Raw genomic sequence first — 54,889 nt, 5'->3', positions numbered from 1 at the left:
GAACTATCTGGACAGCCGGCGGCGGCGGTTCGGGGCGCGCAGCGTCCGGCCGGACTCGCCGCTGCTGGTGGACCGGCGGGGTGAGGCGCTGCGCCGGGGTGGCCTGCAGTATCTGGTGGAGTCGTGTTACCGGCGGGCGGGCATCGGTGACCGGGTGCCGCGGGGGGCGCGGCTGCACGCGTTGCGGCACACGTTCGCGACGCGGCTGGCGGAGGACGGGGCGAGCGCGGCGGAGATCATGCGGTTGCTGGGGCATGCGTCGTTGGCGTCGTCGCAGACGTACATCGAGGTGACGGCGGGTCAGCAGCGTGCGGCGGTGGCGTCGAACCGCACGAACCGGGCCCTTTCCGATCTGGTGGGGCGGCAGGCGGTGTCCTGAGCGGGCAGCATGGTCGGGATGCGGGTGGGTGCGGCGCGGGCGGTGGCGCTCGGGTGGGTGCGGGAGGCGATGCGCCGGGATCCGGCGATCGGGGGCGCGTTCTTCAGCGGGTCGACGGTGGGCCTGCCGGATGAGGCGGTGCTGCCGGCGTCGTCGGATGTGGACGTGCTGCTGGTGCGGGACGGCCCGGCGGCGAAGGTGGGCAAGTTCCGCCACGGTGGGGTGCTGCTGGAGGTCTCGGCGCTGACGTGGGCGGAGCTGGGGTCGCCGGAGGATGTGCTGGGGTCGTGGGTGTTCGCGCCGATGTTCCGCACGGACGGGGTGATCGCGGATCCGTCGGGCCGGCTCGGCGTGATCCGGGAGCGGGTGGCGGCGGGGTTCGCGGATCCGGTGTGGGTGCGGCGGCGGTGTGCCGGGGTGCGGCGGCGCATCGAGGGCGGGTTGGCGCGGCTGGACGGTGGGGCGCCGTTGCCGGAGCAGGTGCTGGGGTGGGTGTTCCCGACGTCGGTGCTGGCGGTGCTGCCGGCGGTGGCGGGGTTGCGGGATCCGACGGTGCGGCGGCGGTACGTGCGGGCGCGGGAGGTGCTGGCCGCGCACGGGTTCGGTGACCGGTACGAGGAGTTGCTGGCGTCGCTGGACGGCGGCGGGGTGGGTCCGGGTCGGGTGCGGGAGCACCTGGCGGGGCTGGCGGTGACGTTCGACGAGGCGGCGCGGGTGGGGCGTACCCCGTTTCCGTTCGCGGCGGATCTGTCGGCGGCGGGGCGGCCGGTGGTGCTGGACGGGAGCGCGGAGCTGGTGGCGGCGGGCGCGCACCGGGAGGCGATGTTCTGGGTCGTGGTGACGTACGCGCGGTGTCACGCGGTGCTGGCGGTGGGCGCGCCGGAGCGGGAGCGGGTGTTGCGGCCGGCGTTCGAGGCGGCGGTGGCGGATCTGGGGGTGGCGTCGGCGGCGGATCGGCGGCGGCGGGCGGCGGCGCTGCTGGGGTCGTTGCCGCGGTGGCAGTCGGTGGCGGATGCGGTCGCGGAGCGCGCTGTGGCAGGCTGAGGGGTGAACGCGACTGGCGGCACGGGGATGGGTCAACCATCGGGGAGCTCGTCGCGGGGGTCGACCGCCTGGGCCTCCGCGGGCGGGGTGCGGCATGTCTTCTTCGGGTACGACGACGGCGCGGCTGCTGCCGGGTGCGCCGGTGGCGGCGCAGGTGCTGGCGGAGGTCGCCGAGTCGGTGGTGGCGTTGCGGACGGCGGGTGTGACGCCGGCGTTGGCGACGGTGCTGGTGGGCGACGACGACGCGAGCGCGGGTTACATCCGGATCAAGCAGCGGCAGGCGGCGGAGCTGGGTTTCGTGTCGCCGCACGTGCATCTGCGGGCGTCGGCGTCGCAGGCGGATCTGCACGCGGTGCTGGCGGATTTCAACGCGGACAGGGCCGTGCACGGGGTGCTGGTGCAGTATCCGATCCCGGGTCACCTGGACTACGACCGGGCGCTGGCCGAGTTGGACCCGGACAAGGACGTGGACGGGATGCATCCGGTGAACATGGGCCGGTTGGCGTTGGGCCTGCCGGGTCCGTTGCCGTGCACGCCGGCGGGGATCGAGGCGTTGCTGGCGTTCCACGGGGTGCCGGTGGCGGGCCGGGAGGTGGCGATTCTCGGTCGGGGTGCCACGCTGGGCCGGCCGTTGGCGATGCTGCTGGCGCAGAAGCGGCCGACGGCGAACGCGGCGGTGACGGTGGTGCACACGGGGGTGCCGGACTGGCCGCGGTACACGCGGCGGGCGGACATTCTGGTGGCGGCGGCCGGGGTGCCGGGGATCATCCAGCCGGAGCATGTGCGTCCGGGTGGTGTGGTGGTCGGCGGCGGGGTGCGCTACGAGGGGCGGCGGTTGCTGCCGGACGTGGACGAGTCGTGTGCCGAGGTGGCGGGGGCGATCACGCCGCGGGTCGGCGGGGTGGGTCCGACGACGGTGGCGATGTTGTTCCGCAACGCGGTGCGGGCGGCGCAGCGGGCGTCCGGGCTGGGCTGAGGGCCCGCCGGCGTCGACGCGGTAGGGGCCCGGTCAGCCGAGGTCGACGATGAGCGGCCGGTGGTCGGAGATGGTGGACGGTGGGGTGTCGACGGCGGTGACCGGGGGCAGCCGGTCGAGGCCCCGCCGGTCGGCGAGGACGTGGTCGAGCTGCACCCGGGGTTGCCCGGCCGGGTAGGTGGGGCGGCGGCCCAGCGGTCGCCAGCGCGACAGCAGCGCGGCGGGGCCGGCGGGCAGGTTGAGGTCGCCGAGGAGGATCCGCGGGGCGGGCAGCGTGCGCAGGGCGCGGACGACGCGGCGCAGTTGCAGGATGTTCCAGCCGGGCACGAAGGACAGGTGGGTGGCGGCGACGGTGAGCGGCCCGCGGGGGGTGTCGAGGACGGCGGCGAGGACGACGCGGGGTTCGTCGCGCAGCAGGACGAGTCCGCCGCCGGGGCCGGGCACGTAGATGGGTGAGCGGACGGGGGCGGGTCGCAGGCGGGTGACCTGCCAGGAGCGGACCGGGTAGCGGCTGACCAGGCCCACGCCGTAGAGGGGTTCGCCGTGGCCGTCGTCGTCGTGGGTGAGGGGGCGGAACTGTTCGCCGGGGGTGCCGACGACGGCGGCGGCGAAGCGGTGTTCGGGGGCGGCGAGGGCGCGGGCGGCGATGGCGGTGAGGTCGAGGTTGCCGCTGCGGGTCTGGTCGCGGTCGACCTCCTGCAGGGCGAGGACGTCGGCGTCGAGCGCGGTGACGGCGGCGGTGAGCCGGTCGGGGTCGACGAGGCCGTCGGTGAGGGACCGGCCGTGCAGCACGTTGAAGGTGGCCAGGCGCACCTGCACACCCTACGTCCGCGTGGCAGGCTTGCCGGGTGCTGAGGGCGTTGCTGTGTTCGATGCTGGTGTTCGTGGCGGTGGCGTCGGCGGGGTTGTGGTTGCGGCGGCGCCGGGGGCGGTGAGCTGCGGTGATGCTGGCCACAGGGCGTCTCGTCGTGGTGGTGGGGGTGGGCAGAATGGCGGCCCGTGGACCCTGTGTCGCTGACGACCCTGTTGAGCGCGGCAGCCCTGGCGGGCTGGGTGGACGCCGTGGTGGGCGGCGGTGGCCTGCTGCTGTTGCCGGCGTTGCTGCTGGGCGCGCCGGGGGTGCCGGTGGCGACGGCGTTGGGCACGAACAAGCTGGCGGCGATCTTCGGTACGTCGACGGCGGCGGTGACGTATGCGCGGCGCACGAAGCTGGACTGGGCGGTGGCGGGGCCCGCGGCGGGGGTGGCGGTGCTGACGGCCGGGGTGGGTGCGGCCCTGGCGGGGGCGGTGCCGGCGGGGGCGTACCGGCCGGTGGTGCTGGCGGTGCTGGTGTCGGTGGCGGTGTTCGTGCTGACCCGGCCGCGGCTGGGGGTGGTGTCGTATCCGCAGCGGCGCACGCCGGTGCGGGTGGTGACGGCCGTGGCGGTGGCCGGGCTGGGCATCGCCCTGTACGACGGGTTGATCGGGCCGGGCACGGGCACGTTCCTGGTGTTGGCGTTCACCGCGCTGGTGGGCGCGGATTTCGTGCACGCGTCGGCGATGGCGAAGGTGGTCAACGCGGGCACGAACCTGGGTGCTCTGGTGGTGTTCGCGGCGACCGGGCACGTGTGGTGGCTGCTGGGCGCGGCGATGGCGGTGTGCAACATCGCCGGGGCGGCGGTGGGCGCGCGGATGGCGTTGCGGCGCGGCTCGGGTTTCGTGCGGGTGGTGCTGCTGGTCGTGGTGCTGGCGCTGGTGGGCAAGCTGGGCTACGACCAGTGGGTGGCGTGACGGCGCCGGCCGCCGGCATGTGATCATCGGCGGGTGCCCGTCCGCGCCGAACACGACCGTGCCGTCCTCGCCGAGCTGCTGGGCCGGGATCCGGTGCTGCACGCGTACCAGCTGGGTGATCTGGACGACTTCTTCTGGCCCTACACGTCCTGGTTCCGGCGGGGCGATCAGGTGGTGCTGCTGTATCACGGTGTGGAGTTGCCGACGCTGCTTGCGTTCGCGCCGCCGGAGCGCGCCGGGGACCTGGCCGGGTTGCTGGCGGAGGCGGCGCCGGTGCTGCCGGCCCGGTTGTGGGCGCACCTGTCCCCCGGCCTGGAGGAGACGGTGGCCCGTTGGTACGCGGTGTCCGACGCCGCGGCGCACCACCGGATGGCGTTGACCGATCCGGCGCGGCTGGCGGCGGTGCCGCCGGCCGGTGAGTCGCTGGGCCGCGCCGACCTGCCGCAGCTGCGGGAGTTGTACGCGGCCGCGTATCCGGGCAACTGGTTCGACCCGCGGATGCTGGACACCGGCCGCTACGTGGGGGTGCGGGAGGCGGGCCGCCTCGTCGCGGTGGCCGGGGTGCACGTGTGGTCACCGACGTGGCGGGTGGCCGCCCTGGGCAACGTGACGACCCACCCGGACGTGCGGGGGCGGGGCCTGGCCGGGGCGGCCGTGGCCGCGGTGTGCGCCGGGCTGCGGGCCACCGTCGATCACGTCACGCTCAACGTCCAGGCGGACAACCTTCCGGCCGTACGCCTGTACGAGCGGCTCGGTTTCACCCGGGTGGCCGACTTCACCGAGTGCGCGCTGCACCGTCTACCTGTGGCCGCCTGACCGGTCAGTCTGTCGTGTCCAGCCGCCACGCCGGGTCAACAACCCGACCCTGACCTGGGCTTGTGTCTGACCGGACCGGCGCGGTCCAGCCCCTAGCGTCTGCCTTCGAGGCCGCGCCCGGGGCGGGCGTGGCGGAGCTGAAGGAGACACGATGGGTTTCACAGCTGTGCCCCGGGGGCGAAGAACGGCGGTGGGTGTCGCCGCGGCGGTGACCGCGCTGATGACGGTGGCCGCCTCGCCCGCCTGGGCGGCGCCCGGCGTCGATCCGGCGACCGTGGACCGGTCCGCGGATCCCGGTGCGACGATTCCGATCAGCAAGGTGGTGTCGACGCCGCCGATCCCGCCGAACCCGGACGTGGTGCTGCTGGTCGACACGACCGGCAGCATGGGCCCGGCGATCGCCAACGTCCGCACCAACCTGCAGCAGGTGATCGACAACGTGCGGGGGGCGCAGCCCAGCGCGCAGTTCGCGGTGGCCTCCTACCGGGACGAGGGTGACGGGGCGGAGCTGTTCCGGGTCCGGCAGAACCTGACCGGCGACGCCACCGCGCTGCAGAACGCGGTGGACGGGCTGGTCGCCGGGGGCGGCGGTGACGTGCCGGAGGCGTGGGTGAACGGGCTGTTCCAGGTGTCCGAGGGCGCCATCGCCTACCGGGCCGGCAGCAGCCGCATCGTGGTGCTGGTCGGTGACGCGCCCAGCCACGACCCGAGCGCCGGGCACACCCTGGCGCAGGCCACCGCCGCGCTGCAGGCCGACGACGCCCGCGTGCTCGCGGTCGACGTCACCGGCGGTGGCGGCGGCCTGGACGCGACCGGGCAGGCCACCGGTGTGGCCGCCGCCACCGGCGGGCAGGTGGTCGGCAGCGCCCCGGACACGGTCACGGCGGCGATCCTGTCCGGGCTGCGGGACCTGGACGTGACCGTCACCCCGCAGGTGGTCTGCGACCCGGGCCTGTCGGTGGGCTTCGACGCGCCGTCGAAGACCCGGCAGAGCGGCAGCGACGTGCCGTTCGCCGAGACCGTCACGGTCGCCGGTGACGCCCCGCAGGGCGCCACCCTGCACTGCACGGTGGACTTCCTGCTCAACGGGCTCTCCGGCGGGCCGGCGTTCGTCGAGCACATCGCGGTGACGGTCAACGACGTGACCCCGCCGACGGTGGTCGTGGACGACCGGACGGTGGAGGCCACCAGCCCCGCCGGCGCGGTGATCACCTACCCGGCGAGCGCCACGGACAACGTCGACGGCCCGCTCAGCCCGGCGTGCGCGCCGCCGCCCGGCAGCACCTTCCCGCTGGGCGCCACCACGGTCACCTGCACCGCCACCGACGCCGCCGGCAACACCGGCAGCGACACCGCGGTGATGCGGGTGCTCGACACCACGGCGCCGACCACGCAGTGCGTGCCGACGAACAACCCGAGTGGCGGCACCATCCCCGGCTCGTACAACCCGGACGGGTTCTACCAGCTCACCGCGACCGACATCGTCGACACCGCCGTCGTGGTCTACATCGGTGACGCGGCCGACCCGTCGGTGCGGTTCGGGCCGTTCCCGGCCGGCACGAAGATCAAGCTGGTCCAGGCGCCGGGCGCGCAGTCCCGGGTCAAGGACGGCACCGGCGACATCGACTACAAGGTGACGCTGCGCGGCGACGCGATCATCACCGGCGTGGACGACTCCGGTAACACCTCGACCGCGACCTGCCTGGTGGCTCCGCCGCCGAAGTGACCGTTCGCGACCGACGTGCGGGGGTGGCCGGACCGGTCACCCCCGCACCGTGCGGTCAGCGGCCCCGGCTGGGCGAGTCGAACCGGCCGGCGCGGATCTCCCGCAGCGCGCGGCGGCGGGTGTCGCCACGCAGGGTGTCCACGTACAGGCGGCCGTGCAGGTGGTCGGTCTCGTGCTGCAGCGCGCGGGCCAGGAACCCGCTGCCGGCGATGGTCAGCGGCTGGCCGTGCTGGTCGAAGCCGTGCGCGGTGGCGTGCATGGCGCGCGGCGTCGGGAAGTACAGCCCGGGGATCGACAGGCAGCCCTCCTCGTCGTCCTGGCGCTCCTCGGACAGCTCCAGCGTCGGGTTGATCAGGTGACCGCGGTGCCCGTCGGCGTCGTAGACGAACACCTGCGCGTTCACCCCGATCTGGGGGGCCGCCACGCCGGCCCGGCCGGGCGCGCCGAGCAGCGTGTCCATGAGGTCCTGCACGAGCGCGCGCAGCTCGGCGTCGAAGCTGGTGACCGGTTCGGACGGGGTGCGCAGCACGGGGTCGCCGATGATCCGGATCGGGCGCATAGTCATGCCCGGAAGGCTATCCGTCCGTTACCCCGCCGGCGGCGGCACCCGCCCGGTCGCGTACCAGGACAGCGACGCCGTCGAGCAGGCGGGCCAGCCCGAACTCGAACGCGCGGGCCGGGTCCGAGGCGGCCTGGTACTCCTGGCCCGCGGTGGCGCCGACCCGGGCGGCGAGGGGGAACCGGTTCGGGTCCATGACCTTCTCCAGGTACGGGGCGTGCGCGTACCACCACTGCTGCTCGGTCATCCCGGTGTCCCGGCTGGCCTGGGCCGCCTCCACGGCCGGGCGGGCCGCGCCGTGCACGTAGCCGGTGACCAGGGTGATCACGGCGTCCATCTCCAGGTCGGTCAGGCCGATGCCGTCGACGGCGCGCAGCTCGTACTCGTACTTGGCGATCAGGTTCGGGCCCAGCGGCGGGCGGGTGGTGGCGACCTGCAGCAGCCAGGGGTGGCGCAGGTAGAGGGCGAAGTTCTCCCGGGCGATCTGCGCCAGCCGGCCCCGCCAGCCGCCCGGCACCTGTTCGGGGCGGGCGGTCTCGCCGTAGACGGTGTCGAGCATGACGTCGAGCAGCTCGCCCTTGCCGGGCACGTGCGTGTAGAGGGTCATGGTGCCCACCCCGAGCCGCTCGGCGACCCGGCGCATCGACAGCGCGGCCAGCCCTTCGGCGTCGGCGACCTCGATGGCCGCGCGCACGATCCGCTCCACGGAGAGGTCGCCGCCCTTGCGGCTGGCCTTCTCCCGGGTGCGCCAGAGCAGGGCGAGGCTGCGCGCCGGGTCCCCGGTGCCGCTGTACTCGGTGGTCACCCGCCGACTGTACCGACCACCCTTGTCGTATGGTGTACGGTACGGCGTACCGAAACGAGGAGCGGAGGAGCCCATGCGACGGGACGGACCGGCCATCGAGGCGGAGGGCCTGCACAAGCGCTACGGCGACGTGGTCGCCCTGGACGGCGTCGACCTGACGGTGCCCGCAGGCACCGTCTGCGCGGTGCTCGGGGTCAACGGCGCCGGCAAGAGCACCCTCGTGCGCATCCTCACCACCCTGCTGCGCGCCGACACCGGAACGGCCCGGGTCGCCGGGTTCGACGTACGCCGGCAGGCCGACCGGGCCCGCGCGCACCTGGGCCTGGTCGGCCAGCACGCGGCGGTCGACGAGATCCTCGGCGGCCGGCAGAACCTCGTGCTGTTCGGCCGGCTGCACCACCTCTCCCCGGCCCGCGCGGCGGCCCGCGCCGACGAACTGCTGGACCGCTTCGACCTGGCCGCGGCCGCCGGCCGGCCGGTGGGCACCTGGTCCGGCGGGATGCGCCGCCGGCTCGACCTGGCCGCCGCGCTGATCGTCGACCCGCCGGTGCTGTTCCTCGACGAGCCCACCACCGGCCTGGACCCGCGCGCCCGCAGCGACGTCTGGGACGCCGTCCGCGGCCTGGTCGACGCCGGCGCCACCGTGCTGCTGACCACCCAGTACCTGGAGGAGGCCGACCGGCTCGCCGACAGCGTGCGGGTGCTCGACCACGGGCGGGTGACCGCGGCCGGCACCCCGGAGGAACTGAAGTCGACCCTCGGCGGCGACCGGATCGACGTGGTGCTGCACCACCCCGACGACCTGGCCCCGGCCGCCGCGGCGGTCACCGCCGCCACCGGCGCCGCGCCCACCGTCGACCGCGCCGCGCTGCGGCTCAGCGTCCCGGTCACCGACCGGGTCGCCGCGCTCGCCGCGGTGCTGCGCGCCGTGGAGGCCGCCGGGCTGCGCGCCGGCGACGTGGCCGTGCGCCGCCCCACCCTCGACGAGGTGTTCCTGCACCTCACCGACTCCCGCACGGAGGTGCCGGCATGACCGTCCTGCCGCTGTCCCGGGCCCGCTGGGCCGCCGTCGACACCGCCACCCTGACCGGCCGCACCCTCGCCCACTGGGCGCGCCGTCCGGGCGAGGTGCTGGTCGGCCTGCTGTTCCCCGTCCTGCTGCTGCTGATGTTCGGCTACCTGTTCGGCGGCGCCATGGCGCTGCCCGACGGCGCCGACTACCGCGAGTTCCTCCTGCCCGGCATGGTGGCCATGACCATGCTCTTCGGCGTGGAGACCACCTACACGGCGGTGGCCGTGGACAGCGCCCGCGGCGTGACCGACCGGTTCCGGTCCCTGCCGATGAGCCGCGCCGCGGTGGTCACCGGCCGGGCCCTGGCCGACCTGCTGCACGCCGCGGCGGCCCTCGCGGTGGTGCTCGGCTGCGGCGTCGCGATCGGCTGGCGGCCGCACCGCGGCCCGGTCGCCGCGCTGGCCGCGGTGGCGCTGCTGCTGCTCCTGCGCTTCGCCATGATCTGGCTCGGGGTGTACCTGGCGCTGCTGCTGCGCCGCCCCGAGACGGTCGCCGCGTTGCAGATCCTGGTGTGGCCGCTGGGCTTCGCCTCCAACGCGTTCGTCGCCCCGGCCACCATGCCGGGCTGGCTCGCCGCCCTCGCCGCCTGGAACCCGCTGTCGGCCACCGTCGCCGCCGCCCGGGACCTGTTCGGCAACCCCGGCTGGGGTGCCGGCTCCTGGCCCGCCGAGCACGCCGTGGCCCTGGCGGTGGCCTGGCCGCTGCTGCTGGTCGCCGTGTTCCTGCCCCTGTCCGTGCGCCGCTGGCAACGCCTGGGCCGCTGACGCCGGCCGGGGGCTCAGGCCGGGCGCGGTTCGGCCCCCCGGGGCGTCGCGGTCCAGGCCGCCGCCCACCCGGCCGAGCGGTGGGTGACGCGGGGTCAGGCCGGCCGGGTCGGTGCCAGGCCGGTGTCGGTGATGCGGTCGCGCAGCGGGCGGCGGCGCAGGGCGGCGAGCACCGCGTACAGCTCGTCGGCCAGGGGCACGGGCAGTTCGGTGTCGAGCCGGCGCATGGCGGTGGTGGTGGCCGCCCACTCGGCCTCGATCACCGGCAGCAGCGCGTGTGCCCGGTCGGTGAGGGTGACGATGCGCTGCCGGGCGTCCGCGCCCGGGGTGAGGACCACCAGGCCGGCGCGGGCCATCTGGGCGACGGTCTGGCTGGCCGCGGAGTGTGTGACGCCGACCCGGGCGGCCAGGTCGCGGATCGCCAGCGGCCCGTCGGCCACGAGGGCCCGTACCAGGGGTGAGTAGCGCGGCCGGTAGTCGGGCAGGTCCAGGTCGGTGTAGACGGCGGCGACGTCGCCGTCGAGCACCTCCAGGACGTGGCGCAGCAGGGTGCCGAGGGCCTCACGGTCGGGGGTGGCGGTCACGTCCGCTAATGTAACAGCGCTGTTGTATCCGGGCCGTGAGAGGGGCACCCCATGTATCCACCGATCGAGCCGTACGCGCAGGGCCGGCTCGACGTCGGCGACGGCCAGCAGATCCACTGGGAGACCTGCGGCAACCCCGACGGACGGCCCGCCCTGGTGGTGCACGGCGGCCCCGGCTCCGGCGCGGGCGCCTCCTGGCGGCGGCTGTTCGACCCGGCCGCCTACCGGATCGTCCTGTTCGACCAGCGCGGCTGCGGCCGCAGCACCCCACCCGCCAGCGACCCGGCCACCGACCTGTCGGTCAACACCACCGCACACCTGCTGGCCGACATGGAGCGGCTGCGCGCGCACCTGGGCGTCGACCGGTGGCTGCTGTGCGGCGCCTCCTGGGGCTCGTCGCTGTCCCTGGCCTACGCCCAGCGCCACCCCGAGCGGGTCACCGCGCTGGTGCTGTTCAGCGTCGTGGCCAACACCCGCCGGGAGATCGACTGGGTGACCCGGGACATGGGCCGCGTCTTCCCCGAGGAGTGGGCCCGTTTCCGCGACGGCGTGCCGCCGGCCGAGCGCGACGGCGACCTGTCCGCCGCGTACGCCCGGCTGGTCAACGACCCGGACCCGCAGGTCCGCGACCGGGCCGCCCGGGACTGGTGCGCCTGGGAGGACGTGCACGTCTCCCTGGCCGGCGGGTTCCAGGCCAGCCCCCGCTACGCCGACCCGGTGTTCCGGGCCGGTTTCACCCGGCTGGTCACCCACTACTTCAGCAACCTGGGCTTCCTGCCCGACGGGCAGCTGCTGCGCGACGCCGGCAAACTGGCCGGCATTCCGGGCGTCCTCGTGCAGGGCCGCCTCGACGTCAGCGGCCCGCCGGACATCGCCTGGCAGCTCACCCGGCAGTGGCCCGACGCCCGGCTGGAGATCGTCGAGTCCGGCGGCCACGGCAGCGGCCACGGGGTCGGTGAGCGGGTGGTCGCCGCCCTGGACGCCTTCGCCCGCGCCTGAGCCGTCTTTCGCCGCCGGCGGGTCAGGCGGCGGCGAGCAGGGCGCGGACCGGGGCGGCCTTCGCGGCGGCCTCGGCGACCTCGGCGGCCGGGTCGCTGCCCCAGGTGATGCCGCCGCCGGCCCACAGGTGCAGCCGGTCGGCGTCCGCGGCGACGGTGCGGATGGTCAGCCCCAGGTCGACCCGGCCCGGCCCGACCCAGCCGAGCGCGCCCATGCTCGGGCCGCGGCCGACCGGTTCCCGGGCGGCGATCTGGTCGAGCGCGGCGAGCTTCGGTGCGCCGGTCACCGACCCACCGGGGCAGACCGCGCGCAGCAGGCCGGCCAGGCCCAGCCCGTCGGCGGGCGCCGCGGACACCGTCGACTCGGCCTGCCACAGGTCGCACCACCGGCGTACGGCGAACAGCTCGTCGACCCGCACCGAGCCGGTACGGGCCACCCGGGCCAGGTCGTTGCGTTCCAGGTCGACGATCATCACGTGCTCGGCGCGTTCCTTGGCCGAGGCGTACAGCTCCCGGCGCCCGGCCGGGGTGGCCGGGCGGGTGCCCTTGATCGGCCGGGTGACCAGGCGCCCGTGTTCGACCGCGACGAGGGTCTCCGGGGAGGCGCAGCCGATCGCCCAGCCGAGCCCGGACAGGGTGCCGCCGTAGCGGGCGCCGGGCAGCCCGGCCAGCCGCGCGAGGGCGGGCAGCGGGTCGCCGGCGTACGCGGCGGCGGCGTGGCCGACCACGTTGACCTGGTAGACGTCGCCGCGGCCGATGGCCGCGCGGACCGCCGCCACGGCCTCGGCGTGCGCGGCGGGGGTCCAGCTGTCCCGCCACGGGCCCAGCCACCAGCCGGCGCCCGGTCCGGGACGCGTCGCCGGGGCCGGCCGGTCGGCGTGACCGTAGACGACCGCCACGAGATCCGGCAGCGCCGGCACGGGGGTGGGCGCGCCGGGCGCGCCGCCGGCGGCCCGGGCCCCGGCGGCGGCGGACAGGAACACGGCGGCGCCGCAGGCGCCGTGCGGGTCGTGGGCGGCCGGCCGGCCCAGGTCGGACAGGTCCACGCCGTGCGCGGCCAGGAACTGCTCGGCCAGGTCCGTGGGGTCGCCGCCGTCGGCGAGCCACCACTCCAGCCGGGCGCGTTCCACGAGCCGCTCCCGGCACTGCGGGGGCGCCCCGGGCGCATCGATCCCCACGCGTGGGAGCGCTTCCACACCGTCCGGTCGGTTCACGCTCATCCGTTCAGCCGATTTCGGGTGAACAAGCCGCATCCTTGCTCGATAGCGCGCACTTCCGCTTGGTACTGTGCGTCACTGGTCATGTGAACCATGACACAGTGCCCCCACAGTCCGGAGAACCCGATGTGCCAGCACCTACCCACCTGCCCCTCCGCCGAGGCGACCGACCGCGAAGCCGCACGCGTCATCGCCTGCTTCCCTGAGCAGGGCTGGAGCCTGCTCTGCAACGGTGTCATCGTCTTCGAGGACACCGGTGAGCTGCTCCCCGACGGCAGCACCATCGCCCCGCACCGCGGCCCCGCCCGGCACGCCCTCGTCGCCTGAACGATCACGCTCCGTCATGGAGCGTACGCGTCGGCCCCACCGGTCGACGCGCCGGCCGGGGCGGCGGCACTGCACCGCCCCGGCGCGCTGCGCCTCAGCTCTCGAACGCCTCCGGCGCGGGACACGAGCAGACCAGGTTCCGGTCGCCGTACGCGCCGTCGATCCGCCGCACCGGCGGCCAGTACTTCCCCGCCCGGTCCACCCCCGCCGGGTACGCGCCCACCGACCGCGGGTACGCGTGCGGCCACTCGTCACCCGACACCATCGCCGCGGTGTGCGGCGCGTTCGACAACGGGTTGTCCCCCGCCGGCCACTCCCCCGAGCCCACCTTGTCGATCTCCGCGCGGATGGCGATCATCGCGTCGCAGAACCGGTCCAGCTCGGCCAGGTCCTCGCTCTCCGTCGGCTCCACCATCAGCGTCCCGGCCACCGGGAACGACATCGTCGGCGCGTGGAAGCCGTAGTCGATGAGCCGCTTCGCCACGTCGTCGACGCTCACCCCGGTCGCCTTCGTCAACGGCCGCAGGTCCAGGATGCACTCGTGCGCCACCAGGCCCTTGTTGCCGGCGTACAGCACCGGGTAGTGCTGGCGCAGCCGCGCAGCCACGTAGTTCGCCGCCAGGACCGCCACGCCGGTGGCCCGGGCCAGCCCCTCGGCGCCCATCATCCGCAGGTACGCCCACGGGATCGGCAGGATCCCCGCCGACCCGTGGTTCGCCGCCGAGATCGCCGGCCGCCCGTCGCTGTGCGCGCCGAGCGGGTCGCCGGGCAGGAACGGCGCCCGGTGCGCGCGCACCGCCACCGGGCCCACGCCCGGGCCGCCGCCGCCGTGCGGGATGCAGAACGTCTTGTGCAGGTTCAGGTGCGACACGTCCGCCCCGAACCGGCCCGGCTTGGCGAACCCGACGAGGGCGTTGAGGTTCGCGCCGTCGACGTACACCTGCCCGCCGGCGTCGTGCACCTTCGCGCACAGCTGCGCGATGCCCGTCTCGTACACCCCGTGGGTCGACGGGTAGGTCACCATGATCGCGGCGAGCGCGTCCCGATGCTTGTCGATCTTCGCGTCGAGGTCGACCAGGTCGACGTTGCCGTCGGCGTCGCAGCCGACCACCACCACCCGCATGCCGGCCATCACCGCCGACGCGGCGTTCGTGCCGTGCGCCGACGACGGGATCAGGCACACGTCCCGGTGCCCCTCGCCACGCTGCCGGTGGTAGCCGCGGATGGCCAGCAGCCCGGCCAGCTCCCCCTGCGACCCGGCGTTGGGCTGCACGCTGACCGCGTCGTAGCCGGTGACCTCGGCCAGCCAGCCCTCCAGCTGGGCGATCAGCTCCCGGTAGCCGGCGGTCTGCTCCGCCGGGGCGAACGGGTGCACGTGCGCGAACTCCGGCCAGGTGATCGGCTCCATCTCCGTGGTCGCGTTCAGCTTCATGGTGCACGACCCGAGCGGGATCATGCCCCGGTCCAGGGCGTAGTCGAAGTCCGACAGCCGGCGCAGGTAGCGCAGCATCGCCGTCTCCGAGTGGTGGGTGCGGAACACCGGGTGGGTGAGGAAGTCACTCGTGCGGGCCAGCCCGTCCGGCAGCGCCGCGTCCACATCGCCGTCGACCCCGCCGACGCCGAACGCCGCCCACACCGCCTGAAGGTGCGCCGCCGTGGTGGTCTCGTCGCAGGAGATGCCGACCCGGTCGGCGTCGACCAGCCGCAGGTTCACGTTGCGCCGCGCGGCGGCGGCCACCACCTCGGCGGCCCGCCCCGGCACGGTCGCGGTGACGGTGTCGAAGAACGCGACGTCCGCGACCTGCACGCCGCCGGCGCGCAGCCCGGCCGCGAGCCGCGCCGCCGCCTCATGGGTACGCGCGGCGATGCCCCGCAGCCCGTCCGGGCCGTGGTAGACGGCGTACATGCCGGCCATCACCGCCAGCAGCACCTGCGCGGTGCAGATGTTGCTGGTGGCCTTCTCCCGGCGGATGTGCTGCTCACGGGTCTGCAACGCCAGCCGGTACGCCGGGTTGCCGTCGGCGTCCTTGGACACCCCGACGAGGCGGCCCGGCAGCATCCGCTCCAGGCCGGAACGCACGGCCAGGTAGCCGGCGTGCGGGCCGCCGAAGCCCATCGGCACCCCGAAACGCTGTGTGGTGCCCGCGGCGATGTCGGCGCCGATCTCGCCGGGCGGGCGCAGCAGCGTCAGCGCCAGCAGATCCGCGGCGACCGTCACCAGGGCGCCGGCGGCGTGCGCGGCCGCCACCAGGCCGCTGTGGTCACGGACCGCACCGGACGCGCCCGGGTACTGCAGGTGCAGGCCGAAGAACTCACCCGGCAGCTCGTCGCGCTCGACGTCGAGCACCCGCACGTCGATGCCGAGCGGCTCGGCGCGGCTGGTGATCACGGCGACGGTCTGCGGCAGGGTGTCGGCGTCGACCACGTACACCGGGCTCTTGGTCCTCGACGCACGGCGGGCGAGGGTCATGGCCTCCGCGGCGGCCGTGCCCTCGTCGAGCATGGAGGCGTTCGCGGTGGCCAGCCCGGTCAGGTCGGTGACCATCGTCTGGAAGTTCAGCAGCGCCTCCAGCCGGCCCTGGCTGATCTCCGGCTGGTACGCCGTGTACGCCGTGTACCAGGCGGGGTTCTCCAGCACGTTGCGGCGGATCACCGCCGGGGTGTGCGTGCCGTGGTAGCCCAGCCCGATCATGGACACGGCCACGGTGTTGCGGGCGGCCAGGGCACGCAGCTCGGCGATGGCCTCCCGCTCACTGGCCGGTGCGGGCAGGTCCAGGGCGCCGTGCCAGCGGATCACCTCGGGGATCGCGGCGTCCATCAGCTCGTCGATGGAGCTGTGACCGACGGTCTCCAGCATCCGGCGCTCGTCGTCCGGGCCGGGGCCGATGTGCCGGTCGGCGAACTGCTCTGCGGTCATGCGCTGCGCTCCTTGCGGGGGCGAGGTCGACGGGTCGGCCTCCCCCTGAGTCGCGCTGACGCGCTCCACAGCGCCTGCCCACGTGGTCCTTTTGCCTGAGAGGTTCCGGGGAGAATCTGCCCCTTCGGCGCCGTCCGGAGGTTTCCGGGCGGTCTCTCCCACGTGGGTGGTACCGGCATGGTCAACGCTACCAGCGACCGTGTTTCCGGCTCATGTCGTACCCCGCCGGCGGGCCGGTCACACGGCGGCGGGCACCGGCCCGGTGGCCACCCGGTCGGCCAGGGCGCTCAGCGTGGCGCCCAGCGGCGCGTCGAGGGTGAGGGTGGCGTGCCCGTCGCCGCGGGTGGGCCCCTGGTTGACGATGGCCACCGGGATGCCCAGCTTCGCCGCGCGCAGCACGAACCGGCGCCCCGACATGACGGTCAGGGACGAGCCGAGCACCAGCAGCGCCCGGGCCCGCTCGACCAGGGCGAAACAGTCGGCCACGCGCGGCGCGGGCACCGTCTCACCGAAGAACACCACGTCGGGTTTGAGCATCCCGCCGGCGCAGATGCCGCAGTCGACGGTGCGGAACCGGTCAACCGCCTCGTCGGGCAGGTCCACGTCGCCGTCGGGGTTGACGTGCGCGATGTGCGCGTCGAAACCCGGGTTGGCCTCGGTGAGCCGCCGGTGCAGCTCGTCGCGGGAGGTCAGGTTGCCGCAGTCCAGGCAGGTCACCTCGTCGAGGCGGCCGTGCAGTTCGATGACGCCGGTGGCGCCGGCGGCGGTGTGCAGCCCGTCGACGTTCTGGGTGATGATGCCGCCGAGCAGGCCGGCGCGTTGCAGCCGGGCGACCGCCCGGTGCCCGTCGTTGGGAGCGGCCCGGGCGATCAGCCGCCAGCCCAGGTGGCTGCGCGCCCAGTAGCGCCGCCGCGCGTCCGCCTCGCGGGTGAACGCCTGGTAGGTCATCGGGGTGTGCCGGCGGGCCGCGCCGGAGGGCCCCCGGTAGTCCGGGATGCCCGACTCGGTGGACAGGCCGGCGCCGCTGAGCACCACCACGTCCCCGGCGCCCACCAGCCGGGTCAACGCGTCGAACGTCTCGGTCACGGCGTCCATGCTGCCTCGCCCGCCGCCGCGCGGCGAGCACCACCGCCGCCGGTGACCGCCGTCACCGCGACCGGCCGGGTCCCGGCGGACCCGGCGGGCGGCCCGTCGCGCGACTAGGTTGAGGGCATGCGCGTCGTCATCGCCGGAGGCCACGGGAAGATCGCCAAACTGCTGGAGCGGGAACTCGCCGGCCGCGGCGACACCCCCGTCGGATTGGTCCGCAACCCGCAGCACGCGGCCGCGCTGCGCGCCGCCGGCGCCGAACCGGTCGTCTGCGACCTGGAACACACCGACGTCGACACCCTCGCCGGGCACCTGGCCGGCGCCGACGCGGTGGTCTTCGCCGCAGGCGCGGGCCCGGGCAGCGGCGCGGCCCGCAAGGACACCGTCGACCGCGCCGCGGCGGTGCTGCTCGCCGACGCCGCGCAACGCGCCGGGGTCCGCCGCTACCTGCTGGTCTCCTCCATGGGCGTCGACCGGCCCCCCAGAGAGGGCACCGACGAGGTGTGGGCGGCGTACCTGCGGGCGAAGAAGGCCGCCGAGGACGACGTCACCGGCCGGGACCTCGACGTGACCGTGCTGCGCCCCGGCCGGCTCACCGACGACGAGCCGGTCGGCCGGATCACCCTGGCCCGCCACGTCGAGCCCGGCGCGGTCACCCGCGCCGACGTGGCCCGGGTCCTGCTCGCCCTGCTGTCCGCCCCGTACACCGCCGGGCTCACCCTGGAACTGGTCGGCGGGGACACCCCGATCGGCGAGGCGCTGCGCGCCGTCACCTGAGCCCGCCGGCCCCGGCCGGCCCCGCGGGTGGGGCCGGCCGGGGGAATTCACCGCTGCTGGTGACGGGGGGCCACGGCCACCTCCCGCACCCGGCCGCCGTCCGCCCGTGCCCCGACGCCGCGCGCCGCGGCCCCGCCGGTGACCTCCACGGCGAGACGCTGCATCGTGCGCGACAGCTGTTCGCTGCCGTCGTCGAGGTGCCGGGCCGCCGCCTGCATGTGCGAGATCATCATCTCGCCGAAGATCCGCAGCGCCTCCCGCGTCGCGACCGAGTCGTCGAAGTTCACCCCGGCGGTGCTGCGATACTCCGTCACCGCCCGCTCGGCCTCCTGCTTCGCCTCCTCCGCCGCGGCCCGCATGTAGCTCTCGTACTGCGTACGGGCGTACTCGGCGACCCGGCGGGCGTAGTCGTGAGCCTGCGCGATGATCTGCTCGGCCTCCCGCTGCGCCGCCGACAGCAGGTTCACCTCCTTCGCCGCCGGCACCGCCGCCGCGTTGTCGGCGCTCGGGATCACCCCGTGCCGGTGCAGCTCCAGGTGGTCGTTGAGCCGCTCGTTCTCCGCCCGCAGGTTCGCCAGCTGCGTGGCCAGCAGATCCAGCTCGTCGGCCACCTGAAGCCGGAACCGGTCCACGTCGGCGTGGTCGTAGCCGCGGCGGGTGAACGACGCCGACCCGAACTCCCACCGGCGCACCCGGTCGGCGCTCAGACGCATCTGCACCGCGCCGCCGGTCACCTGGCCCTCGTACCTGCTGATCGGGGTCGCGCTCATGAAGCCACCTCCGTCGTCGTCCGGAAGGCCGGCCCGTACCAGTGCGTGCCGAAGCCCTCATGGTGCAGTTGATCCGGCCGGTAGCCGGCGCCGGTCAGCGTCGCCACCGAATGGCTCACCATCTCGTCGGAGCCGCACACGTACACGTGCCGCGACCGCCAGTCCCCGTCGGCCAGGACCTGATCGGCGACCTGCACGAACTCACCCGGCCGCCGCGGATCCGAACCCGCCACGTACGTCACCCGCAGCCACGGGTACGCCGCGGCGAACTTGTCGATCGCCTCGCTGTCGTAGAACTCCAACCGGGACCGGGCCCCCACGTACAGGTCCACCCGGCGGCCCGCACCCTCCGCCGCGACCTGCTCCAGCAGGGACTTCACCGGCGCCCAGCCGGTGCCACCGGCCAGCAGCAGCAGATCCGACGACCCGGCCGGCCACAACGTCAACCGGTCACCCACCGGCGCGGCCAGGTGCAACTGGTCGCCCACCGCGCACCCGTACACCAGCCGTGACGACACCGCCCCACCCGGCGCGGCCCGCACGTGCAGCTCCAACGTGCCGTCCGGGCGGGGCGCGTTCGCCGGCGAGTAGTAACGCCACGACCGCACCGCCGGATGCGACACCCCGATCGACTGGCCCGGCGTGAACGGCAGCAGATACTGCGGGCGCACCGTCAGCACCGCCACGTCGAACGTGCGCCGCTCATGCCCGAGGATCTCCGCCACGTACCACGGCGGGGACTTCGCCTCCGCCGCCTGCGCCGCGTCCATCATCACCTGCGCGACCAGCCCGTACGCCGCCGCCCAGTCGCCGGCCAGCTCCTCGGTCCACATCTCGCCGCAGAAGTGCCGCAACGTCGCCAGCAGCGCCTCACCGACGGCCGGGTAGTGCTCGGCGCGCACCGCGAACTTGCGGTGGTCCGCCCCGAGATCCTGGAGGAACCCGACCAGCGAGTCCACCTGGTCCACGTGGGACACGATGTGCCCCAACGCGTTCACCAGGCGGTCCCGCTGCCCCGCCATGTTCGTGGGGAACATCTGCCGGGTCTCCGGATGCGCCAGGAACAGCGTCGAATAGAAGTAGAGCGGAACCTGGTCACCGTGCGCGGCGACCACCGACCAGCTCTGCTTGAGCCGTGCCGCGTCCACGCTCAGGCGTTCCCCGTCGACACGACCTGGTCCTGCACCCGGCCCAGCACGACCTGCACGTCGGCGATCACGTCGCCGGGCACACCCAGCTCCGAAAGCGTCGCGGTCAGGTGCTCGCCGACCTTCGCGTAGTGCGCCACCGGGATGTTCAGCGGCTGGTGCGCCTCGGCCAGGCCCCGGCCCGCGTACTCGTTCGGGCCGCCGAGCACCACGGCCAGCATCAGCGCCAGGTGCCGGCGCTGCTCGGACATGTTCACGGCCGTGAAGTAGCCGGCCAGCTCCGGGTCGGCCAGCACCTTGTCGTAGAACAGCTCCACCGCGGCCTTCACCGCGGCGGCGCCGCCGATGCGCTCGTAGTGGGAGATCGGTGTGGTCTCTTCGGTCACCGTCATGGTGGTTCCTTCCGGGAGGGGGGCAACGCGACCAGCGCCGCGGAGGGGCAACCGGCAGCTCACGCGCGTCGCACCGGCTCCACCGAACGGCCACGCGCAAACGGCCGTGTCGGACCATAGCGTGTCCGCCGAATCGGTTCAGCCCTGCCCTATCGGATTCCCGACATCCGTCGATCACGGACAGTCAGTGGACCCGGCGAAGCCCTCGCCACACGCGAGCACACCGCCACGCTGGGTCGACGCCGAAGCCGCGAACGTTCCCTTTCGGACAGCACCGCCCGACCCGCCACCCGCGCCGTGTTTGCGCACGTCACGGCAGCCGCACCCGGCCGGCGCAAACGGCCACCGCGACACCACCGCCCCGCCCCGCCGGAGCGACACGCACCGTGATCAAAAAAGAGGACCGCGTCATACCCGTTCTGGGCGTGGCGCGGTCCCGTGGATCAGACGGCCGGCTCAGCCCGCCCGACGACGCGCCCGCCGCGCCGCCAACTCGTCACCCACCGGCTCGGACCCGGACTCCGCCTCCGCCGGCGGGGCGGCCGGCTCCGGCTGCCCACCCACCGGCTCCGCCGGCAGATGCGACAGCGAACCCTGGATCTCCTTGAACGCCCCGCCGATCGCGATGCCGAACACCCCCTGGCCGCCCTGCAACAGGTCCACGACCTCCTCCGGCGACCGGCACTCGTAGACCGTCGTCCCGTCCGAGATCAGCGTGATGCCCGCCAGGTCCTCCACCCCACGCGACCGCAACGCCTCGATGGCCTTCCGGATGTTCTGCAACGACACCCCGGCATCCAGCAACCGCTTCACGACCTTCAACACCACCAGGTCGCGGAAGGAGTACAACCGGGACGTCCCCGAACCCGACGCGTCCCGCACGCTCGGCACCACCAGACCCGTCCGGGCCCAGTAGTCCAACTGCCGGTAGCTGATCCCCACCGCGTGACACGCGGTCACACCCCGGTAGCCCACCTCACCGTCGACGACCGGGTCAGGCTGCTGCTCCGTAGTCGGACCAGGATCTCGCGGCTCGTGCATCCGGACTACCTCCCCGCCCGTGCGGTGCCACGCGGCGTCTCCCCGTGCGCGCACCCCTCGACACCGCAACCCTAGCGCCGGCGCCCGGAGTTGACCCGCAGGAGACACCGCGACACGCCGCACCGCCGAACGGAAGATCACCGACGGCGGCCAGTCGTCACCCTCCGTGACAACCGCCGCCGTACCGACACCGGCCCACCGGCCGGCCACCTCAGCCCGCGAAGTCCTCCGGACGCACCTGCTCCAAGAACTCCCGGAACTTCTCCACCTCGTCCTCCTGCTCGTCGGGGATCACGATCCCCGCCTCCGAGAGGACCTGCTCGGCACAACGAATCGGAGCCCCGACCCGCAACGCCAACGCGATGGAATCGCTCGGCCGCGCCGACACCCGAACGCCGTCACCGATCAACAGATCGGCGTAGAAGACGTTCTCCTTCAACTCGGTGATCTCCACCGCGTGCAACGGCGCCTGCAACGCCGCCAGCACATCCCGCAGCAGATCATGCGTCAACGGCCGCGCCGGCTTCACACCCTGCTGCTCGTAGGCGATCGCCGTCGCCTCGACCGCGCCGATCCAGATCGGCAGATAGCGGTCCCCCTCGACCTCCCGCAGCAGGACGATCGGCTGGTTGCTGGGCAGCTCCACCCGAACTCCGACCACGCTCAGCTCGCGCACCGCCGCCTCCGTGTCGTTGTCACCTACGCCCGCACCGCGCCCTTCCCTGCACGGTACACGGACCGCGACACGGGAGTCCCATCCGCTACGTGCACCACGCCTCGCCGCGACGGGTTACCCCGGCAAGCCTACGACACGCTTCCCCGCACAGATCTTTCCGAACCCACCCACGGCAAAGGCCGGGCGCCCCCACGACACCCGGCCCCGCACCACACTCACCGGCCCAACGTCGACCGCAACCCCACCCGCACCAACGCCGCGTGCAGCTGCTGCGACAACGCCACCAACTCCCGCGCCGTCTCCGCCGCCCGCGCCCGCGCCGCCGGATCGGACTGCCGGGCCAACGGCGCCACCAACTGCGCGAACAGACCGACCTCCCGATCCGCCGCCGTCCGGTACGCCCGCAGGTGCCGCGGCTCCAACCCGTACGCCGCCAACCCCGCCACCGCCCGCGCGATGATCAACGCGTCCGCGTCGTACCAGCCCGGCGGATCCGCCACCAGCACACCGAGCCGCTCCAACTCCGCCAGCGTCGACTCGTCGATCCCGCTCCGGGAGATCAGCTCCGCCCGCCCCAGCCGCACCTCCGACGACTCGGCGGACTCCGCCACCTCCCGGCCCGGCACCTCACCACCCGGACCCACCGCCACCAGATTCGGCCGCTGCCGCCCCGGCGCCGCACCCGACGAATCCCACTCCGCCAACTGGTCCCGGATCACCCGCAACGGCAGGTACTGGTCCCGCTGCGCCGTCAGCACGAACCGCAACCGCGCCACATCGTCCCAGCTGAACTTCCGGTACCCCGCCGGCGTCCGCTGCGGCTCCACCAGGCCCTCGGCCTCCAGGAACCGCAACTTCGAGATCGTGACGTCCGGAAACTCCACCCGCAACTGCGCCAACACCTCGCCGATACTCATCAGCGGAGTCGCCCGCGCCGCGGCGGCCGATGAGCCCGGCGGGTCGTTCGCCGCACCCGGCGACGTCGAAGCCGCAGGCCCGTTCACCCCCGGCCGGCCTCCTCCTCCGGACGCGGACCGGCGATGAACACCACCCGGAACTTACCGATCTGCACCTCGTCACCGTTGCTCAGCGTCGCCGCCTCGACCCGCTCCCGGTTCACGTACGTGCCGTTCAGACTGCCCACGTCCCGCACCGTGAACGTGCCACCGTCCCGGTGGAACTCGGCGTGCCGCCGCGACACCGTCACATCGTCGAGGAAGATGTCACTGTCCGGATGCCGGCCACTCGTCGTCACATCGTGGTCCAACAGGAACCGGGCACCCGCGTTGGGACCCCGGCGAACCACCAGCAACGCCATCCCGGGCGGCAACGAACCGGACATGCGACTCGGCACCACATCGGTGTCCGGGCCCTCCAGCACTTCGTCGAGCGAACCGAGATTGAGCGTCGAAGTGACGTCGAGTGGGGGGAACTCGTCGTCTGGGCGCGTCATGGGGACCACCTCACGGATCTGTTTCGGTCGGCGTCGGGCAATGGCGGGTCTGGCCGCCGGGCAGTCACACACCCGGCGGCTGGCTCCCCGTGCCGGGAAGGCGCATTCCGCAACGCTCAAACTATTGGTTCTCGGTCAACTGGGCGAGCCTAGCCAGCACCGAAAAACAGGGCAACCGGACGCGCGGACACAACCCCGCCGCCCGGAACGGACAAAACTCAGCTCTCAGTGAGCTCGCGGTACGCACCAGCGGTCAACAAACCCTCGACCGCCGCCGGATCATCCGGAGTGATCTCCACCAGCCACCCCGCACCGTACGGGTCCGTGTTGATCACCTCAGGGGTGTCGGCCAACGCCTCGTTGCGCGCCGCCACCGTGCCGCTCACCGGCGCGTAGAGCTCCGAAACACTCTTCGTCGACTCGATCTCACCCAGCGACTCACCCGCCGCCACCACCGCGCCCTCGTCCGGCAACTGGACGAACACGATGTCACCCAGGGCGTCCTGCGCGAAGTGCGTGATACCGACCCGGACGGCACCGCCGTCCCCACCAGCCACCCACTCGTGCTCGGCGGTGTACCGCAGATCCTCAGGAATCACCAGCTGCGTCCTTCGTCATCGGTGCACCGGGGGGAAACCGGCGCGGCCGCGACCGGTCAGGAGACCGGCCGGGCGTGTTCCAGCTTGATCGGCGCGTGCAGCTGCGAAACCTCCACAGCCTCACTGTCCACCGGCGTCACGTTACCGCCGGCCTCCTCCACCGATGCGACCACCCCGCCGGGAATGTTCAACGCCGTGCGCAACGTCGCCGGATCACCGATCACCGAGATCACGTACGGGCCGCTCAACCGCCGCCCGTCCACCACCAGACCACCGCCCGACCCGTCCACGAAATACGTCGACGCGATGATCCGCACCGCCGAACCGTCCGAGCCCGCGATCTGCATCGCCTCCGCGCCCGCGCCCCGCAACTCCTGCACCGCGTCCAGGATCCGCGCCGACGACACCGCCGCGTCCGGGCCCTCGAACCGCACCGACAGGCCCGGCCCCACCGCCGGCAACGTGCCCGCCAGGATGCCCAGCTCGTCCGCCCGCCGCGTCGCCTCCTCCAGCGCCGCCTGCCGGCCCTGCTCACCCGAGCGCAACTGCCGCTGGCTCTCCTCCAGCGCCTCGATGTCCTGCCGCAGCCGCCGCTCCCGCGAATCCAGATCCGACGAGATCCGGACCAGGTCCTCCTCCCGCGTCGCCGCGAGAGTCGGATCCGCCGACGTCGTCTTCAACTGCACCACCAGCGTGAACCCCAGCAACCCCAGCAACACCGCGATCATCGCGCCCGCCGACGTCAACCGCCGCGACACCCGCGCCGGCTCCACCTCCGCCACGGACGCCCCCGGCTCCTCAGCCGGCGACGGCACGCCCTCCTGCTCGGCCGGCTCCACCGGCGCCAACGGGCTCAACTCGTCCGGATCGGGCGCGTCCGGGCGCGGATCCGGCTCACCGGCCGGCCCCGCCGGCCGCTCCGGCTCCGCCGGCTGCGGCCAACCCGTGCCCGTCTCCCTGTGCTCCTCGCTCATCGCCACAAACCTACGCCCGGAACAGGTGCCGACGGATCGCCGCCACGTTTCCGAAGATGCGCACCCCCAGCACGACCACCACACCGGTGGACAACTGACCGCCCACCCCCAGCTGGTCCCCCAGATAGACGATCAGACCCGCCACCAGCACGTTCGAGATGAACGACACCACGAACTGCTTGTCGTCGAAGATCCGGTCCAGCTTCGCCCGCACGCCGCCGAACACCGCGTCGAGCGCCGCCACCACGGCGATCGGCAGGTACGGCTGCAGCGCCGCGGGCACCGTGGGATCCAGATACACCCCGAGCACCACACCGGCGAGCAACGCCAGCACCGCGATCATCGGCCACCTCCGGAGGGGCTGGGAGAGGTACCCGAGCCGGACGGCCCGGGACTGGTCGAACCGGCGACACCCGAACCCGACGGGCTCGGACTCACCGAAGGCTCGGCGTAGCGTAGCCGTGGCTGCGGAGCCGCCGGCAGGGTGAGGCCGTCCGCGTTCTTCACCCCGAACGACAAGCCCGTCGTCCGCTGCACGTCACGCATCAGATCCGCCGCCCGGCTGTCGTCGAAGCGCTCCCGCATCGACCCCGGCCCGATCGCCGACACCTCGTACGGGCTCGTCACCGGCCGGTAGTCCACCAGGATCGCCTCACCCGCCGAACGGATCGTCGACGTCGCCGTCAGCCGCTGCCCGTTGATCGCCACCGCCTCCGCGCCCGCCGCCCACAGCGCGTTCGCCACCTTCTGCAGGTCGGAGTACAACACCCGCGACGGCCCCGCGTCCGCCCCGGTCACCGCGTCCTGGTCCCGCGGCGCGTCCGCCAGGCGCACCACCACACCGTCCCCGCGCACCCGGCCCAGGCCGGTGCCCGCCTCCAGGTTGCGCAGCCGCGACGCCTGCGACCCGCTCAACGCCGCATCCCGCTGCCGGCCGACCTCCTCGCGCAACTGGTCCGCGCGCGCGGACAAGCGGTCCGTCTCCGCCTCCCGCTGCTTGATCCCGGCGACCAGCCCGGCCCGCGCCTTCGCCCGGCCCGGCTCCTCCGCCATCGTCTCCCGGTAGGCCACCGCGAACAGGAAACCGATCACCAGCAGCACGACCACACTCACCGGGCGGCCCAGCACCCGCCGCAGCCGCGACGGCGGCACCGCCGACCGCCGGGCCGCCGCGTCCGCGTAGCCGGGATCGAGAGGGTTGCGGAACAGCTCGGTGAGGAAGTCCGGCGCGTACACCCGGGCCGACGGATCGCGGCCCTTGTCCTGCGGAGGGGTGGCGGTCACGTCGCCGCCCCCGCGCGCCGCGCCCGCATCGCCCGGACCAGGCGGCTGGCCTGCACCACGTACATCGCCCCGGCCACCCAGTAGAGCACCAGACCCCACCAGGCCAGCCCCCAGCCGATCGCCCCCGCCACGTCGGCCACCCCGCGGGCGGCCGACGCCAGCAGCAGGATCGGGAACGCGGCCAGCAGCAGGAACGTGGCGGTCTTGCCCACGTAGTGCACCGGCGGCGGGCCGTAGCCGTAGCGGCGCAGGACCCCCAGCGAGCCGAGCAGCAGCAGCTCGCGGGCCAGCAGCGCCGCGGTGAACTGCCACGGCACCACCTCGCGCGCGGTGAACGCCAGCAGCGTGGCCAGGATGTAGAGCCGGTCGGCGAGCGGGTCGAGCAGCTCGCCCAGCCGGCTCACCTGCTGGAGGCGCCGGGCGATCCAGCCGTCCACCCAGTCGCTGGTGCCGCCGATGGCCAGCACCACGATGGCGGCCACGTCGGCCTTGACGACCAGGAACAGGTAGAGGAAGAGCGGTACACCGACGAGCCGGACGAAGCTGATCATGTTCGGCACGGTGAGGACACGGTCCCCCACGACCGCCATACCGCCGGGAGCCGGGTGCTCCGATGGAGCCGGCCGACGCGACACCGAACCTCCCTCCGCAGCACGGTCCGGCGGCCGATCGAACGGCCGCCGCAGGAACGTGCGCGTTGCCGGCCGGTCAGACGCCGGCGCCCTTCTGCGATCCCGGGCTGGGACCTCCCCGTTGCGGCCCAGGATCGTGTCGATCATGAGCCGGCCAGTTGCGCTGCCACTATATCGGGCTGCCCCGGCCGCCTCCGGGCGCCGCGTGGTGCTGGTGCTCAGCTTCCGCTCATGTGCGGGACCGCATTACCGCTAAGGCGTCCTAGGATACTAGCTGACCGGCTGGGGACTCGGTAGCCGGGTAGGGCGTAGCGGGGATCAGGCGGTACGGGCCGTGGAGTCGGAACCCGCCTGTGGGGTGTTCATCGACGCGGCCTGGCCGAACGCGACCAGCGCCAGCAGCAGCTCGTGCTGCATCCGGTTGGGCATCCGGTCCAGCACCGCCTGGACCGCCCGGTGCCGCCGCTCCGTCAGCTCGCGCAGCAGCGTCTCCGCCGCGGCCGTGGGGATCAGGCGCACCTCGCGCCGGTCACGAGGGTCGGCCACCCGGCGCAGCAGGCCGACGGCCTCCAGCCGGTCACACAGCCGGCTCGCCGACGAGGGCACCACGTCGAGCAGCTCGGCCAGCCGGTTCACGTTGGTGCGCGGGTGCGCCATGATCAGCGACAGCACCCGCAGCTGGGTCGGTGAGACGCTGAGGGTGTGCCGCGACGCGGCGGAGTCGAGCACACCGATGAGCGCCTCGGCCGCCGCATCGATGGCCGCGGCAAGATTCGGAGGTCGCTCCACCCGCTGTCCCCTGCGATCGTCCCGCTCGTGTTCGCTCCGCCGGTCCGTCTACCGCCCGCCGCCCTCGTCCGGTGGGCTGGCACCGCGCCAGTCCAGGCAGACGACGACCGCGTCGTCGCGCAGATCCGCGTCGGCATGGTACGCGTGCAGTTCGCGCATCACCGTACCAACTGCCTCGGTCGCCGGCTGCAACCGAGTGGACCGCATCGCACGCGCCATGGCCCTTTCCCCGTACGGTTCCAGGCCGGCCGGCTCCGCCGCGTACACCCCGTCGCTCACCACGAAGAGCCGGTCCCCCGGCTCCACGGTGAACTCCTGCACGTCGTAGCGGGTCTCGGCGAACATGCCCAGCGGCAGTTGCTGCTCCAGCGCGATCGGGGTGACCGCACCGCCGCGCAGCCGCAGCACGTGCGGGGAACCCGCGTCCACGGCCCGCACCACGCCCCGCCGGTTGTCCAGTTCGAGCAGCAGCGTCGCCACGTGCCGACTCCCCCGGTGCTGGTAGAAGATGGTGTCCGAGGCCAGCTCGGCCTGCTCCACCAGGCTGCCGCCGGAGCGTCGCGCGTTGCGCATCGCGTTGACGGTCACGGCGGTGAGCAGCGAGGCGGCGAGCCCGTTGCCGGCGCCGTTGAGCACCGTGACGGTGAGCCGGTCGCCGTCCACCGACCAGTCGAAGTGGTCGCCGCCCACCGTGTACGCGGGTTCGAGCTGCCCGGCCAGCACGAAGTCGCCGTGCGTGACGCTGCGCCCGGGCAGCAGGTCCCACTGCATCTCGGCGGCCATGCTGAGCCGTTCCCGGCGGCGCGCGCGCCGGTAGCGGTCGGTCTCCCGGTCCGCCGCCCGCAGCGCCACCGCCAGGTCGCCGGCGACGTCCCGGGTCGCCGCCACGGTGGCGGCATCGGGTGCGGCCGGCAGCTCGACCATCAGCACGCCGAGGCGCTCCCCCCACGCCGACAGCGGCAGGTAGGCCCGGCACCGGCCGTCCTCGCCGGTGTCCAGCACCGGCTGCTGGCTGCTGAAGCAGCGCTGCGCGACGCCCTGGCAGGCGAGGAAGCCGCCCTCGGGCAGCTCCGGGTCCAGCACCGGCCAGAGCCCGGTGAACCGGTAGTCGGCGACGAACACCTCGGTCCGCGACGCGCCGAGCACCCGGCGGACCACCGCGTCGGCGGCCTCCACCAACTGGTCGGGGGGCGCGGCGCGCAGGGCGCGTGCCACGACTCCGGACGCGTCCGGCATGCTGACATCCTCCGATGGCGACTATTGCTCTAGAGCAAGCATCATACGGAGGCCCCCGGACACCGGCACGGCCCGGTTCCGACCTGCGCCGCGACGGTCGTGGGTGGACGTTCCGCTCAGCCGGCGGGCTTGACCGCCAGCGCGCCGTAGAAGGCGTCCGGCACCGGCGCCGGAACGCCGGCCGGGCGCCACCGCGCGACCGGCACGATGCCGTCCGGCGTGGGCTGCCACCGGCCCAGCAGCGGCCCGAACCGCGCGGGCGCCCGCATCCGGAACGCCGGCCCCATCATGGCCAGCGCCTCCGGGTACGCGGCGAGTTCCTCGCTGTCGAAGTCGATCGCCAGGAAGCTGCCCGGCGCGACCGCCTCGTACAGCTCGTCGAGGGTGCGGGCGAGCGTGTCGTCGTCGAGGAACGCGGCCAGCCCGAGAAAGATCACCCCGACCGGCCGCCTCCCCCACCCCGGCACGAACCCCGTCGCGTCCGGCGCCACCTCGTGCACGTTGCCGCAGGTGGGAACGCCCGCCCCGAAGACCAGGAACCCGTCCACCCCGGCATCGGCGATCGTCGCGACGGCCCGGCCGAGGAAGTCGCGCAGCGCGCGGAAGATGGCCGCGCAGGGCCCGTACGCGCCCTCGAAGGCGCCGGCCGCGGCCACGTCCACCGGGTGGTGGTGCACGCCGCCGAGCCAGTAGTCGATCATGCGGGCGGTGCTCGGTCGGTCGGGCTCGGCCATCGACGAGGCTCCCTTTCTTCGGCGCTGGTCGCCAGCGTACCCACGGGTCGGCTCGCGCGGTATCGCCTCGGCGAGGGGCCGCCGGCCGCGATACTGGCCGCGGGCGCCGACGGCGAGGAGGTACGGCGTGAACTCGGCGAACGGCGCGGCGGTGGTGGTCGGGGTGGACGGCTCGGAGCCGGCCCTCAAGGCCGTGCGCCTGGCGGCGCGGGAGGCGGCCCGGCGACAGCGGTCGCTGCGGGTGGTGCACGGCTTCATCTGGCCGCTGCTGCGCGTACCCGTGTCGGCGCCGGCCGGGGCGCCACCCGACAGCGGCCTGCGGCACCAGGCCGAGGAGCTGGTCGCGGCCGCGGTCGCCGAGGCCGAGTCGGTCGCGCCGGGGCTGCGGGTGTCCGGCGAGATCATCGACGGGGAGGCCTCCGCGGTGCTGCTCGGCGAGTCCCCCACCGCCACGATGATCGTGCTGGGCGACCGCGGCCTCGGCGGCTTCGCCGCCCTGGTGATCGGCTCGGTCGCGATCCAGGTCGCCTCGTACGCCGACTGCCCGGTCCTGGTCGCCCGCGGCACGCCGCGCCCGGCGGGTCCGGTGGTGGTCGGGGTGGACGGCTCCACGCTGTCCCGCGCGGCGGTGGACTTCGCCGGCGAGGAGGCCGCGGTCCGCGGCACCCGGCTGCACGCCGTGCACGCCTACACCCACCCGGCCTCCAGCGGCCCGGGCGACATGCAACCCCTGGTGTACGAGGAGAGCGAGCTGCGCGGCGAGGAGGACCGGCTGCTGGCCGAGTCGCTCACCGGCCTGGCCGAGCGCCGGCCCGAGGTGCCGGTCACCCGGGCGGCCGTGCACGCCCGACCGGTCGCCGCGCTCGTCGAGGCGTCCCGCGAGGCCCAACTGCTGGTCGTCGGCCGCCGGGGCCGGGGCGAGCTGACCGGCCTGCTGCTCGGCTCGGTGAGCCAGGGAGTGCTGCACCGCGCCGACTGTCCGGTCGCGGTCATCCGCGCCCCCGGCTGAACGGTTGGCCGGAGCCCCGGCGGGTAGACGCTACGGTCAGCCACAGCGACCGGAGGAGGCAGCGATGCCAGGACCACGGCCGGGCAGCAACGCGTACGACAAGGAGCGGGCGCGGCTGCGGGATGTGATCGAGCAGTCCGGGCGGGCCGCCGACCAGGAGGCGAACCAGGTCGCGAACCGGATCCTCCAGGACGACCGCGGCCAGCGGGGCATCGTGCGGGGCGAACGGACGTTCGGTCCCAAGGGTGAGCGCGAACCGGGCGACCCGAAGTGAGGGCCGCTCCCGTTGTCGACGGCGCCATCGCGGGCGCCGTCGGCAGCGCCGCGTTGAACGTCGTCACCTTCCTCGACATGACGCTGCGGGGACGCCCGGCGAGCAGCACGCCCGAGCAGACCGCCGGCAAGCTCGCCGACGCGGCCCACGTGGACCTCGGGCCCGGGGACAAGGCGGGGAACCGCCGCACCGGCGTCGGGTCGATCATCGGCTACGCCACGGGCATCGCCGCCGGCGCGCTGTTCGGCATCCTGGCCGCCCGCCGCCGGGTCCCGCTGCCGCTGGCCGTGGGGATGCTCGGCGGCGGCGTCATGGCCACCTCCGACGGATCGCTGGCCGCCCTGCGCATCAGCGACCCCCGCACGTGGAGCACCAAGGACTGGGTGTCCGACGTCGTGCCGCACCTGGCGTACGGAGCGGCGGCCGCAGCCACCTGGCGGAGGCTGCGGCCGCCGTCGCGGCGGGGCTGACTCAGCCCCGCCGGTCGCTCTCGTCGTCGGCCACCGGCTCGCCGGCCGGGCCGTACGGCGACACCTGTCCCTTCGGGACCGGCCGCCCCACGTCCGCGTTGGATGTGCCCTTGTTCCGCGGATGCCCGGCCGCCTGGACGCCCTTCCGGCTGTCCTGGCTGGTCGCGCCCAGGTTGTTGCGGCGGAACTCCTCCTGCTGCGGGTTGACCACGGGTTTCTCCTTCCCGGGTGGAGCGCACGGCGTGGGCCGCGCACGTGATCCGGGTACCCGCCGCCGCGGGGCGCATTCCGGCTCGGCCGCGGGCGTCTGTCCCGGCCGCGGGCGGGTATCCCCACCGGATGCCAGACGATCGGAACGTGGCGCGGGCGCTGCTGGACCGGCAGTCCCGCACCTACGCGGAGGAGGCCGGGATCGGCCTGGCCGACCGGCCCGGCCCGCTCTACCAGCTGCTGGTGCTCACCACGCTGCTGAGCACCCGGATCCGGGCGTGCGTGGCGATCGCCGCGGCGCGTGAGCTGTTCGCCGCCGGCTGGCGCACCCCACCGGCCATGGAGGCGGCGACCTGGCAGGACCGGGTCGACGCGCTCGGGCGGGGTCACTACCGCCGCTACGACGAGCGGACCGCCACCATGCTCGGCACCGGCGCCCGGCTCTGCCTGGACCGGTGGCACGGCGACCTGCGCCGGATGCACAAGGAGGCCGACGGCGACCGGACCGTGCTGCGCCGGCTGCTCACCGAGTTCCCCGGCATCGGCCCGACCGGCGCGGACATCTTCCTCCGCGAGGCGCAGGCCGTCTGGCCGGACGTGCGCCCGTACGCCGACCGGCGGACCCTGGCCGGCGCGCGCCGGCTCGGCCTGCCCGCGAACACCGGCGGCCTGTCCCGGCTGGTCGGTGAGGCCGACTTCGGGCGGCTGGCGTCGGCGCTGGTTCGGGTGGCGCTCGGCGAGGAGTCGGCCGGTGAGGTCAGCCGGACCGCCGCAGCCCGCTGACCCGGCCGGGCCTCACTTCGCCGGGCCGGGCTTGGTCAGGTTCCAGGCGAGCGCCGAGGCGAGCAGGGCCAGCAGCACCACGCCACCGGAGATGCCCCCGCCCTCCCCACCGCTGCTGCGGTGCCCGGTGGCACCGAAATAGATCACGGCCAGCCCGGCGAGCACGGTGATGAACGTCCGCAGTCCTCGGTCCTTCACATTCCGGACGGTACGGGTGTCCGGCGCCGCGGAAGGCCCGTTCCGCCCACCCGTCCCCCGTTCGAGGTGTCACTCCGCCCGGCAGCCGGCCGCCGGGCCCCGCAGGCGTACGCGGCGGATGGCGCGGTCGACCACCTCGACCACCTCGACGGTGAGCCCGGGCAGCCGGATCCGCTCCCCCGGCCCGGCGGGCAGGTGGCCCAGCCCGGCCAGGACCAGCCCGGCCACGGTGGTGTACTCACGGGTCAGCGGGAAGGTCAGCTGCACGCCGGCGTCGGGCAGGTCGTGCAACGGGAAGTCCCCGGGGAGCAGCAGGGCGCCGTCCGGCTCCCGGACCGCCTGCCGCACGTCCCGGTCGGTCTCGTCGTACAGCTCGCCGACGACCTCTTCGAGCAGGTCCTCCATGGTGACCAGGCCGTCCACCCCGCCGTACTCGTCGATCACCAGGGCGAGCTGCTCGTGGCGCTGGCGCAGCTGCCGCATGGCGTCGGCCACCGGCAGGGTGCCGGGCAGCAGCACCGGCGGCCGGGCGCGTTCGCCCACGCCGGCCCCGTCGGCGTCGACCAGGTCGCGGATGTGCACCACCCCGCGCACGTCGTCCAGCCCGCCGGGGCCGGTCACCGGCGCCCGGGAGCGGCCGGTCGCGGCCAGCCGACGCATCGCCTCCGCCGCGCTCAGCTCCGCCGGCAGGAACGTCACGTCGCGGCGGGCCACCAGGATCTCCCGCAGGGTACGGCCGGCGATGTCGAACGCCCCGGCCAGGATCTCCCGCTGCTGCGCCGAGAGGCCGCGCTGGCTGACCAGCATCTCCCGCAGCTCCTCCTCGGTCACCTCCGTCCGGTTGGCCCGGGGATCGCCGCCGGCCAGCCGGACCAGCAGATCGGTGGTCCGGCTGAGCAGCCACACCGCCGGCCGGGACACCCGGGCGAGCAGGTCCAGCGGCGCGGCGCTGAACAGGGCCCAGCGTTCCGCCGACTGCATGGCCAGCCGCTTCGGGGCCAGCTCCCCGACGACCAGCGTCACGAAGGTCAGCGCCATCGTCACCAGCAGCACGGCCACCGGGCGGGCGGCCCGGCCGAGGAAGCCCAGCGGGCCGACCAGCGGCTCGGCCAGCGACACGGCGGCGGCCGCCGAGGCGAGGAATCCGGCCAGGGTGATGCCGAGCTGGATGGTGGCCAGGTAGCGGTTCGGCTCCCGGGCCAGCCGGGTCAGCCGCGCCCCGGTACGCCCCGTACGACCCAGCCGCCGCAGCTGCCCCTCGCGTAGCGTCACCATGGCCATCTCGCTGCCGGACAGTGCCGCGTTGACCAGCACCAGGACCAGCACCAGGGCGAGCTGGCCGGCCATCAGTCGGTCTCCAGGTCGTCCAGGGAGATCGCGTGGGTCATCAGCCACCGGGCCAGCGCGCCCATCCCGAACAGCCACAGCGGCGCCGACTCCGTGGTGCCGTTCGTGGCGAAGATGGCGAACCGCAGGTCCGGTGCCCGGTACGCCTCGATCCGCCACCGGTGGTTCCTGTCCCGCCAGACCGCCGAAGGGTCCATGGCGTCACCGTAGGTGACCGGGTGCGGCCGCCGGTGCCGCTTGGCTCACCCGCCCGGGACCACGTACCCGCCGAACAGGGCGGCGAGGAGGGCCACCGCGACCGACAGGAGTATCCCGCCCAGCAGCAGCCCGCCCAGGCCGGTCCACCCCGAGGGGCGCGACCGGACGGCCGGCACGTCACCCCGCCAGCGTTCCCGGTACAGCCAGGCGAGCACGCCCACACCGAACGGGAGCAGGCCTATCCAGAACCAGAACCAGCGCGTGCCGGCCACCGGCACGGGCCCGGCGACCAGCATGAGCAGCCAGCCGGCGCCGATCGTCAGGGCCAGTGCCCCGGCCGCGTTCGCCAGCGCGTCGGCGAGGGTGTCGCCGCCGTGGGTGGTGGCGTCGCGGGCGCGCGGGTCGGCCAGCGGGTCCGCACCGGTCTCCGGGTCCTCCACGGGCACGCTCGCGTGCCGGATCTGGCCGTCCGGCCGGGTCCAGACGAGCATCCAGGCGCCCTCGGCGTACCGGGGCTCGGGGCGGCGGCCCCAGCTGCCGCCGGTCTGCCACCCGTCGGCCCGCGCCATGGTGACGACCCGGCCGGCGGCGAGGTCGCGCTGAAGCTCCGCCTCGTCCGCGGCACGGGGTGCCGTCCACCAGGCCAGGGCGGCCCAGACCAGCCAGCACAGCGCCACCGCGAGGGGAAGCGCCCGGCGGCGCAGCCACGGCCCGTCGAGGAGGGCGGCGCGGGGCGCGTCGATCATGCGGTCACCCTCGCACCCCGGCGCAACGCTCAGCCGGGCGGGTGGACCACCTCGCGGGCGTCGTCGGGCAGCCGGCGGGTGGCGCCCCGCCGGTCGAGCAGTTCCAGCAGCGGCACCGCCACGCGGCGGGTGGTGTCCAGGGCCTGCCGGGCGGCGCTGAGCGTGAACGGCTGCGGCAGGCCGGCGAGCACCCGCACCGCGTCGTCCAGGGCGCCGGGCAGCAGCACCACGTTGTCGGCGAGCCTCAGCAGGGCGCCGGCCCGCACGGCCGCCCCGATCTCGCGGGGGCCGAGACCGAGGTCGGCGAGGCGGTGCGCCTCGGGGGCCTGGAACGGGCGGTCGCCGTACTCGGCGCGGACCCGGGCAACCGCCCGGGCCACCGGTTCCGGCAGCGTGTCGCCCGGGGCCGCGGTGACCCGGCCCGCGCGCAGCCGCAGCGGCGGGCGCAGCAGCGCCTCCACCAGCGCCCGGTCGGGCAGGTCGAGGCGGTGCCGCAGCACGTCGACCGGTACGCCGGCCGCCAGGGGTTCCTCGCGGGCGTACCGGGCGACCTCCTCGGTGAGCCGGCGGCCCAGCTCCCGCCAGTGGTCGGGGTCGGCCAGCCAGTCCCCGGCGACCGGGGCGGCGGTGAGCGGCACACCCATCCGGGTCAGCTCACCGGCCCGGACGAGACGCCGCCGGCGCAGCTCCCCGGCCAGGTCGGGCCGGCCGTCCAGCCCCGCCAGCACCGCGGCCCGGGCGGCGGCCGCGCCCCGCCGGCGCAGCGGCGGCGGGTCGACGTCCAGCACCGTCACCCCGCCGCTGACGTGGCGCCGGCCGGGGTCGCGCAGCAGCGCGCGGTCGCCGATCAGCAGCGGCAGCGGACGGGCCAGCCGCAGCCGGACGGTGTCCGGGCCCAGCGGGCGGACGCGGGCGGGCACCGCGGCCGAGCCGACGTGCAAGGTGAGGGTGGCCGGCAGGTCGGCGGCCGGATCACCGGCGAGCCGGACGTCGAGCAGGTCGGTGCCGCGGAACCGGCCGGGGCTGAGCAGGGCGTCGCCGCGGGCCACCCGGTCGCGGGGCAGCCCGCGCAGGTTCACCGCCACCCGGGCCACCGCATCGACCTCCGCGTGGGCGGTGTTCAGCGCGTGCAGCCCGCGGACCCGCACCGGTTCCCCGGTGGCGGCCAGTTCGAGCGTGTCGCCGACGCGCAGCCGGCCACCGCCGAGGGTGCCGGTGACCACCGTGCCGCTGCCCCGGACGGTGAACGAACGGTCCACCCAGAGGCGGACCGGGGCGTCGCCGGCCGGGTCGGGCAACCGGGCGGCCAGCCGGTCCAGCGCGGCCCGCAGCTCGGGCAGGCCGGCGCCGGTGACCGCGCTGACCGGCACCGCCTCCACCGCGCCGAGGGAGGTCGCGGCGATCTCCTTGCGCGCCCGGGCCAGCGCCGGCCCCGGGTCGGCCAGGTCCGCGCGGGTCACCGCCAGCAGCCCGTACGACACCCCGAGCGCGTCCAGCGCGGCCAGGTGCTCCGCGGACTGCGGCATCCAGCCCTCGTCGGCGCCGACGACGATCAGCGCGGCCGGGACCGGCCCGACGCCGGCCAGCATGTTCGGCACGAACCGCTCGTGCCCGGGCACGTCGACGAACGCGATGGTGCCCCCGGAGGGCAGGGTGGTCCAGGCGAAGCCGAGGTCGATGGTCATGCCCCGGCGGCGTTCCTCCGCCCACCGGTCGGGTTCCATCCCGGTCAGCGCCCGGACCAGCGTGGACTTGCCGTGGTCGACGTGCCCGGCGGTGGCCACCACCCACATGGTCAGGCACCGACCCGCAGGATCGCCGCCCGCAGGTCCGGGTCCGCGGCGGCGGGCACGCAACGAAGGTCGAGCAGAAGCCGGCCGTGCAGCACCCGGCCGAGGATCGGCGGCGCGCCGGTGCGCAGCGGCTCGGCGTACCGCTCGGGCAGGCTCAGCGCCCACGAGTCCAGTTCGACCCCCGGGGCGCCGCCGCCGCCGACCACGGCGGCGGTGGGCACCACCTCGGCCTTGCAGCCGTCCTCCCCGAGCCGGTCGCGCAGCCGCTCGGTGCGGGCGCGCAGCGCGCCCGGCTCGGCGTGCAGGGCCTCCCGGGTGGGGGTGGTCGGCGCGTGCAGGGTGGCGGCGAGCGCGGCCAGGGTGAGCTTGTCGACCCGCAGCGCCCGGGCGAGGGGGTGCCGGCGCAGTCGCTCGACCAGGTCGGCCGCGCCGAGCAGCAGGCCGGCCTGCGGCCCGCCGAGCAGCTTGTCGCCGCTGGCGGTGACGAGGTGCGCGCCGGCGCGCAGTGTGCTCGCGGCGTCCGGCTCGTCGGGCAGCAGCGGGTCGGGCGCGAGCAGCCCGGAGCCGATGTCGGCGACCACCGGCGCGCCGAGGGTGGCCAGCTCGCCGACCGGCACGGCCGAGGTGAAGCCGGTGACCCGGAAGTTCGACGGGTGCACCTTCAGCACGAAGCCGGTGCGCGGGCCGACGGCGGCGGCGTAGTCGGCGAGGCCCGTGCGGTTGGTCGTGCCCACCTCGCGCAGCCGCGCCCCGGTGCTCTCCAGCAGGTCGGGCAGGCGGAACCCGTCGCCGATCTCGACGAGTTCGCCGCGGCTCACCACGATCTCCCGGTCCGCGGCGAGCGCCGTGGCGGCCAGCACCAGCGCGGCCGCGCCGTTGTTGACCACGTGCACGGCCGGCGCGTCGGGCACGGCGGCGGCGAGCGCGTCCAGCGCCTCCCGGCCGCGCCGGGCCCGCCGGCCGGTGCGCAGGTCGAGTTCCACGTCGGTGTGCCCGGCGGCGGCCACCAGCGCGTCGACGGCGGCGGCCGACAGCGGGGCCCGGCCGAGGTTGGTGTGCAGCACGACGCCGGTGGCGTTGAGCACGGCCCGGGGCGCCGGCGCGGGCAGGTCGGCCAGCGCCGCGTCGCGTACCTGCTCGGGGGTGATCTCGCCCGCGCGGGCGCGGCCCTGGGCCCGCGCGATCGCGGCCTTGACCCGGTCGCGGCCCAGCGTGCCGGCCGCGGCGGTCAGCGCCGGATCGGCGAGCAGCGCGTCGGTCCGCGGGACCCGCCGCCGCGGGTCGAGGTCACGCATCGGGTCTCCCGGGGAGCAGCTTGGCGGAGACGGACGGGAATCGAACCCGCCTGGCCCGGGTCCCGGACCACACCGGTTTTGAAGACCGGGAGGGGCACCAGCCGCCTGAACGCCTCCACCAGCACTTAACCACACCTGATCTCGGGCCGCCCCGGGAGGACCGGATCAGGGCCCGGGCGTCTGGAAGTGGGGCCGTGGTTCGCCGGCAGCGGTGGGCAGGCGGGTGATCGGCGGGAGCACCAGCGCGACGAAGGCGAGGATGCCGATCACCGTGAAGGGCAGGGTGTAGCTCTTGCCGCTGGCGTCGTAGAGCAGCGCCGTGAGCAGCGGACCCACCACACCGCCGATGCTCCACGCCACGATCATTCCCCCGTAGATGGCGCCGGCGTTCGGCGTGCCGAAGTAGTCGGCGGCCGTCGCCGGCATGGTGCCGAAGCCGCCGCCGTAGGCGAGGTAGACCAGGGCGGCGAGGACGGCGAAGAGCCAGAACGCCGAGGCGTGCGGCAGGATCAGGAAGCAGACGCCCTGGAGGGCGAGCATGCCGATGAACGCCGGCATCCGGCCGATCCGGTCGGACAGCCACGCCCAGGCCACCCGGCCGCCACCGTTGAACAGGCCGAGGACGCCGACCAGGCCGGCGGCGGTCGCGGTGCCGACCCCGGCGACCGTCTGCGCGGCGTCCGCGGCCTGGGAGATCAGCGCGATGCCGCAGGTCACGTTGAGCGTGAGGATCAGCGTGAGCAGGTACCACTGCCTCGTGCGCAGGGCCTCGCCGAAGGTGTAGACCCGGGTGCCGGCGACGGCCCGGCCGCCGACCGCCGGCGTGAAGCCCGGCACCTGGTAACCGGCCGGCGGATCCCGGAAGAACGACGCACCGAGCAGCACCGCCACCAGGTAGGCGATGCCCAGCGGCAGGAAGACGCTGGTCTTGTGGTCGGTGCCGGCCAGCAGCCCCTTCGCCACCGGCGCGGTGATCACCGCGCCGAAACCGAAGCCCGCGACGGCGATGCCGGTGATCAGCCCGCGCTTGTCCGGGAACCACTTGCTGAGCATGGCGATCGGCGTGATGTACGCGGCGCCGAGCCCGATGCCGCCCAGCACGCCGTACGTGAGCAGCAGCAGCCACAGCTGGTCGCTCGACGACACCAGCGACGCGAGCATCGTCCCCACGGCGTAGAGGATGCCGCCGCCCAGGGCCACCGGCCGTGGCCCGCGCCGGTCCTGGATGCGCCCGCCCACCAGGCTGCCGATGAAGATGGTGCCGATCGCCACCTCGAACGGCAGCACCACCTCGGCCTTGCTCCACCCGAACTCCTCCTGGAGCGGCTTGTTGAACACACTCCAGGCGTAGACGGCGCCCAGCGCGAGCTGGACGAGGACGGCCGCGACCACGAGGCCCCAGCGGCCCCGGGTCGGTGGTGCATTCCCCCGCGAACGAGCGGCTGTTGTGGCCATGAGCGGTACCCCCGTATCGGCTCATGGGCCCGGCGCCTGTCCTGCCTATCCCCCGTTCGGGCCGGCGCCCGGCCCGCTGACGTGTGGTTCCTGGCTCTCCCGCCGTGCCGCGCGTTCCCGCTGCGGCACCACGGTGTACTTCGGATCCCGCGCCGAGGCGACCCCGCCGTGGAAGATGCCGAACCGGGTGCACACGGACGCGGCGAGCAGCGCGCCGCCGGACAGGGCCGACAGCAGCCGGCTGCGCCGCCCGGCCAGGGCACCCAGCACACCGGCGGCGGTGAGCGCACGGCCGGCGCGCAGCAGCTTCCCGGCGGTGCCGGTCGCGTAGGGCTCGCTGAGCAGGCCCAGCCGGTTCTCCACCCGGTGCGAGCCCCACAGTTCCAGGGCCCCGCCGGCGACGGCGAAGCGCCGCGCCGGGCCGGCCTGGGCGGTGGGCGCGCCCAGCAGCCCGACGCCCGCCGCGCTGGCCAGGGCGCTGCCCGCGAAGATGAACGGCAGTTCCGGGTACGCCTCGTGCCAGGACGGCACCGCCGTGTCGGCCAGCAGCACCCCGGTGTACGTGGCCAGAGCCGGCGCGGTGACCGCGGCGACCAGCCCGGCCGCGTTGCCGGCTGGCGGCAGCAGCCTGCGACCGAGCCCGAGCACCCCGCGCTCGGGCAGCCGGGGCGCCGCCTCGGCGACCGCGGCCACCCCGGCGGCCGGCCCGAAGGTGGTGAGGATCCAGGTGCCCACGGACATCGGCGAGGTCAGCTTCGCCACCCGCAGCATGTGGTGGAACCGGCTCGGCTTGCCCAGGTCGTTGACGAGGAAGTACGCGCTGGTCGTGACCGCCGCGAGCGAGGTGACCCGGCCGGCGCGGCGCAGCGCCGGCCGCCCGGTGAGCTGCCCGCCGGCGGCCAGCAGGGACGACCCGGCGGCGAGCCCTCCGGTGAACAGGTACGCGGCGATGTCCCACCGCCACACCGGCGCCTTGAGGATCGGCCGGCCGTAGTAGGAGGTGAACTCGGCCGGCGGCACAGTGAGCTGCTCCCCGCCGCCGCCCCCGCCCTTGCGGCGGCCCCGGCGCCGTTCCGCCGGTGGGGCGTTACGGGGCGCCAGCCCGGCCTCGGCAGCCCCCGCGTCGGTGCGCGCCACACCGGCCCCGGTGCCGGTCGCCCGGCTCCCGTTCGGGACGGCACCCGCCTTCGGGCCGTGACCACCGGGCGCGCCGGGACGGGTGGGGCCCTCGACGGCGAGCCGCTCGCGGAAGCGGCGGAACAGGTCGCCGACGGCGGGGCGGTCCGGACTCACGATGAACCTCCGACGAACGCGGCTACGGCCGCCGCCGCCATGGCCAGGGCGGCCAGCCCGGCCCGTTTCCACATCTTCGGCAGGTCCCGGGTGGTGACCACCGGGTCCGGCGGCAGGCCGTAGACCTCGGGCTCGTCGAGCAGCAGGAAGAACGCGCCGTCGCCGCCGACGCCGTCGGTCGGGTCGTGGCCGTAGAGGCGGGCCTCCGGCACGCCGCGCTCGTGCAGGGTGGCGACCCGCTGGGCGGCGCGTTCCCGCAGCTCGTCGAGGGGGCCGAACTGGATCGACTCGGTCGGGCACGCCTGCGCGCAGGCGGGCGTCTGCCCGGCACCGAGCCGGTCGTAGCAGAGGGTGCACTTCCAGGCCCGGCCGTCACCCTTGCGCTGGTCGATCACCCCGTACGGGCAGGCCGAGATGCAGTAGCCGCAGCCGTTGCAGATGTCCTCCTGCACCACGACCGTGCCGAACTCGGTGCGGAAGAGCGAACCGGTCGGGCAGACGTCCAGGCAGGCGGCGTGGGTGCAGTGCTTGCAGACGTCCGACATCATCAGCCAGCGGAAGTCGGTGCGGGTGTCGGCGCCGGTGGACCGGCCGGGCGGCTGGGCGCCGGGCATGCCGAGGAACTCCGGCCCGGCGGCCATCCGCGCGGCGGCCTCCGGCTGACCGGGCGGCAGGCCGGGGGCCGTACCGGTGTCCTCCGTCGTGCCGGCGGCGACCGCCGCGCTGGCCGGGCTGACCGCCTCGCCGACCGGCTCGCCCGCGAACGGCGGGGTGCGGTGCCCGGCCGGCCGGGGCTGCTCGATGAAGGCGACGTGCCGCCACGAGTTGGCCGTCAACGCGCCGGTGTTGTCGTACGACATGCCGAGCAGGTCGAAGCCGGAGGCGGGAACGTCGTTCCACTCCTTGCAGGCCACCTCGCACGCCTTGCAGCCGATGCAGACGCTGGTGTCGGTGAAGAAGCCCATCCGGGGCCGGCCGTCGGTCCAGCCGGCGTCCGGCGCGGGGTCGAGCGGGCCGTAGAGGCTGTTGCCCTCCAACAGGGTCATTCGTGGCTCCCGTCCGCGCCGGCCTCCGTGGTGATGATCGGGATGCGGTGCTCCGGCGTCAGCCCGGCGCGCCGCTGGTAGTCGGCCACCAGGTCCAGCAGGGCCGGACCGGTGGGCCGACGGCCGGGACGGACGTCGCAGGTGCCCACCTTGCTCTCCTGGATCAGCACGTTGGGATCCAGCGTGATCCCGAAGAGGTCGTTGACCGAGTCGCCGGTCACCATGCCCTCGCGGCCGAAGTGGTACGGCAGCCACACCTGGTGGATAATCCGGCCCTCCACCCGCAGCGGAGTGAGCCGGTCGGTGACCAGCACCTTGGCCTCGATGGCCGCCCGGCCGGTCACCAGGTGCGCCCACCCCAGGTGCGCCAGCCCGACCTCGGCGGCCAGCTCCGGCGAGACCTCCACGAACATCTCCGGCTGCAACTCCGACAGCGGCCGGACGAAGCGGCTCATGCCGCCGGCGGTGTGGTGCTCGGTGAGCCGGCTGACCGTGAAGACGTACGGGAACATCTCGCTGTGCCGCTCCGGCGGGCTCGGGTTCATCCGGTTCACCGGGTCCTGGTACACCTTGCGGATCGGGTTCGCCTGCTGGCCGTACATCGGGTTGCGCAGTGGCGACTCGGCGGGCTCGTAGTGCGTCGGCAGCGGCCCGTCGATGACGCCGGCCGGCGCGAACAGCCAGCCCTTCCCGTCGCCCTGCATGATGAAGGCGTCGTCGCCGGCGAGCCCCTCGGTGCCGACCGCGCCCTCGGGGGGCCGGTACGTCGGCGCCTTCGTCTTCTCGAAGTCCGGCACGTCGTAGCCGGTCCACTCGCCCTTGTCCGGGTCCCACCAGACGTACTTCTTGCGCTCGCTCCACGGCCGGCCCTCCGGGTCGGCGGAGGCGCGGTTGTAGAGGATGCGCCGGTTCGCCGGCCAGGCCCAGCCCCACTCGGCGGCCACCCAGTCCTGCTCGTGCCGGGACTTGCGGCGGGCGGCCTGGTTGACGCCGTCGGCGTAGACGCCGGAGTAGATCCAGCAGCCGACGGCGGTGGAGCCGTCGGCCTTGGCCTCCGGGAAGCCGCCCAGCGGGCGGCCGGTGGCCACCTCGTAGCCGTTGATCTCCTTGAGCACCGCCTCGGCGCTCGGCTCGGCGTGCGGGCCGAGCGTCGGGTAGTCCCAGCTCAGGTCGAGCAGCGCCCGGTCGCGGGGCTTGGTGGAGCCGGCCAGCTTCTCCCGCAGCACCCGGCCGAGGTGGTAGAAGAACCACAGCTCCGAGCGGCAGTCGTCCGGTGCGTCGACGGCCTTCTCCCGCCACTGGAGCAGGCGCTGGGTCTGGGTGAAGGTGCCCTCCTTCTCCACGTGGGAGGCGGCGGGCAGGAAGAACACCTCGGTGCGGCAGTCCTCCGGCACGATCTCGCCGGTCTCCACCTCGGGGCTGTTCCGCCAGAAGGTGGCGCTCTCGATCATGAACAGGTCGCGGACGACCAGCCAGTCCAGGTTGGCCATGCCGAGGCGCTGGGCCTTGCCGTGCGCCGAGCCGACCGCCGGGTTCTGGCCGAGCAGGAAGTAGCCCTTCACCTTCCCGTCGATCATGTTCAGCACCTGCTGGTACGTGCCGTGGTCGCCGGTCATCCGGGGCAGGTAGCCGTAGCAGAAGTCGTTCTCCGGCGTCGCCGCGTCCCCCCAGTACGCCTTGAGCAGGCTGGCCGCGAAGGCGTCGGCGTTGCCCCAGAAGCCCTTCTGGCCCGGGTGGCGGATGGCGTCCACCCAGTCGCGGAAGGTCGGGTGCTGGGCGTGGTGCGGCATCGGCAGGTAGCCCGGCAGCAGGTTGAACAGCGTCGGGATGTCGGTGGAGCCCTGGATGCTGGCGTGCCCGCGCAGTGCCAGGACGCCACCGCCCGGGCGGCCCATGTTCCCGAGCAGCAGCTGGATGATGGCCCCCGTACGGATGTACTGCACGCCGACGGTGTGCTGGGTCCAGCCCACCGAGTAGACCAGCGCGCCGGTGCGGTCCCGGCCGGAGTTCTCCGTCCAGGCCCGGGCCAGCTCCAGGAACTTCTCCTGCGGGATCCCGCAGACCCGTTCGACCATCTCCGGGGTGTAGCGGGCGAAGTGCCGCTTGAGGATCTGGTAGACGCAGCGGGGATGCTGCAGGGTCTCGTCCCGCGTGGTCAGGCCGAGCACCGGCATGCCGTGCGACTCGTGCCGCAGCGCGGCCGCGGTCTCCCGCTCCATGCCGGTGTCCGCGGCCCCGCCGCGGCGCTCCTGCCCCGCGTACTGCCAGCTCTTCTGGTCGTACGCGCGGGTCTCCGGATTGAAGCCGGAGAAGAGGCCGTCGAGATCCTCGGTGTCGCGGAAGTCGTCACTGACGATCGTGGCGGCGTTGGTGTAGGCCAGCACGTACTCCCGGAAGTCCAGCTCGTTCTCCAGGATGTACCGCACCACGCCGCCGAGCAGCGCGATGTCGGTGCCCGCCCGGATCGGCAGGTACGTGTCGGCGAGCGCGCTGGTCCGGGTGAACCGGGGATCCACGTGGAAGACCTTGGCGCCGCGCTTCTTGGCCTCCATCACCCACTGGAAGCCCACCGGGTGGGCCTCGGCCATGTTGGAGCCCTGGATGACGATGACGTCAGCGTTGACCAGGTCCTGCTGGAAGTCCGTCGCGCCGCCGCGACCGAAGCTGGTCCCCAGACCGGGGACGGTGGCGGAGTGTCAAATGCGGGCCTGGTTCTCGATCTGGAGCGCCCCCATCGCCGTGAACAGCTTCTTGATGAGGTAGTTCTCCTCGTTGTCCAGCGTCGCCCCGCCCAGGCTGGAGATGCCCAGCGTCCGGTTGAGCGGGCGACCCTGGTCGTCGACGTCCTCCCAGGTCTCGTCGCGGGCGGCGAGGACGCGGTCGGCGATCATGTCGAGCGCGACGTCGAGATCCAGGTCCTCCCACTCCGTGCCGTACGGCCGGCGGTAGCGCACCGTGGTCTGCCGCAGCGGGCTGGTCACCAGGCTCTTGCTGGCGGAGCCCTTCGGGCAGAGCCGGCCGCGGGAGATGGGGCTGTCCGGGTCGCCCTCGATCTGGGTGACCTGCCCGCCGGAGACGTAGACCCGCTGCCCGCAGCCCACCGCGCAGTAGGGGCAGACCGACCGGGCCACGCTGTCGGCGGTCTCGGTGCGCGCGGTCAGCGCCGCCGAGCGGGCCGACTGCGCCGCGGCGCCCCGGCCGAGCGGGTCGGTGCCGGTGAGCTGCCGGTAGACCGGCCACCCCTGGATGAAGGTCTTCACGCCCATCCCGGCACACCTCCTCCCCGGCTGGCGCGGGTAGCTGACCTTTTGAACATTAGGCCAGCCGCGGAGTGCTCGCGACCCGAGGCACAAAACAGCGGCGCCCCGACCGTGAGGCCGGGGCGCCGCTGGGCGTCGGTGTGCAGGTCGCCTCTCGGCGAGTGGCGCGACGCGGCTCCAGCCGGACGGTATTCCGCGAAGGCAATTTAGGTGAGGCCCGGGGACACTGGACACACCGACGCTCTGCACAACGGTACTGGCTCCGCTGTTCTTCCGCGCTGTCTCGGTGACCGCGGTCACCGGGTGTTCGCCGTACGGACGCGCCACCGGCCGGCACCCGTGTTCGGTGCCGGCCGGCGGTTCGTTCTCGGGTCAGCTGTTCCAGTACTGGCCGACGATGTCGGCGGCCTGCTGCTCCCACTGGGCGTAGGCGTCCGGGTAGGCCGAGACCTGCACGGTCTGGGCGGCCTCGGTCAGCGGCATGTCCTGCCAGCCGTCGACCTGCTTCAGGCCCTTGAGGAACGCGAGCGTGGAGTACTCGGGGTCGGTGATCTGCTCCGGCGAACCCCAACCGCTCGACGGGCGCTGCTGGAACAGGCCCAGCGAGTCGTGGTCGTTGGCGTCACCGAGGTGGCCCAGGTTCTCCAGCTTCGACTCCTGCAGGCTCGTGGCGATCGAGATGACCGCGGCCCGCTCCGGCAGACCGGCCTTCTTCGTCGCCGCGATGATCGCCTTCGCGTTACCGACCTGCTCGTCGCTCAGATCGATGCGCGACTGGGCGCCCTGCACACCGTGCGGGATCAGCTTGCCCGCGTCCGGCTTGTCCGCCTGCACCACCGCCGCCTCCGACAGCCCCGCCGGCGCCACCTCGTGGTGGTTCAGCGGACCGGCGGCCAGACCGCCGGCGACAGCCAGACCAGCGATACCGAGAACGCTCTTGCGCAGCATCGTGTTCATGGGGGTAGCTCCATTCGGGGGTCGGCGCCCACCCACACCGACCGGGGGGTCGGCAACGTGCCGGGTGTGCGCAAGCACCGTCAGGCGCTCAAAAGTCATTCCGGGGGATCATCGGCGCGCGGGCGGGGGGCCACTTCACCGCGCCGGACCATGTACAACGACCGGGGGCCCGCCATCATTCCGGGCCCGGGCCACCCGCGTCGGCGGGTCCGCCCTCCTCGGCCGTGCACACGGATTCAACGACCCCCACCCGCCCGCCATTCCGCCACCCGGGTGCCGCCGGTCACCACAGAACCGGACAGTCGCCCCAGACGGCGTACGGCGTCGGAAAGGTCGGGGCGATGGGAAAACGCCGGACAGGGGTTACCCTGACACCATGTCGGCCACCAGCACCGCGTACCTCGCCCGGCCCGGGCGACCCGCCGTGGTGGCGCGCACCCTCGGCGAGCTCGCCGGCCCCACCCGGGGCATCGTCGAGCTGCCGGTACGTCTGATGTGGAGCAGCGAGCGCGCGTTCGACCTGGCCGACCCCGACGACCTGCTCTGGATGTACGAGAACGTGCTGCGCGAGACCAGCCGCGTGGAGGATCTGCGCGAGCTGATCGACGGGGGGACCCTGCGCCGGGTGTGGCCGCTGTTGAACCTGCCCCGGGGCGTACGCCTGGCGTGGGAGAGCCGGCACCGGGGCCTGCGCACCGCGTGACTCACCTGCACGACTTCTACCGGGAGGTGGCCCGGGTGGCCCTCGCGGCCGCCGGGCCGCACCGGTTCGTGCTGGGCGGCGGGGTGGCCTGGGCCGCGCACGGCCTGGTCACGCGCCCGACCGAGGACGTGGACCTCTTCGCCGACGTCGAGGGCGCGGCCGCCGCGGCGTCGGCCGGGGTGCGGGCCGCGCTGGAACGGGCCGGCTACCAGGTGGCCGACGCCGACCCGGACGGCGAGCTGGGTGAGCTCTTCGACGGCTACGACCGGGACCTGCGCGACTTCGTGGTGAGCCGGGACGGCCGGCAGATCCGGCTCAGCCTGGCCCGGCTCGACCGGTACCGCAGCCCGGTGGTGATGGACCTGGGCCCGGTCATGGACGTCCGGGACCTCATCGCCAACAAGACCGCCGCGCTGGTCAACCGCCGCGAGGTGCGCGACTACATCGACGTCTCGGCCGCGCTGGACCGGTACGCGGTGGCGGAGCTGCTGGAGCTGGCCCGGCAGGTCGACCCGGCGCTGGACGCCGACGACGTCCGGGCGGCGGGGCGCTACCTGGACCGGGTACCGGACCGCCGGTTCGCCCGCTACGGCCTCGACCCGGGCCAGGTGGCCGAGGTGCGCCGCCGGATGGCCGCCTGGCCGCGGTGACCACGGGCGCAGCCGGGTGACCCGCCCGAGCCGGGACGCCCGCTCACCTGGTGAGCTTCCCTCCGGTGACGCCGAGGATCTCCCCGGTCACGTAGCTCGACTCCTGGGACGCGAAGAACACGTACGCGGGGGCCAGCTCGGCGGGCTGGGCCGGGCGGCCCAGCGGGGTGTCGGTGCCGAACTGCTTCACCTTCTCCTCGGGCATGGTGGCCGGGATCAGCGGGGTCCAGACCGGGCCGGGCGCCACCGCGTTGACCCGGATGCCCTGGTCCGCCAGGTTCAGCGCGAGGGCCTTGGTGAAATTGGCGATGGCGGCCTTGGTCGTGGCGTAGTCGAGCAGCTGCGGCGCGGGATTGAACGCCTGGATCGACGAGGTGTTGATGATGGCCGAGCCCTCCGCCAGGTGCGGCACCGCCAGCTTGCAGAGCCAGAACATGGCGTACACGTTGGTCTTGAACACCCGGTCGAACTGGTCCGTGGTGATGTCGAGGATGCCCTTGTCCTGCGACATCTGGAAGGCCGCGTTGTTGACCAGGATGTCGATGCCGCCGAGGTCGGTCAGCGCCCGCTCGATCAGCTCCCGGCAGTTCGCCTCCTCCCGCACGTCGCACCGCACGGCGACCCCCTTGCGCCCGGCCTGCTCGACCAGGCTCACGGTCTCCCGGGCGTCCGCCTCCTCCTCGTCGCCCAGGTAGGAGATCAGCACGTCGGCGCCCTCCCGGGCGTACGCGACGGCGACCGCCCGGCCGATCCCGGAGTCACCGCCGGTGATCACCGCCCGCTTGCCGGAGAGCCGGTCGCTGCCCCGGTACGACTCCTCGCCGTGGTCCGGCTTCGGGCCCATCTCCCGTTCGGTGCCGGGCGCGGACTGCTGCTGGCCGGGCTGGCCCTGCCGCTGGCCGTACTGGCGGGTGGGGTCCTGCCGGGTGTACTGGTCCTCGCTCACCGGGTCTCCCTCGTGCCGTCGTTGCCTTCCGCCCTACCCGGGCTTCGGCAGCGGAAACGACGCCGGTGGTGTTACGCGGCGAGAGGCCGCGGCGCTGGTGGTGTGAGATACCTCGGGGCGATGTGGCGTCTGTGACTACCGGTCGTTATGGTGCGCAACGGCGCCCACGAGGCGCGCGTCCACCCCCATGGAAGGGCACCTCATGACCTCCTCCTCCGGCGCCTCGCGCCGCCAGGTGCTGGCCGTCGCGGCCGCCGCCGCGACCGCCCCCCTGATCGCCGGCGCTCCCGCCGAGGCCAAGCCGAAGCCGCCGAAGACCTGGGACCTCACCGTCCTCGGCACGTCGGACACCCACGGCAACGTCTACAACTGGGACTACTACCGCGACGCCGAGTTCGACGACAGCAAGCACAACGACGTCGGCGTCGCGAAGCTGGCCACCCTGGTCAACCAGATCCGCGCGGAGCGCAAGGGCAAGGCGACCCTCGTGCTGGACGCCGGTGACACCATCCAGGGCACCCCGCTGGCCACCTACTACGCCAAGCAGGAGCCGATCACCAGCACCGGTGAGACGCACCCGATGGCCAACGCCATGAACGTGCTCAAGTACGACGCCGTCACGCTGGGCAACCACGAGTTCAACTACGGCCTGCCGCTGCTCGCCACCTGGATCGGCCAGCTCGGCTTCCCGGCCCTGGCCGCGAACGCGATCAACGAGAAGACCGGCAAGCCGGCCTTCCTGCCGTACGTGATCAAGGAGGTCGCGCTCGGCGGGTACGACTCCCCCACCCTGAAGGTCGGCATCCTCGGCCTCACCAACCCGGGCGTGGCCATCTGGGACCGGGCCAACGTCGAGGGCAAGCTCGTCTTCGCCGACATGGTCGCCACCGCCGCCAAGTGGGTGCCGGTGATGCGCGAGCGGGGCGCCGACCTGGTCATCATCTCCGCCCACGGCGGCGACAGCGGCACCTCCAGCTACGGCCCGGAGCTGCCGAACGAGAACCCCGTCGCGCTCATCGCCGAGCAGGTGCCGGGCATCGACGCCATCCTCTTCGGCCACGCCCACAACGAGGTGCCGGAGAAGTTCGTCACCAACAAGGCCACCGGCGCGCAGGTGCTCACCTCGGAGCCGTCGAAGTGGGGCCAGCGGCTGACCCGGATGGACTTCACCGTCACCAAGGTCAAGGGCCGGTGGCAGGTGGTCACCAAGTCCGCCACCACGCTGAACACCAACACCGTGGTCGAGGACCCGGCGGTGCTCGCGGCCGTCCGCGGCCAGCACGCCAAGACCGTCGGGTACGTCAACACGGTCGTGGCGCAGTCGGAGGTGGAGCTGTCCACCGTCGAGTCGCGGTACAAGGACACCCCGATCCTGGACTTCATCAACCACGTCCAGGCCGAGGTCGTCACCCAGGCCCTGGCCGGCACCGCGTACGCGAGCCTTCCGGTGCTGTCGCAGGCATCCCCGTTCAGCCGGACGGCCGTCTTCCCGGCCGGTGACGTGCGGATCCGCGACGTCGCCGGGCTGTACGTCTTCGACAACACCCTGGAGGCGGTCGTGATGACCGGCGCCGAGGTGAAGGCGTACCTGGAGTACTCGGCGAAGTACTTCAAGACCTGGGCGGCCGGGACCACGATCGACCTGGACAACATCAACGACCCGAACGTGCCGGACTACAACTACGACGTGATCTCCGGTCTCGACTACGACATCGACATCGCCAAGCCGATCGGGCAGCGGATCACCCGCCTGGTCCTGCCGGGCACCGACACCCCGGTCCCCGCCGACGCCCAGTTCGTCGTTGCGGTCAACAACTACCGGCGCAGCGGTGGCGGCAACTTCCCGGGCATCGTGAAGACCCAGGTCTACAACCAGCAGCAGGAGATCCGCCAGCTGCTCATCGACTGGGCGCAGGCCAAGGGCGTGATCCGTCCGGCCGACTTCTTCGTGCCGAACTGGAAGCTGGTCCGCGAGGGCGTGCCGGTCTTCTGATCCGTGCCACCTGCGACGGGCCCCGGGTGCCGCACCCGGGGCCCGTCGTCGTCCCCGGGCCGGTCAGCCGCCGGCGTTTCGCAGGTACCACTCGTGGTCTCCGCCGGCCGGGTCGGGCCGGTCCCGGCGCGGCTCGGTCTCGGTCGACTCCACCCGGTCCTCGGGACGCACCGCCGCCGGCAGCTCGCCGAAGCGGACGTGCCGCAGGAACGCGTACTCCTCGTCGGTGAACGACTCGCGCGGCTCGCTCATGACCGCATTCTGCGCCCACCCGGCCACCCGCCGCATCAACCGATGCGGCGGGGGTAAGCCGCGGCGACGACCCGTCGGGCGACGAGGTGGAGGACGACCATGCGCGCGGTACGGATGACCGCCCCCGGGGTGCTGGAGCAGGTGGAGGTGCCCACCCCTACCGCCGGGCCCGGTGAGGTGCTGCTGCGCGTCGGCGCGGTCGGCGCCTGCCACTCCGACCTGCACATCCTGGATGCTCCGGCCGGGGCCTTCCCGGTCCCGATGACCCTCGGCCACGAGATCGCCGGCACCGTCGACCAGGTCGGCCCGGGAGTCACGAGCTGGTCCGCCGGCGACCGGGCGGCGGTCTACGGGATCATCGGTTGCGGCCGCTGCCGGGCCTGCCTGCGGGGCGCGGAGAACCAGTGCCGCACGGTTCCGGTCGGCGGCATCGGGCTCAGCCGCGACGGCGGTCTGGCCGAACACGTGGTGGTGCCCGCGTCCCGGCTGCTGCCTGTCGGGGACATGGAGCTGACGCAGGCGGCCCCGCTCACCGACGCCGGGCTGACCCCGTATCACGCCGTCGAGCTGGCGCGGAGCCGGCTGCGCCCGGGCACCTCCTGCGTGGTGATCGGCATCGGCGGGCTGGGCCACATGGCGGTGCAGATCCTGGTCGCCACCACCGCGGTGCGGGTCATCGCCGTCGACACGAGCGTCGCGGCCCTGGACCTGGCCACCCGGATGGGCGCACATGAGGTGGTGCAGGCCGGGCCGGACGGCGTGGACCGGATCCGGGCGCTGGTGGGTCAGCCGCCGGACGGCGCGGACGTGGTGCTCGACTTCGTCGGCGCCGACCCCACCGTCACCACCGCCCGGCAGGTGGTGGCCACCGGCGGTCAGGTGCTGCTGGTCGGCCTGGCGGGCGGCACCCTGCCGGTCCGGCCGGTGGCCGACGAGCCGCCGACCCTGCCGCTCGAGACGGCGGTCGAGGTGCCGTTCTGGGGCACCCGGGCGGAGCTCCAGGAGGTGATCGCCCTGGCCCGGTCGGGTCAGGTGCACGCCGACGTGCAGACCTTCCCGCTGGCCGACGCTCCGGAGGCGTACGAGCGGCTGCGCCGTGGGGAGATCCACGGCCGGGCCGTCATCGTGCCCTGACTACCGCGGGCGCGCACCGGACCGTTCGCCGGCTCCCGGCCGCCACGGCGGCAGCCGGTCCAGCAGGGCCAGGCCGGCCCGCACCGAACGGTGCGACAGGACCCCGTTGAAGCTTCCCCGTCCCTGGCAGAACCGCACGAACATCCGCCAGCCGGGCGGGGTGGCCAGCAGCGCGTGGAACACGTCGGGCCGCCGGGTGAAGACCTCCAGCAGCCGGTGCCCGGCGCGCATCTCCGGCACCAGCCGGAGGTGGACCTCCTGCTCGTAGAGGTCGAGCGAGCCCTCGGCCACCGCCTCGCCGGACATCCGGCCGGACCGGAGGGCGTAGCTGATGCCCTCCCGGCTCCACGGCTCCAGCAGGCCCGCCGCGTCACCGGCCACCAGCACCCGGCCCCGGCGCAGCGGCGAGTCCTCCGCCCGGCACCGGGTCAGGTGGCCCGAGTCGTGCTCCGCGGTGACCCCGGACAGGCCCAGCCGGGCCACGAAGTCACGCAGGTAGGCACGGGTCCGCTCCCCCTCGCCCCGGCCGGCGATGACGCCGACGGTGAGCCGGTCGCCCTTCGGGAAGACCCAGGCGTACGAGCCGGGCACCGGGCCCCAGTCGATGAGCACCCGCCCGCGCCAGCGGTCCTGCTCGGCGGGTGGGACCGGCAGCTCCAGCTCCAGCCCGAGGTCGACCTGTCGCCAGGTCACCCCGACGTGCCGGGCTGTCACCCCGGAGGAGCCGTCGGCGCCGATCACCGCGCGGGCGCGCACGGTGTCGCCGTCGGCCAGCCGCAGGCGTACCTCGTCGGGGTCCTGCTCGACGGCGCGGACCGCGACGCCCTCGCGGACCTCGGCCCCGGCGGCCACCGCGGCGGCGCGCAGCCGGTCGTCGAACTCCTCCCGGCGGACCATGGCCACCAGCGGCGCGGAGTCCCGGCGGGTGAAGCCGCGTCGCCCGTCCCGGGTGAAGGTGATCCGGTCGACCCGGTCGTGCGCGGGCACCTCGATCCGGTCGGTGATCTCGGTGAGCGACGTGCCGATCAGCCCGCCGCCGCAGGTCTTGTACCGGGGATGGGTGGCCCGCTCGACCACCAGGGTGCGGACGCCGGCCCGGGCCGCCGCGTGCGCGGCGGAGAGTCCGGCGGGGCCGCCACCGACGACGACGAGGTCCCAGATGATCACGGGTGCAGCCTAGGCCACGACGTCACCGCCCCGCCCCGCGCGCGCCGCCCGCGACCCCCCGATCGGGTGGGCATCATCGGACGCCGCCCGGGTAACCGCCGGGCGCAGACCGCCCGCCGGTCGGGCGGTCCACGCCGAGGAGGGAAGCGATGCAGCAGGTACAGCTGTCTGCGATCGAGGAACGGGTGTACCAGGCGGTGACCGCGCTGGAGGTGCGGGGGCACGTCCCCTACCCGGACCTGATCGCCCAGGAGGCCGGCATGTCCCCGGATGAGCTCAGTGAGCCGCTGCACCTGCTCACCGAGCGGGGGCTGCTGCACCGGGAGGACTCCCCGATGGCCGGGCTGGACTTCGGACCGCGGTGGTGCGCTCGCCAGCCCGCGTGACATGGTCGTTTGCCCCACCGGGGTCCGGGTAGCGATCGGGGATGGATGATCGACGGTCTTCGGGAGGCACGATGAGCAGGGACCGGTCGTCGGCGCCGGCGGACACCGGCGGACCCGACGACCGGCGTCGATGGAAGGCGCTCAGCGTCGGGCTGGTCGCGGCGTTCATGACCCTGCTGGACGTCAGCATCGTCAACGTCGCCGTGCCGTCGATCGACCGGGCGCTCCACGCCACGCCCAGCGACCTGCAGTGGGTGCTGTCCGGCTACGCCCTGACGTTCGGTCTGGTGCTGGTGCCGGCCGGGCGGTTCGGCGACGCGCGCGGCCGGCGTACCGCGTTCGTGGTCGGGGTGGCGCTGTTCACCGTGACCAGCGCGCTGGCCGGGCTGGCCCGCTCGCCGGAGTGGCTGGTCGCCGCCCGGCTGGTGCAGGGCGCCGCCGCCGGTGTGGTCAACCCCCAGGTGAGCGGCATGATCCAGCAGTTGTTCCGCGGCGCCGAGCGGGGCCGGGCGTTCGGCCTGCTCGGTGCCACCATCGGCATCTCCACCGCGGTCGGCCCGCTGCTCGGCGGGCTGCTGATCCAGCTCGGCGGGGAGGAGCACGGCTGGCGCTGGGTCTTCTTCGTGAACATCCCCGTCGGCATCCTCGCCGTGGTGCTCGGCTGGCGGCTCATCCCGGCCCGCCCGGCCGGTCAGCCGGACCGCCACCGGCTGGACCCGATCGGGGTGCTGCTGCTCGGCGTCGGGGTGACCCTGGTGCTCCTGCCACTGGTCCAGCGGCAGCAGTGGCACGGCGCCGGCAAGTGGGCGCTGATCCCCGCCGGTCTGCTCTTCCTGGCCGGCTTCGCACTGTGGGAGCGGTGGTACGGCCGGCACCGGCCACCCCTGTTCGACCTGCGGCTGTTCCGGCTGCGCTCGTACACGCTGGGCTCGCTGATCGGCCTGGTCTACTTCGCCGGGTTCACCGCGATCTTCTTCATCTTCACGCTCTACCTCCAGGTCGGGCTCGGCTACAGCGCGCTCGTCGCCGGCCTGGCCATCACCCCGTTCGCCCTCGGCGCGGCGGCCGCATCGGCGGTGGGCGGCCGGATCGTCACCCGGTACGGCCGCCCGCTCGTCGCCACCGGCCTGCTCGTGGTGATCCTCGGCCTGCTCGCCACCGTGTGGGTGCTGCGGGACGAACCGCGGCACTCGGTTCCGCTGCTCCTCGCCGTGCCGTTCCTGCTGGCCGGGCTCGGCAGCGGCCTGGTCATCGCGCCGAATCAGACGCTGACCCTCTCCGAGGTGCCCGTGCCGCAGGCCGGCAGCGGGGCGGGCATGCTCCAGACCGGACAGCGGATCGGCTCGGCGGCCGGCATCGCCGGGGTCGGCGCGCTGTTCTTCTCCACGCTGGCCGACAGCCGGGGCGACTTCACCGTCGCCTACCGGCACTCGCTGCTGCTGGCCGTCGGGATCATCACGGTGGCCCTGGTGGCGGCGCTGGTCGACGTCGTCGCCGGGCATCGTCGCTCCGGCTCCTCCTGACCTTGGGTTGCGCTTGGGGGCTGGGGGCGCTGTCCTTTGAGCTCCGGATACGCCGCTGGCCGGCACCCCGTCGTTCGGGGTGCCGGCCAGTGGTTCGTTTTTGGGGTCAGCTGTTCCAGTTGTGGGCGACGATGTCGGCGGCCTGCTGCTCCCACTGCGCGTAGGCGTCCGGGTAGGCCGAGACCTGCACGGTCTGGGCGGCCTCGGTCAGCGGCATGTCCTGCCAGCCGTCGACCTGCTTCAGACCCTTCTC

58 protein-coding genes, 1 tRNA gene and 2 riboswitches (1 of these 61 cut by a window edge) are annotated in these 54,889 nt (G+C 74.2%); of the genes, 21 read left to right on the top strand and 38 right to left on the bottom strand.

Features of this window, described 5'->3' with window-relative positions:
- The 3 genes from ABZW14_RS28900 to ABZW14_RS28890 form a co-directional block, all read left to right on the top strand.
- On the top strand, window positions 1-379 hold the end of the coding sequence (locus ABZW14_RS28900; protein ID WP_355352458.1) for a tyrosine-type recombinase/integrase. 629 nt of this gene lie to the left of the window's left edge; 379 of the gene's 1,008 nt are visible here — the last part of the coding sequence; the start codon falls outside the window, past its left edge; its stop codon occupies window positions 377-379.
- Between the two features lie 18 nt (window positions 380-397).
- On the top strand, window positions 398-1,423 hold the full coding sequence (locus ABZW14_RS28895; RefSeq protein WP_355352455.1) for a hypothetical protein: 1,026 nt from the start codon (window positions 398-400) through the stop codon (window positions 1,421-1,423).
- Window positions 1,423-1,504: riboswitch (ZMP/ZTP riboswitch) on the top strand. It overlaps the preceding gene by 1 nt.
- Before the next feature lie 13 nt (window positions 1,505-1,517).
- Complete coding sequence (locus ABZW14_RS28890) at window positions 1,518-2,399, top strand: tetrahydrofolate dehydrogenase/cyclohydrolase catalytic domain-containing protein (RefSeq protein WP_355352452.1); 882 nt, start codon at window positions 1,518-1,520, stop codon at window positions 2,397-2,399.
- Between the two features lie 33 nt (window positions 2,400-2,432).
- Here ABZW14_RS28890 and ABZW14_RS28885 read toward each other — a convergent pair whose 3' ends face one another.
- Window positions 2,433-3,212 carry an endonuclease/exonuclease/phosphatase family protein gene (locus ABZW14_RS28885; protein WP_355352449.1) on the bottom strand — a complete coding sequence of 260 codons (780 nt, stop codon included), beginning with the start codon at window positions 3,210-3,212 and terminating at the stop codon, window positions 2,433-2,435.
- Window positions 3,213-3,398: 186 nt separating this feature from the next.
- On the opposite strand from ABZW14_RS28885, the gene ABZW14_RS28880 reads away from it, so the two are divergent.
- The 3 genes from ABZW14_RS28880 (at window position 3,399) to ABZW14_RS28870 (ending at window position 6,711) form a co-directional block, all read left to right on the top strand.
- Window positions 3,399-4,169, top strand: coding sequence for a TSUP family transporter (locus ABZW14_RS28880; protein WP_355352446.1), 771 nt, complete (start codon window positions 3,399-3,401; stop codon window positions 4,167-4,169).
- A 33-nt stretch (window positions 4,170-4,202) separates the two neighbouring features.
- Window positions 4,203-4,985, top strand: a complete 783-nt coding sequence (locus tag ABZW14_RS28875) for a GNAT family N-acetyltransferase (RefSeq protein ID WP_355352443.1) — start codon at window positions 4,203-4,205, stop codon at window positions 4,983-4,985.
- 151 nt (window positions 4,986-5,136) lie between these two features.
- Complete coding sequence (locus tag ABZW14_RS28870; RefSeq protein ID WP_355352440.1) at window positions 5,137-6,711, top strand: VWA domain-containing protein; 1,575 nt, start codon at window positions 5,137-5,139, stop codon at window positions 6,709-6,711.
- 55 nt (window positions 6,712-6,766) lie between these two features.
- Here the strand turns inward: ABZW14_RS28870 and def are convergent, their stop codons facing one another.
- On the bottom strand, window positions 6,767-7,276 hold the full coding sequence (gene def, locus ABZW14_RS28865; protein WP_189196132.1) for a peptide deformylase: 510 nt from the start codon (window positions 7,274-7,276) through the stop codon (window positions 6,767-6,769).
- A gap of 10 nt (window positions 7,277-7,286) precedes the next feature.
- Entirely contained in the window at window positions 7,287-8,075 is a 789-nt protein-coding gene (locus ABZW14_RS28860; RefSeq protein ID WP_355352436.1) for a TetR/AcrR family transcriptional regulator, read from the bottom strand.
- Between the two features lie 73 nt (window positions 8,076-8,148).
- Between ABZW14_RS28860 and ABZW14_RS28855 the strand changes: the two genes are divergently transcribed.
- Complete coding sequence (locus tag ABZW14_RS28855) at window positions 8,149-9,108, top strand: ATP-binding cassette domain-containing protein (RefSeq protein ID WP_355352433.1); 960 nt, start codon at window positions 8,149-8,151, stop codon at window positions 9,106-9,108.
- The gene (locus ABZW14_RS28850; RefSeq protein WP_355352430.1) at window positions 9,105-9,911 is read left to right on the top strand and encodes an ABC transporter permease; all 807 of its coding nucleotides are present in this window, start codon (window positions 9,105-9,107) and stop codon (window positions 9,909-9,911) included. Before ABZW14_RS28855 ends, ABZW14_RS28850 begins: the two co-directional genes overlap by 4 nt.
- 95 nt (window positions 9,912-10,006) lie before the next feature.
- Here the strand turns inward: ABZW14_RS28850 and ABZW14_RS28845 are convergent, their stop codons facing one another.
- Complete coding sequence (locus tag ABZW14_RS28845; RefSeq protein ID WP_355352427.1) at window positions 10,007-10,495, bottom strand: MarR family transcriptional regulator; 489 nt, start codon at window positions 10,493-10,495, stop codon at window positions 10,007-10,009.
- Between the two features lie 51 nt (window positions 10,496-10,546).
- Between ABZW14_RS28845 and pip the strand changes: the two genes are divergently transcribed.
- The gene (gene pip / locus ABZW14_RS28840) at window positions 10,547-11,494 is read left to right on the top strand and encodes a prolyl aminopeptidase (RefSeq protein WP_355352424.1); all 948 of its coding nucleotides are present in this window, start codon (window positions 10,547-10,549) and stop codon (window positions 11,492-11,494) included.
- Between the two features lie 22 nt (window positions 11,495-11,516).
- On the opposite strand, the gene ABZW14_RS28835 is transcribed toward pip, so the two are convergent.
- On the bottom strand, window positions 11,517-12,713 hold the full coding sequence (locus tag ABZW14_RS28835) for a chorismate-binding protein (protein ID WP_355352421.1): 1,197 nt from the start codon (window positions 12,711-12,713) through the stop codon (window positions 11,517-11,519).
- Between the two features lie 123 nt (window positions 12,714-12,836).
- Between ABZW14_RS28835 and ABZW14_RS28830 the strand changes: the two genes are divergently transcribed.
- Window positions 12,837-13,037: a DUF5999 family protein gene (locus tag ABZW14_RS28830; RefSeq protein ID WP_091258044.1), complete on the top strand. Its 201-nt coding sequence runs from the start codon at window positions 12,837-12,839 to the stop codon at window positions 13,035-13,037.
- Between the two features lie 94 nt (window positions 13,038-13,131).
- Here the strand turns inward: ABZW14_RS28830 and gcvP are convergent, their stop codons facing one another.
- Entirely contained in the window at window positions 13,132-15,954 is a 2,823-nt protein-coding gene (gene gcvP / locus ABZW14_RS28825; protein ID WP_355352417.1) for an aminomethyl-transferring glycine dehydrogenase, read from the bottom strand.
- A gap of 73 nt (window positions 15,955-16,027) precedes the next feature.
- Window positions 16,028-16,125, bottom strand: a riboswitch (glycine riboswitch).
- A gap of 66 nt (window positions 16,126-16,191) precedes the next feature.
- A complete protein-coding gene (locus tag ABZW14_RS28820; protein ID WP_355352414.1) occupies window positions 16,192-17,049 on the bottom strand; it encodes an NAD-dependent protein deacetylase in 858 nt (285 codons plus the stop codon).
- A gap of 117 nt (window positions 17,050-17,166) precedes the next feature.
- On the opposite strand from ABZW14_RS28820, the gene ABZW14_RS28815 reads away from it, so the two are divergent.
- Window positions 17,167-17,820 carry an NAD(P)H-binding protein gene (locus ABZW14_RS28815; protein ID WP_355352411.1) on the top strand — a complete coding sequence of 218 codons (654 nt, stop codon included), beginning with the start codon at window positions 17,167-17,169 and terminating at the stop codon, window positions 17,818-17,820.
- A 47-nt stretch (window positions 17,821-17,867) separates the two neighbouring features.
- On the opposite strand, the gene ABZW14_RS28810 is transcribed toward ABZW14_RS28815, so the two are convergent.
- The 15 genes from ABZW14_RS28810 to ABZW14_RS28740 form a co-directional block, all read right to left on the bottom strand.
- A complete protein-coding gene (locus tag ABZW14_RS28810; RefSeq protein WP_355352408.1) occupies window positions 17,868-18,590 on the bottom strand; it encodes a cell division protein DivIVA in 723 nt (240 codons plus the stop codon).
- On the bottom strand, window positions 18,587-19,738 hold the full coding sequence (locus ABZW14_RS28805) for a globin domain-containing protein (protein ID WP_355352405.1): 1,152 nt from the start codon (window positions 19,736-19,738) through the stop codon (window positions 18,587-18,589). Before ABZW14_RS28805 ends, ABZW14_RS28810 begins: the two co-directional genes overlap by 4 nt.
- 2 nt (window positions 19,739-19,740) lie before the next feature.
- On the bottom strand, window positions 19,741-20,130 hold the full coding sequence (locus tag ABZW14_RS28800; protein ID WP_355352402.1) for a group 1 truncated hemoglobin: 390 nt from the start codon (window positions 20,128-20,130) through the stop codon (window positions 19,741-19,743).
- Window positions 20,131-20,586: 456 nt separating this feature from the next.
- Window positions 20,587-21,171, bottom strand: a complete 585-nt coding sequence (locus ABZW14_RS28795; protein WP_355352399.1) for a MerR family transcriptional regulator — start codon at window positions 21,169-21,171, stop codon at window positions 20,587-20,589.
- A gap of 211 nt (window positions 21,172-21,382) precedes the next feature.
- Entirely contained in the window at window positions 21,383-21,847 is a 465-nt protein-coding gene (locus ABZW14_RS28790; protein ID WP_355352396.1) for a bifunctional nuclease family protein, read from the bottom strand.
- A gap of 215 nt (window positions 21,848-22,062) precedes the next feature.
- A complete protein-coding gene (locus ABZW14_RS28785; protein WP_355352393.1) occupies window positions 22,063-22,764 on the bottom strand; it encodes a MerR family transcriptional regulator in 702 nt (233 codons plus the stop codon).
- Between the two features lie 83 nt (window positions 22,765-22,847).
- Window positions 22,848-23,300 (bottom strand): FHA domain-containing protein, encoded by a 453-nt coding sequence (locus tag ABZW14_RS28780; RefSeq protein WP_007071101.1) that lies wholly within the window; start codon window positions 23,298-23,300, stop codon window positions 22,848-22,850.
- Window positions 23,301-23,518: 218 nt separating this feature from the next.
- Window positions 23,519-23,899 carry a glycine cleavage system protein GcvH gene (gcvH, locus tag ABZW14_RS28775; protein WP_154226917.1) on the bottom strand — a complete coding sequence of 127 codons (381 nt, stop codon included), beginning with the start codon at window positions 23,897-23,899 and terminating at the stop codon, window positions 23,519-23,521.
- A 56-nt stretch (window positions 23,900-23,955) separates the two neighbouring features.
- Entirely contained in the window at window positions 23,956-24,873 is a 918-nt protein-coding gene (locus ABZW14_RS28770) for a DUF881 domain-containing protein (RefSeq protein WP_355352390.1), read from the bottom strand.
- Between the two features lie 10 nt (window positions 24,874-24,883).
- Window positions 24,884-25,216 (bottom strand): small basic family protein, encoded by a 333-nt coding sequence (locus ABZW14_RS28765; RefSeq protein ID WP_007071104.1) that lies wholly within the window; start codon window positions 25,214-25,216, stop codon window positions 24,884-24,886.
- On the bottom strand, window positions 25,213-26,157 hold the full coding sequence (locus tag ABZW14_RS28760) for a DUF881 domain-containing protein (RefSeq protein ID WP_355352387.1): 945 nt from the start codon (window positions 26,155-26,157) through the stop codon (window positions 25,213-25,215). The genes ABZW14_RS28765 and ABZW14_RS28760 overlap by 4 nt, the downstream gene beginning before the upstream one ends.
- Window positions 26,154-26,747 (bottom strand): CDP-alcohol phosphatidyltransferase family protein, encoded by a 594-nt coding sequence (locus ABZW14_RS28755; RefSeq protein ID WP_355352384.1) that lies wholly within the window; start codon window positions 26,745-26,747, stop codon window positions 26,154-26,156. Before ABZW14_RS28755 ends, ABZW14_RS28760 begins: the two co-directional genes overlap by 4 nt.
- Before the next feature lie 360 nt (window positions 26,748-27,107).
- Window positions 27,108-27,578 (bottom strand): MarR family transcriptional regulator, encoded by a 471-nt coding sequence (locus tag ABZW14_RS28750; RefSeq protein WP_355352381.1) that lies wholly within the window; start codon window positions 27,576-27,578, stop codon window positions 27,108-27,110.
- 48 nt (window positions 27,579-27,626) lie between these two features.
- Window positions 27,627-28,814 carry a PP2C family protein-serine/threonine phosphatase gene (locus tag ABZW14_RS28745; protein WP_355352378.1) on the bottom strand — a complete coding sequence of 396 codons (1,188 nt, stop codon included), beginning with the start codon at window positions 28,812-28,814 and terminating at the stop codon, window positions 27,627-27,629.
- Between the two features lie 116 nt (window positions 28,815-28,930).
- Entirely contained in the window at window positions 28,931-29,548 is a 618-nt protein-coding gene (locus ABZW14_RS28740; RefSeq protein ID WP_355352375.1) for an SAM-dependent methyltransferase, read from the bottom strand.
- Window positions 29,549-29,675: 127 nt separating this feature from the next.
- On the opposite strand from ABZW14_RS28740, the gene ABZW14_RS28735 reads away from it, so the two are divergent.
- The 3 genes from ABZW14_RS28735 (at window position 29,676) to ABZW14_RS28725 (ending at window position 31,301) form a co-directional block, all read left to right on the top strand.
- On the top strand, window positions 29,676-30,557 hold the full coding sequence (locus ABZW14_RS28735) for a universal stress protein (RefSeq protein WP_355352372.1): 882 nt from the start codon (window positions 29,676-29,678) through the stop codon (window positions 30,555-30,557).
- A 64-nt stretch (window positions 30,558-30,621) separates the two neighbouring features.
- Window positions 30,622-30,831: a phosphatidylethanolamine-binding protein gene (locus ABZW14_RS28730; RefSeq protein ID WP_355352369.1), complete on the top strand. Its 210-nt coding sequence runs from the start codon at window positions 30,622-30,624 to the stop codon at window positions 30,829-30,831.
- Complete coding sequence (locus ABZW14_RS28725) at window positions 30,828-31,301, top strand: hypothetical protein (RefSeq protein ID WP_355352366.1); 474 nt, start codon at window positions 30,828-30,830, stop codon at window positions 31,299-31,301. Before ABZW14_RS28730 ends, ABZW14_RS28725 begins: the two co-directional genes overlap by 4 nt.
- A gap of 1 nt (window position 31,302) precedes the next feature.
- On the opposite strand, the gene ABZW14_RS28720 is transcribed toward ABZW14_RS28725, so the two are convergent.
- Window positions 31,303-31,512: a hypothetical protein gene (locus tag ABZW14_RS28720; RefSeq protein ID WP_355352363.1), complete on the bottom strand. Its 210-nt coding sequence runs from the start codon at window positions 31,510-31,512 to the stop codon at window positions 31,303-31,305.
- 128 nt (window positions 31,513-31,640) lie between these two features.
- On the opposite strand from ABZW14_RS28720, the gene ABZW14_RS28715 reads away from it, so the two are divergent.
- A complete protein-coding gene (locus ABZW14_RS28715; RefSeq protein ID WP_355352360.1) occupies window positions 31,641-32,294 on the top strand; it encodes a hypothetical protein in 654 nt (217 codons plus the stop codon).
- A 12-nt stretch (window positions 32,295-32,306) separates the two neighbouring features.
- Here ABZW14_RS28715 and ABZW14_RS28710 read toward each other — a convergent pair whose 3' ends face one another.
- From ABZW14_RS28710 to ABZW14_RS28655, 12 genes are all read right to left on the bottom strand, one after another.
- Window positions 32,307-32,492 carry a hypothetical protein gene (locus ABZW14_RS28710; protein WP_355352512.1) on the bottom strand — a complete coding sequence of 62 codons (186 nt, stop codon included), beginning with the start codon at window positions 32,490-32,492 and terminating at the stop codon, window positions 32,307-32,309.
- A 69-nt stretch (window positions 32,493-32,561) separates the two neighbouring features.
- Window positions 32,562-33,839, bottom strand: coding sequence for a hemolysin family protein (locus ABZW14_RS28705; protein WP_355352357.1), 1,278 nt, complete (start codon window positions 33,837-33,839; stop codon window positions 32,562-32,564).
- On the bottom strand, window positions 33,839-34,036 hold the full coding sequence (locus ABZW14_RS28700) for a hypothetical protein (RefSeq protein WP_091258094.1): 198 nt from the start codon (window positions 34,034-34,036) through the stop codon (window positions 33,839-33,841). The genes ABZW14_RS28705 and ABZW14_RS28700 overlap by 1 nt, the downstream gene beginning before the upstream one ends.
- Before the next feature lie 45 nt (window positions 34,037-34,081).
- The gene (locus ABZW14_RS28695) at window positions 34,082-34,783 is read right to left on the bottom strand and encodes a hypothetical protein (RefSeq protein ID WP_355352354.1); all 702 of its coding nucleotides are present in this window, start codon (window positions 34,781-34,783) and stop codon (window positions 34,082-34,084) included.
- A gap of 29 nt (window positions 34,784-34,812) precedes the next feature.
- On the bottom strand, window positions 34,813-36,576 hold the full coding sequence (gene selB, locus ABZW14_RS28690) for a selenocysteine-specific translation elongation factor (RefSeq protein ID WP_355352351.1): 1,764 nt from the start codon (window positions 36,574-36,576) through the stop codon (window positions 34,813-34,815).
- 2 nt (window positions 36,577-36,578) lie between these two features.
- Window positions 36,579-37,871 (bottom strand): L-seryl-tRNA(Sec) selenium transferase, encoded by a 1,293-nt coding sequence (gene selA / locus ABZW14_RS28685; RefSeq protein ID WP_355352348.1) that lies wholly within the window; start codon window positions 37,869-37,871, stop codon window positions 36,579-36,581.
- A 21-nt stretch (window positions 37,872-37,892) separates the two neighbouring features.
- Window positions 37,893-37,988, bottom strand: a tRNA-Sec gene (locus ABZW14_RS28680).
- A gap of 48 nt (window positions 37,989-38,036) precedes the next feature.
- Window positions 38,037-39,326 carry an OFA family MFS transporter gene (locus tag ABZW14_RS28675; RefSeq protein WP_355352345.1) on the bottom strand — a complete coding sequence of 430 codons (1,290 nt, stop codon included), beginning with the start codon at window positions 39,324-39,326 and terminating at the stop codon, window positions 38,037-38,039.
- A gap of 45 nt (window positions 39,327-39,371) precedes the next feature.
- Window positions 39,372-40,619: an NrfD/PsrC family molybdoenzyme membrane anchor subunit gene (gene nrfD, locus ABZW14_RS28670; RefSeq protein ID WP_355352342.1), complete on the bottom strand. Its 1,248-nt coding sequence runs from the start codon at window positions 40,617-40,619 to the stop codon at window positions 39,372-39,374.
- Window positions 40,616-41,659, bottom strand: a complete 1,044-nt coding sequence (locus tag ABZW14_RS28665; RefSeq protein WP_355352509.1) for a 4Fe-4S dicluster domain-containing protein — start codon at window positions 41,657-41,659, stop codon at window positions 40,616-40,618. Before ABZW14_RS28665 ends, nrfD begins: the two co-directional genes overlap by 4 nt.
- Window positions 41,660-41,661: 2 nt before the next feature.
- Window positions 41,662-44,931, bottom strand: a complete 3,270-nt coding sequence (gene fdh, locus ABZW14_RS28660; RefSeq protein ID WP_355352339.1) for a formate dehydrogenase — start codon at window positions 44,929-44,931, stop codon at window positions 41,662-41,664.
- A 366-nt stretch (window positions 44,932-45,297) separates the two neighbouring features.
- Complete coding sequence (locus ABZW14_RS28655) at window positions 45,298-45,882, bottom strand: hypothetical protein (protein WP_355352336.1); 585 nt, start codon at window positions 45,880-45,882, stop codon at window positions 45,298-45,300.
- Between the two features lie 376 nt (window positions 45,883-46,258).
- Here ABZW14_RS28655 and ABZW14_RS28650 point away from each other — a divergent pair, with 376 nt between their 5' ends.
- Both ABZW14_RS28650 and ABZW14_RS28645 read left to right on the top strand, forming a co-directional pair.
- Window positions 46,259-46,585, top strand: coding sequence for a hypothetical protein (locus ABZW14_RS28650; RefSeq protein ID WP_107078942.1), 327 nt, complete (start codon window positions 46,259-46,261; stop codon window positions 46,583-46,585).
- Entirely contained in the window at window positions 46,582-47,235 is a 654-nt protein-coding gene (locus tag ABZW14_RS28645) for a nucleotidyl transferase AbiEii/AbiGii toxin family protein (protein ID WP_355352332.1), read from the top strand. Before ABZW14_RS28650 ends, ABZW14_RS28645 begins: the two co-directional genes overlap by 4 nt.
- Before the next feature lie 43 nt (window positions 47,236-47,278).
- Here ABZW14_RS28645 and ABZW14_RS28640 read toward each other — a convergent pair whose 3' ends face one another.
- Complete coding sequence (locus ABZW14_RS28640; RefSeq protein ID WP_355352329.1) at window positions 47,279-48,181, bottom strand: SDR family oxidoreductase; 903 nt, start codon at window positions 48,179-48,181, stop codon at window positions 47,279-47,281.
- Window positions 48,182-48,383: 202 nt separating this feature from the next.
- Here ABZW14_RS28640 and ABZW14_RS28635 point away from each other — a divergent pair, with 202 nt between their 5' ends.
- Window positions 48,384-50,174, top strand: coding sequence for a 5'-nucleotidase C-terminal domain-containing protein (locus ABZW14_RS28635; RefSeq protein ID WP_355352326.1), 1,791 nt, complete (start codon window positions 48,384-48,386; stop codon window positions 50,172-50,174).
- Window positions 50,175-50,237: 63 nt separating this feature from the next.
- On the opposite strand, the gene ABZW14_RS28630 is transcribed toward ABZW14_RS28635, so the two are convergent.
- On the bottom strand, window positions 50,238-50,426 hold the full coding sequence (locus ABZW14_RS28630; protein WP_355352323.1) for a hypothetical protein: 189 nt from the start codon (window positions 50,424-50,426) through the stop codon (window positions 50,238-50,240).
- Between the two features lie 99 nt (window positions 50,427-50,525).
- On the opposite strand from ABZW14_RS28630, the gene ABZW14_RS28625 reads away from it, so the two are divergent.
- Window positions 50,526-51,560, top strand: a complete 1,035-nt coding sequence (locus tag ABZW14_RS28625) for an NAD(P)-dependent alcohol dehydrogenase (RefSeq protein WP_355352320.1) — start codon at window positions 50,526-50,528, stop codon at window positions 51,558-51,560.
- Here ABZW14_RS28625 and ABZW14_RS28620 read toward each other — a convergent pair whose 3' ends face one another.
- On the bottom strand, window positions 51,561-52,727 hold the full coding sequence (locus ABZW14_RS28620) for a geranylgeranyl reductase family protein (protein ID WP_355352317.1): 1,167 nt from the start codon (window positions 52,725-52,727) through the stop codon (window positions 51,561-51,563).
- 149 nt (window positions 52,728-52,876) lie between these two features.
- Here ABZW14_RS28620 and ABZW14_RS28615 point away from each other — a divergent pair, with 149 nt between their 5' ends.
- Entirely contained in the window at window positions 52,877-53,113 is a 237-nt protein-coding gene (locus tag ABZW14_RS28615; protein WP_355352314.1) for a hypothetical protein, read from the top strand.
- Between the two features lie 41 nt (window positions 53,114-53,154).
- Window positions 53,155-54,636 carry an MFS transporter gene (locus ABZW14_RS28610; protein ID WP_355352311.1) on the top strand — a complete coding sequence of 494 codons (1,482 nt, stop codon included), beginning with the start codon at window positions 53,155-53,157 and terminating at the stop codon, window positions 54,634-54,636.
- Window positions 54,637-54,889 lie beyond the last annotated feature (253 nt).

The sequence above is a fragment of the Micromonospora sp. NPDC004551 genome (assembly GCF_040609975.1).
Lineage (GTDB): Bacteria > Actinomycetota > Actinomycetes > Mycobacteriales > Micromonosporaceae > Micromonospora.
Note: the sequence above shows the minus strand (reverse complement) of the source record. Positions and strands in the feature narration are given on the sequence as shown.

Excerpts from the sequence above, each read along its gene's own strand:
- ABZW14_RS28630 (WP_355352323.1), bottom strand. The coding sequence starts at position 50,426 with ATGAGCGAGCCGCGCGAGTCGTTCACCGACGAGGAGTACGCGTTCCTG.
- selB (WP_355352351.1), bottom strand. The coding sequence starts at position 36,576 with ATGTGGGTGGTGGCCACCGCCGGGCACGTCGACCACGGCAAGTCCACG.
- ABZW14_RS28740 (WP_355352375.1), bottom strand. The coding sequence starts at position 29,548 with ATGGCCGAGCCCGACCGACCGAGCACCGCCCGCATGATCGACTACTGG.
- ABZW14_RS28870 (WP_355352440.1), top strand. The coding sequence starts at position 5,137 with ATGGGTTTCACAGCTGTGCCCCGGGGGCGAAGAACGGCGGTGGGTGTC.
- ABZW14_RS28675 (WP_355352345.1), bottom strand. The coding sequence starts at position 39,326 with ATGGCCACAACAGCCGCTCGTTCGCGGGGGAATGCACCACCGACCCGG.
- selA (WP_355352348.1), bottom strand. The coding sequence starts at position 37,871 with ATGCGTGACCTCGACCCGCGGCGGCGGGTCCCGCGGACCGACGCGCTG.
- ABZW14_RS28890 (WP_355352452.1), top strand. The coding sequence starts at position 1,518 with ATGTCTTCTTCGGGTACGACGACGGCGCGGCTGCTGCCGGGTGCGCCG.
- ABZW14_RS28770 (WP_355352390.1), bottom strand. The coding sequence starts at position 24,873 with ATGAGCGAGGAGCACAGGGAGACGGGCACGGGTTGGCCGCAGCCGGCG.
- ABZW14_RS28820 (WP_355352414.1), bottom strand. The coding sequence starts at position 17,049 with ATGGACGCCGTGACCGAGACGTTCGACGCGTTGACCCGGCTGGTGGGC.
- ABZW14_RS28810 (WP_355352408.1), bottom strand. The coding sequence starts at position 18,590 with ATGAGCGCGACCCCGATCAGCAGGTACGAGGGCCAGGTGACCGGCGGC.
- ABZW14_RS28650 (WP_107078942.1), top strand. The coding sequence starts at position 46,259 with ATGTCGGCCACCAGCACCGCGTACCTCGCCCGGCCCGGGCGACCCGCC.
- def (WP_189196132.1), bottom strand. The coding sequence starts at position 7,276 with ATGACTATGCGCCCGATCCGGATCATCGGCGACCCCGTGCTGCGCACC.
- gcvP (WP_355352417.1), bottom strand. The coding sequence starts at position 15,954 with ATGACCGCAGAGCAGTTCGCCGACCGGCACATCGGCCCCGGCCCGGAC.
- ABZW14_RS28625 (WP_355352320.1), top strand. The coding sequence starts at position 50,526 with ATGCGCGCGGTACGGATGACCGCCCCCGGGGTGCTGGAGCAGGTGGAG.
- ABZW14_RS28695 (WP_355352354.1), bottom strand. The coding sequence starts at position 34,783 with ATGATCGACGCGCCCCGCGCCGCCCTCCTCGACGGGCCGTGGCTGCGC.
- ABZW14_RS28795 (WP_355352399.1), bottom strand. The coding sequence starts at position 21,171 with ATGCACGAGCCGCGAGATCCTGGTCCGACTACGGAGCAGCAGCCTGAC.
- ABZW14_RS28610 (WP_355352311.1), top strand. The coding sequence starts at position 53,155 with ATGGATGATCGACGGTCTTCGGGAGGCACGATGAGCAGGGACCGGTCG.
- pip (WP_355352424.1), top strand. The coding sequence starts at position 10,547 with ATGTATCCACCGATCGAGCCGTACGCGCAGGGCCGGCTCGACGTCGGC.
- ABZW14_RS28700 (WP_091258094.1), bottom strand. The coding sequence starts at position 34,036 with ATGGACCCTTCGGCGGTCTGGCGGGACAGGAACCACCGGTGGCGGATC.
- ABZW14_RS28800 (WP_355352402.1), bottom strand. The coding sequence starts at position 20,130 with ATGACGGTGACCGAAGAGACCACACCGATCTCCCACTACGAGCGCATC.
- ABZW14_RS28730 (WP_355352369.1), top strand. The coding sequence starts at position 30,622 with ATGCCAGGACCACGGCCGGGCAGCAACGCGTACGACAAGGAGCGGGCG.
- ABZW14_RS28780 (WP_007071101.1), bottom strand. The coding sequence starts at position 23,300 with ATGACGCGCCCAGACGACGAGTTCCCCCCACTCGACGTCACTTCGACG.
- ABZW14_RS28815 (WP_355352411.1), top strand. The coding sequence starts at position 17,167 with ATGCGCGTCGTCATCGCCGGAGGCCACGGGAAGATCGCCAAACTGCTG.
- ABZW14_RS28785 (WP_355352393.1), bottom strand. The coding sequence starts at position 22,764 with ATGAGTATCGGCGAGGTGTTGGCGCAGTTGCGGGTGGAGTTTCCGGAC.
- ABZW14_RS28705 (WP_355352357.1), bottom strand. The coding sequence starts at position 33,839 with ATGGCCGGCCAGCTCGCCCTGGTGCTGGTCCTGGTGCTGGTCAACGCG.
- ABZW14_RS28615 (WP_355352314.1), top strand. The coding sequence starts at position 52,877 with ATGCAGCAGGTACAGCTGTCTGCGATCGAGGAACGGGTGTACCAGGCG.
- ABZW14_RS28745 (WP_355352378.1), bottom strand. The coding sequence starts at position 28,814 with ATGCCGGACGCGTCCGGAGTCGTGGCACGCGCCCTGCGCGCCGCGCCC.
- ABZW14_RS28850 (WP_355352430.1), top strand. The coding sequence starts at position 9,105 with ATGACCGTCCTGCCGCTGTCCCGGGCCCGCTGGGCCGCCGTCGACACC.
- ABZW14_RS28755 (WP_355352384.1), bottom strand. The coding sequence starts at position 26,747 with ATGGCGGTCGTGGGGGACCGTGTCCTCACCGTGCCGAACATGATCAGC.
- ABZW14_RS28895 (WP_355352455.1), top strand. The coding sequence starts at position 398 with ATGCGGGTGGGTGCGGCGCGGGCGGTGGCGCTCGGGTGGGTGCGGGAG.
- ABZW14_RS28855 (WP_355352433.1), top strand. The coding sequence starts at position 8,149 with ATGCGACGGGACGGACCGGCCATCGAGGCGGAGGGCCTGCACAAGCGC.
- ABZW14_RS28830 (WP_091258044.1), top strand. The coding sequence starts at position 12,837 with ATGTGCCAGCACCTACCCACCTGCCCCTCCGCCGAGGCGACCGACCGC.
- ABZW14_RS28635 (WP_355352326.1), top strand. The coding sequence starts at position 48,384 with ATGACCTCCTCCTCCGGCGCCTCGCGCCGCCAGGTGCTGGCCGTCGCG.
- ABZW14_RS28715 (WP_355352360.1), top strand. The coding sequence starts at position 31,641 with ATGCCAGACGATCGGAACGTGGCGCGGGCGCTGCTGGACCGGCAGTCC.
- ABZW14_RS28835 (WP_355352421.1), bottom strand. The coding sequence starts at position 12,713 with ATGAGCGTGAACCGACCGGACGGTGTGGAAGCGCTCCCACGCGTGGGG.
- ABZW14_RS28655 (WP_355352336.1), bottom strand. The coding sequence starts at position 45,882 with ATGAACACGATGCTGCGCAAGAGCGTTCTCGGTATCGCTGGTCTGGCT.
- ABZW14_RS28765 (WP_007071104.1), bottom strand. The coding sequence starts at position 25,216 with ATGATCGCGGTGCTGGCGTTGCTCGCCGGTGTGGTGCTCGGGGTGTAT.